General features: G+C 59.5%; 55 protein-coding genes and 1 other RNA gene (1 of these 56 cut by a window edge). 41 read left to right on the top strand and 15 right to left on the bottom strand.

Annotated elements, in window-relative coordinates; genetic code table 11:
- Positions 1-201 carry the final stretch of a polyphosphate kinase 1 gene (ppk1, locus tag CKW19_RS08830; protein WP_095057551.1) on the top strand. 2,022 nt of this gene lie to the left of the window's left edge, so 201 of the gene's 2,223 nt are visible here — the last part of the coding sequence; its start codon lies beyond the left edge, outside the window; its stop codon occupies positions 199-201.
- A gap of 152 nt (positions 202-353) precedes the next feature.
- Here the strand turns inward: ppk1 and ppx are convergent, their stop codons facing one another.
- On the bottom strand, positions 354-1,856 hold the full coding sequence (gene ppx, locus CKW19_RS08825) for an exopolyphosphatase (protein WP_095057550.1): 1,503 nt from the start codon (positions 1,854-1,856) through the stop codon (positions 354-356).
- A 200-nt stretch (positions 1,857-2,056) separates the two neighbouring features.
- On the opposite strand from ppx, the gene trxA reads away from it, so the two are divergent.
- The 5 genes from trxA to CKW19_RS08800 all read left to right on the top strand — a co-directional run bounded on the left by trxA (position 2,057) and on the right by CKW19_RS08800 (position 7,445).
- A complete protein-coding gene (gene trxA, locus CKW19_RS08820) occupies positions 2,057-2,386 on the top strand; it encodes a thioredoxin TrxA (RefSeq protein ID WP_003206727.1) in 330 nt (109 codons plus the stop codon).
- 246 nt (positions 2,387-2,632) lie between these two features.
- Positions 2,633-3,892, top strand: a complete 1,260-nt coding sequence (gene rho / locus CKW19_RS08815; protein ID WP_046039047.1) for a transcription termination factor Rho — start codon at positions 2,633-2,635, stop codon at positions 3,890-3,892.
- A 140-nt stretch (positions 3,893-4,032) separates the two neighbouring features.
- Complete coding sequence (gene ubiD / locus CKW19_RS08810) at positions 4,033-5,499, top strand: 4-hydroxy-3-polyprenylbenzoate decarboxylase (RefSeq protein ID WP_053163723.1); 1,467 nt, start codon at positions 4,033-4,035, stop codon at positions 5,497-5,499.
- Positions 5,499-6,467 (top strand): CDP-6-deoxy-delta-3,4-glucoseen reductase, encoded by a 969-nt coding sequence (locus tag CKW19_RS08805; RefSeq protein ID WP_095057549.1) that lies wholly within the window; start codon positions 5,499-5,501, stop codon positions 6,465-6,467. The genes ubiD and CKW19_RS08805 overlap by 1 nt, the downstream gene beginning before the upstream one ends.
- Positions 6,468-6,776: 309 nt before the next feature.
- Positions 6,777-7,445 carry a gamma-glutamylcyclotransferase gene (locus CKW19_RS08800; RefSeq protein WP_095057548.1) on the top strand — a complete coding sequence of 223 codons (669 nt, stop codon included), beginning with the start codon at positions 6,777-6,779 and terminating at the stop codon, positions 7,443-7,445.
- Here the strand turns inward: CKW19_RS08800 and glpT are convergent.
- A complete protein-coding gene (gene glpT, locus CKW19_RS08795; protein WP_095057547.1) occupies positions 7,421-8,770 on the bottom strand; it encodes a glycerol-3-phosphate transporter in 1,350 nt (449 codons plus the stop codon). The two genes, CKW19_RS08800 and glpT, sit on opposite strands and share 25 nt — an antisense overlap.
- A gap of 329 nt (positions 8,771-9,099) precedes the next feature.
- Here glpT and CKW19_RS08790 point away from each other — a divergent pair, with 329 nt between their 5' ends.
- Positions 9,100-9,714 carry an energy transducer TonB gene (locus CKW19_RS08790; protein WP_095057546.1) on the top strand — a complete coding sequence of 205 codons (615 nt, stop codon included), beginning with the start codon at positions 9,100-9,102 and terminating at the stop codon, positions 9,712-9,714.
- Positions 9,715-9,762: 48 nt separating this feature from the next.
- Here CKW19_RS08790 and CKW19_RS08785 read toward each other — a convergent pair whose 3' ends face one another.
- Positions 9,763-10,740: an NADPH:quinone oxidoreductase family protein gene (locus CKW19_RS08785; protein ID WP_095057545.1), complete on the bottom strand. Its 978-nt coding sequence runs from the start codon at positions 10,738-10,740 to the stop codon at positions 9,763-9,765.
- Between the two features lie 150 nt (positions 10,741-10,890).
- Between CKW19_RS08785 and CKW19_RS08780 the strand changes: the two genes are divergently transcribed.
- Positions 10,891-11,301 (top strand): flagellar basal body-associated protein FliL, encoded by a 411-nt coding sequence (locus CKW19_RS08780; protein WP_095057544.1) that lies wholly within the window; start codon positions 10,891-10,893, stop codon positions 11,299-11,301.
- Positions 11,302-11,384: 83 nt separating this feature from the next.
- Here CKW19_RS08780 and CKW19_RS08775 read toward each other — a convergent pair whose 3' ends face one another.
- A complete protein-coding gene (locus CKW19_RS08775; protein WP_095057543.1) occupies positions 11,385-11,834 on the bottom strand; it encodes an EVE domain-containing protein in 450 nt (149 codons plus the stop codon).
- A 196-nt stretch (positions 11,835-12,030) separates the two neighbouring features.
- Here CKW19_RS08775 and CKW19_RS28835 point away from each other — a divergent pair, with 196 nt between their 5' ends.
- The gene (locus tag CKW19_RS28835) at positions 12,031-12,186 is read left to right on the top strand and encodes a hypothetical protein (protein WP_007978897.1); all 156 of its coding nucleotides are present in this window, start codon (positions 12,031-12,033) and stop codon (positions 12,184-12,186) included.
- A 35-nt stretch (positions 12,187-12,221) separates the two neighbouring features.
- Here the strand turns inward: CKW19_RS28835 and CKW19_RS08765 are convergent, their stop codons facing one another.
- The 4 genes from CKW19_RS08765 to CKW19_RS08750 form a co-directional block, all read right to left on the bottom strand.
- Positions 12,222-12,827, bottom strand: a complete 606-nt coding sequence (locus tag CKW19_RS08765; protein ID WP_095057542.1) for a 5-formyltetrahydrofolate cyclo-ligase — start codon at positions 12,825-12,827, stop codon at positions 12,222-12,224.
- Positions 12,828-12,912: 85 nt separating this feature from the next.
- A non-coding RNA gene (ssrS, locus tag CKW19_RS08760) (6S RNA) lies at positions 12,913-13,091 on the bottom strand.
- Between the two features lie 30 nt (positions 13,092-13,121).
- A complete protein-coding gene (locus CKW19_RS08755) occupies positions 13,122-13,439 on the bottom strand; it encodes a cell division protein ZapA (protein ID WP_095057541.1) in 318 nt (105 codons plus the stop codon).
- Positions 13,436-13,645: a TIGR02449 family protein gene (locus CKW19_RS08750; protein WP_003177365.1), complete on the bottom strand. Its 210-nt coding sequence runs from the start codon at positions 13,643-13,645 to the stop codon at positions 13,436-13,438. Before CKW19_RS08750 ends, CKW19_RS08755 begins: the two co-directional genes overlap by 4 nt.
- Before the next feature lie 194 nt (positions 13,646-13,839).
- Here CKW19_RS08750 and CKW19_RS08745 point away from each other — a divergent pair, with 194 nt between their 5' ends.
- From CKW19_RS08745 to gcvP, 10 genes are all read left to right on the top strand, one after another.
- Entirely contained in the window at positions 13,840-14,397 is a 558-nt protein-coding gene (locus CKW19_RS08745) for a YecA family protein (protein WP_095057540.1), read from the top strand.
- A gap of 27 nt (positions 14,398-14,424) precedes the next feature.
- Positions 14,425-15,759, top strand: coding sequence for a Xaa-Pro aminopeptidase (pepP, locus tag CKW19_RS08740; RefSeq protein ID WP_095057539.1), 1,335 nt, complete (start codon positions 14,425-14,427; stop codon positions 15,757-15,759).
- Positions 15,756-16,943 carry a 2-octaprenyl-6-methoxyphenyl hydroxylase gene (ubiH, locus tag CKW19_RS08735; protein ID WP_095057538.1) on the top strand — a complete coding sequence of 396 codons (1,188 nt, stop codon included), beginning with the start codon at positions 15,756-15,758 and terminating at the stop codon, positions 16,941-16,943. Before pepP ends, ubiH begins: the two co-directional genes overlap by 4 nt.
- Positions 16,936-17,421 (top strand): DUF4442 domain-containing protein, encoded by a 486-nt coding sequence (locus tag CKW19_RS08730; RefSeq protein WP_095057537.1) that lies wholly within the window; start codon positions 16,936-16,938, stop codon positions 17,419-17,421. The genes ubiH and CKW19_RS08730 overlap by 8 nt, the downstream gene beginning before the upstream one ends.
- A 9-nt stretch (positions 17,422-17,430) precedes the next feature.
- Positions 17,431-18,648, top strand: coding sequence for a 2-octaprenyl-3-methyl-6-methoxy-1,4-benzoquinol hydroxylase (locus CKW19_RS08725; RefSeq protein ID WP_177408793.1), 1,218 nt, complete (start codon positions 17,431-17,433; stop codon positions 18,646-18,648).
- A 120-nt stretch (positions 18,649-18,768) separates the two neighbouring features.
- Positions 18,769-19,773, top strand: coding sequence for an extracellular solute-binding protein (locus CKW19_RS08720; protein WP_053163697.1), 1,005 nt, complete (start codon positions 18,769-18,771; stop codon positions 19,771-19,773).
- 201 nt (positions 19,774-19,974) lie between these two features.
- Complete coding sequence (locus CKW19_RS08715) at positions 19,975-21,591, top strand: iron ABC transporter permease (RefSeq protein ID WP_095057535.1); 1,617 nt, start codon at positions 19,975-19,977, stop codon at positions 21,589-21,591.
- 155 nt (positions 21,592-21,746) lie between these two features.
- Complete coding sequence (gene gcvT / locus CKW19_RS08710) at positions 21,747-22,829, top strand: glycine cleavage system aminomethyltransferase GcvT (protein ID WP_095057534.1); 1,083 nt, start codon at positions 21,747-21,749, stop codon at positions 22,827-22,829.
- A gap of 49 nt (positions 22,830-22,878) precedes the next feature.
- On the top strand, positions 22,879-23,262 hold the full coding sequence (gene gcvH / locus CKW19_RS08705) for a glycine cleavage system protein GcvH (RefSeq protein WP_095057533.1): 384 nt from the start codon (positions 22,879-22,881) through the stop codon (positions 23,260-23,262).
- 232 nt (positions 23,263-23,494) lie between these two features.
- Entirely contained in the window at positions 23,495-26,368 is a 2,874-nt protein-coding gene (gcvP, locus tag CKW19_RS08700) for an aminomethyl-transferring glycine dehydrogenase (protein ID WP_095057532.1), read from the top strand.
- Between the two features lie 108 nt (positions 26,369-26,476).
- On the opposite strand, the gene CKW19_RS08695 is transcribed toward gcvP, so the two are convergent.
- The 3 genes from CKW19_RS08695 to CKW19_RS08685 form a co-directional block, all read right to left on the bottom strand.
- Entirely contained in the window at positions 26,477-26,797 is a 321-nt protein-coding gene (locus CKW19_RS08695) for a DUF2388 domain-containing protein (RefSeq protein WP_095057531.1), read from the bottom strand.
- Positions 26,798-26,870: 73 nt separating this feature from the next.
- Positions 26,871-28,655 (bottom strand): GspE/PulE family protein, encoded by a 1,785-nt coding sequence (locus CKW19_RS08690; protein WP_095057530.1) that lies wholly within the window; start codon positions 28,653-28,655, stop codon positions 26,871-26,873.
- An 88-nt stretch (positions 28,656-28,743) separates the two neighbouring features.
- On the bottom strand, positions 28,744-29,082 hold the full coding sequence (locus tag CKW19_RS08685; RefSeq protein WP_095057529.1) for a hypothetical protein: 339 nt from the start codon (positions 29,080-29,082) through the stop codon (positions 28,744-28,746).
- Positions 29,083-29,208: 126 nt separating this feature from the next.
- Here CKW19_RS08685 and CKW19_RS08680 point away from each other — a divergent pair, with 126 nt between their 5' ends.
- A complete protein-coding gene (locus CKW19_RS08680; protein ID WP_095057528.1) occupies positions 29,209-29,673 on the top strand; it encodes an Lrp/AsnC family transcriptional regulator in 465 nt (154 codons plus the stop codon).
- A gap of 108 nt (positions 29,674-29,781) precedes the next feature.
- Here the strand turns inward: CKW19_RS08680 and CKW19_RS08675 are convergent, their stop codons facing one another.
- The gene (locus tag CKW19_RS08675; protein WP_095057527.1) at positions 29,782-31,149 is read right to left on the bottom strand and encodes an inorganic triphosphatase; all 1,368 of its coding nucleotides are present in this window, start codon (positions 31,147-31,149) and stop codon (positions 29,782-29,784) included.
- 156 nt (positions 31,150-31,305) lie between these two features.
- On the opposite strand from CKW19_RS08675, the gene argE reads away from it, so the two are divergent.
- A complete protein-coding gene (gene argE, locus CKW19_RS08670; RefSeq protein ID WP_095057526.1) occupies positions 31,306-32,472 on the top strand; it encodes an acetylornithine deacetylase in 1,167 nt (388 codons plus the stop codon).
- 233 nt (positions 32,473-32,705) lie between these two features.
- Positions 32,706-34,004 carry an amino-acid N-acetyltransferase gene (gene argA / locus CKW19_RS08665; protein WP_095057525.1) on the top strand — a complete coding sequence of 433 codons (1,299 nt, stop codon included), beginning with the start codon at positions 32,706-32,708 and terminating at the stop codon, positions 34,002-34,004.
- A 98-nt stretch (positions 34,005-34,102) separates the two neighbouring features.
- On the opposite strand, the gene tauA is transcribed toward argA, so the two are convergent.
- Positions 34,103-35,092, bottom strand: a complete 990-nt coding sequence (gene tauA, locus CKW19_RS08660; RefSeq protein ID WP_095057524.1) for a taurine ABC transporter substrate-binding protein — start codon at positions 35,090-35,092, stop codon at positions 34,103-34,105.
- 363 nt (positions 35,093-35,455) lie between these two features.
- Between tauA and CKW19_RS08655 the strand changes: the two genes are divergently transcribed.
- The 11 genes from CKW19_RS08655 (at position 35,456) to CKW19_RS08610 (ending at position 45,136) form a co-directional block, all read left to right on the top strand.
- Positions 35,456-36,781 carry an OprD family porin gene (locus CKW19_RS08655; protein ID WP_095057523.1) on the top strand — a complete coding sequence of 442 codons (1,326 nt, stop codon included), beginning with the start codon at positions 35,456-35,458 and terminating at the stop codon, positions 36,779-36,781.
- A gap of 46 nt (positions 36,782-36,827) precedes the next feature.
- Positions 36,828-37,082 carry a hypothetical protein gene (locus CKW19_RS28360; protein ID WP_143498411.1) on the top strand — a complete coding sequence of 85 codons (255 nt, stop codon included), beginning with the start codon at positions 36,828-36,830 and terminating at the stop codon, positions 37,080-37,082.
- Between the two features lie 88 nt (positions 37,083-37,170).
- A complete protein-coding gene (locus tag CKW19_RS08650) occupies positions 37,171-38,508 on the top strand; it encodes an OprD family porin (RefSeq protein ID WP_095057522.1) in 1,338 nt (445 codons plus the stop codon).
- A gap of 293 nt (positions 38,509-38,801) precedes the next feature.
- Entirely contained in the window at positions 38,802-39,440 is a 639-nt protein-coding gene (locus tag CKW19_RS08645; protein WP_095057521.1) for a peroxiredoxin, read from the top strand.
- Between the two features lie 297 nt (positions 39,441-39,737).
- On the top strand, positions 39,738-40,331 hold the full coding sequence (ssuE, locus tag CKW19_RS08640; RefSeq protein WP_095057520.1) for an NADPH-dependent FMN reductase: 594 nt from the start codon (positions 39,738-39,740) through the stop codon (positions 40,329-40,331).
- Positions 40,332-40,422: 91 nt separating this feature from the next.
- Positions 40,423-41,388, top strand: coding sequence for a sulfonate ABC transporter substrate-binding protein (locus CKW19_RS08635; protein ID WP_095057519.1), 966 nt, complete (start codon positions 40,423-40,425; stop codon positions 41,386-41,388).
- Positions 41,389-41,413: 25 nt separating this feature from the next.
- Positions 41,414-42,562 (top strand): FMNH2-dependent alkanesulfonate monooxygenase, encoded by a 1,149-nt coding sequence (gene ssuD, locus CKW19_RS08630; protein WP_095057518.1) that lies wholly within the window; start codon positions 41,414-41,416, stop codon positions 42,560-42,562.
- 8 nt (positions 42,563-42,570) lie between these two features.
- Positions 42,571-43,353, top strand: coding sequence for an aliphatic sulfonate ABC transporter permease SsuC (gene ssuC / locus CKW19_RS08625; RefSeq protein WP_095057517.1), 783 nt, complete (start codon positions 42,571-42,573; stop codon positions 43,351-43,353).
- Positions 43,350-44,156 (top strand): aliphatic sulfonates ABC transporter ATP-binding protein, encoded by an 807-nt coding sequence (gene ssuB, locus CKW19_RS08620; protein ID WP_095057516.1) that lies wholly within the window; start codon positions 43,350-43,352, stop codon positions 44,154-44,156. Before ssuC ends, ssuB begins: the two co-directional genes overlap by 4 nt.
- Before the next feature lie 33 nt (positions 44,157-44,189).
- Positions 44,190-44,405 (top strand): molybdopterin-binding protein, encoded by a 216-nt coding sequence (locus CKW19_RS08615; RefSeq protein ID WP_007967989.1) that lies wholly within the window; start codon positions 44,190-44,192, stop codon positions 44,403-44,405.
- 113 nt (positions 44,406-44,518) lie between these two features.
- Positions 44,519-45,136, top strand: a complete 618-nt coding sequence (locus tag CKW19_RS08610) for an LpxA family transferase (protein WP_218232064.1) — start codon at positions 44,519-44,521, stop codon at positions 45,134-45,136.
- A 4-nt stretch (positions 45,137-45,140) separates the two neighbouring features.
- On the opposite strand, the gene CKW19_RS08605 is transcribed toward CKW19_RS08610, so the two are convergent.
- Positions 45,141-45,779, bottom strand: a complete 639-nt coding sequence (locus CKW19_RS08605) for a TetR/AcrR family transcriptional regulator (RefSeq protein WP_095057515.1) — start codon at positions 45,777-45,779, stop codon at positions 45,141-45,143.
- A 261-nt stretch (positions 45,780-46,040) separates the two neighbouring features.
- Entirely contained in the window at positions 46,041-47,417 is a 1,377-nt protein-coding gene (locus tag CKW19_RS08600) for a glutamine synthetase family protein (protein ID WP_095057514.1), read from the bottom strand.
- Positions 47,418-47,695: 278 nt separating this feature from the next.
- On the opposite strand from CKW19_RS08600, the gene CKW19_RS08595 reads away from it, so the two are divergent.
- The 8 genes from CKW19_RS08595 (at position 47,696) to CKW19_RS08555 (ending at position 56,527) form a co-directional block, all read left to right on the top strand.
- On the top strand, positions 47,696-48,046 hold the full coding sequence (locus CKW19_RS08595) for a hypothetical protein (protein WP_095057513.1): 351 nt from the start codon (positions 47,696-47,698) through the stop codon (positions 48,044-48,046).
- Between the two features lie 40 nt (positions 48,047-48,086).
- Complete coding sequence (locus CKW19_RS08590) at positions 48,087-49,445, top strand: glutamine synthetase family protein (protein WP_095057512.1); 1,359 nt, start codon at positions 48,087-48,089, stop codon at positions 49,443-49,445.
- 60 nt (positions 49,446-49,505) lie between these two features.
- Positions 49,506-50,870 (top strand): aspartate aminotransferase family protein, encoded by a 1,365-nt coding sequence (locus tag CKW19_RS08585; RefSeq protein ID WP_095057511.1) that lies wholly within the window; start codon positions 49,506-49,508, stop codon positions 50,868-50,870.
- Positions 50,871-51,055: 185 nt separating this feature from the next.
- Positions 51,056-52,168, top strand: a complete 1,113-nt coding sequence (locus CKW19_RS08580) for a polyamine ABC transporter substrate-binding protein (RefSeq protein ID WP_095057510.1) — start codon at positions 51,056-51,058, stop codon at positions 52,166-52,168.
- A 243-nt stretch (positions 52,169-52,411) separates the two neighbouring features.
- A complete protein-coding gene (locus CKW19_RS08570; RefSeq protein WP_095057508.1) occupies positions 52,412-53,509 on the top strand; it encodes a polyamine ABC transporter substrate-binding protein in 1,098 nt (365 codons plus the stop codon).
- A 71-nt stretch (positions 53,510-53,580) separates the two neighbouring features.
- Positions 53,581-54,723 (top strand): ABC transporter ATP-binding protein, encoded by a 1,143-nt coding sequence (locus CKW19_RS08565; RefSeq protein ID WP_053163613.1) that lies wholly within the window; start codon positions 53,581-53,583, stop codon positions 54,721-54,723.
- Between the two features lie 35 nt (positions 54,724-54,758).
- Positions 54,759-55,640, top strand: a complete 882-nt coding sequence (locus CKW19_RS08560; RefSeq protein ID WP_177408792.1) for an ABC transporter permease subunit — start codon at positions 54,759-54,761, stop codon at positions 55,638-55,640.
- Positions 55,637-56,527: an ABC transporter permease subunit gene (locus tag CKW19_RS08555; RefSeq protein ID WP_053163606.1), complete on the top strand. Its 891-nt coding sequence runs from the start codon at positions 55,637-55,639 to the stop codon at positions 56,525-56,527. Before CKW19_RS08560 ends, CKW19_RS08555 begins: the two co-directional genes overlap by 4 nt.
- The last annotated feature ends 255 nt before the right edge of the window (positions 56,528-56,782 follow it).

Here is a 56,782-nt window from a genome sequence, read left to right as displayed (position 1 = left end):
TGCTTCCCGGTGGAAGGCAAGAAGCTGATCATGCGGGTCAAGAAAGAGCTGGAGTTGTACCTCACCGACAACACCCACAGCTGGAGCCTGCAGTCGGACGGTCGCTACGTCCGCAACACGCCGACCGGCAACCAGAACCCGCGCAGCGCCCAGGCTACTTTGCTGGAGCGATTGGGCAGCCCGATCCTGACGGTTCGTTAACACCGGCTGGGAGTAAAAAAATGGCGATCCCAAGGGATCGCCATTTTTGTTTTCACCGAATTCTGTAGGCGCTGGCTTGCCAGCGATGGCGTACGTTCAGTCACCGCATGGCGTGATAACGCATCGCCGGCAAGCCGGCTCCTACAGGGACGTCAGCGAACGCTGAGGACGATATCGACCCGCGTCAGCCATTGCGCTTCGATTTCGAAATCGGCCTGGGTCAGCTGGTTTTCATCCAGCCAGTTTTCCGGGAACACCACTTCCAGGCTTTTGCCATTGGCGTTCAGCACGACCTGGGGCATCTGCTGGGTGCCGCGAATGTGGTGGAACAGGATCGCAAAGCGCAGCAGCACGCACAGGCGAATCAGCTTGATGCCGTCATCGTCGAAATCGGCAAATTTGTCTTTGGGAATGTTGCGTCGGTGGCCGCGCACCAGCAGTGCGAGCATCAACTGGTCTTCGCGGGAGAACCCGGCGAGGTCCGAGTGTTCGATCAGGTAGGCGCCGTGCTTGTGGTACTGATAGTGAGCGATATCCAGGCCCACTTCATGGACCTTGGCTGCCCAGCCGAGCAGTTCGCGCCAGACACCGTCCTCCAGATCCCAGTCTGCGGCCACCTGGTCGAAGGCATGCAGGGCTTTGCGTTCGACCCGCACCGCCTGTTCCAGATCGACGTGGTAGCGCTCCATCAGCGAGGTGAGGGTGCGTTCGCGTACGTCTTCGTGATGATGGCGACCGAGCAAGTCATACAGCACGCCCTCACGCAGGGCGCCTTCGCAGTGATCCATGCGTTGCAGTTCGAGAGCATCGAAGATCGCTTCGAGAATCGCCAGGCCCGCCGGGAATATTGCCCGACGGTCCGGCTTGATGCCTTCGAAGTCGATCTTCTCCACATCACCGAGTTTGATCAGCTTGCGCTTGAGCCAGGCCAGCCCCTCGGCATTGACCTCGCCCGTGCCTTGGCCGCCGGCCTTCAGCGCCAGACCGATGGCGCGGATGGTGCCCGAGGAGCCGATGGCTTCATCCCAGGTCAGGCGGTGCAGGGCGTGTTCGATGCTCATGATCTCCAGTCGCGCCGCGGTGTACGCCTGGGCGTAGCGGGCCGGAGTGATCTTGCCGTCCTTGAAATAGCGCTGGGTGTAGCTGACGCAACCCATCTGCAGGCTTTCGCGCAGCAGCGGTTCGAAGCGCTGGCCGATGATGAATTCGGTACTGCCGCCGCCGATATCGGCCACCAGGCGCTTGCCCGGTGTGTCGGCGAGGGTGTGGGACACGCCGAGGTAAATCAGGCGCGCCTCTTCACGGCCGGAGATGACTTCCACCGGGTGGCCGAGGATTTCTTCGGCGCGGTGGATGAACTCGGCGCGGTTGCGGGCTTCGCGCAAGGCGTTGGTGCCGACGATCCGCACGGCGCCTGTCGGCATACCGTTGATCAGTTGGGCAAAGCGCTTGAGGCAGTCCAGCCCGCGTTGCATCGACTCCTCACTGAGGCGACGCTCTTCGTCGATGCCGGCCGCCAGCTGCACCTTCTCCCCGAGACGCTCGAGAATACGGATTTCGCCGTTCTGGGCCTTGGCCACGACCATGTGAAAGCTGTTGGAGCCCAGGTCGATTGCGGCGATCAGGGACAGATTCTTGGCTTGGGATTGCGGCATGGTCAGGGGTCTCGGTCGATAACCTCGACATCGTGCCACGATCAAGGGCTGACGCCAACGCGCATGGTTCAATGCCTTGGTCTGAGCTATACCCAAATTCATGAGCCACCATAGCGAGACTCAATCATCTGCACCTTCCTGAACGTGGGAAGGGCAGCTATGATGGGCCACGTTTTTTTGCTTACAACCTGGAGAATTCCATGAGCAGCGATCTTATCAAACACGTTAGCGACGCGAGCTTCGAGGCTGACGTACTCAAGGCCGAAGGCGCTGTACTGGTCGACTACTGGGCTGAGTGGTGCGGCCCTTGCAAAATGATCGCTCCGGTTCTGGACGAAATTGCCGAGACCTACAAAGGCAAGCTGACCGTTGCCAAACTGAACATCGACGAAAACCAGGAAACCCCGGCCAAGCATGGCGTGCGTGGTATCCCGACCCTGATGCTGTTCAAGAACGGCAACGTTGAAGCGACCAAGGTCGGCGCGCTGTCGAAGTCGCAACTGGCTGCTTTCCTCGACGCCAACATCTAAGCGTCGTTGTAGCGAGTCAGAAAAAGCCCCGCAAATAGCGGGGCTTTTTCGTTATTGAGGGCTAGACGCTCCGAAACTCAGGTGTTACATTCGGCCCCGCGCTGGTTTCTCCAGTGCCCCCTGCTAGCCGTCGCCGACGCTCTCCTTTTCGAATAAGTACGCGATCCTGTCGCCTTCTCCGCGGCGCGGCCTCATTAAGCCAAAAGCTTAATTTCCCCCCTCCATAAATGATTACGTCATTCCTATATGAATCTGACTGAACTCAAGCAAAAGCCGATTACCGAACTGCTCGAATTGGCCGAACAGATGGGCATAGAAAATATGGCCCGTTCGCGCAAGCAGGACGTGATTTTCTCCCTGCTCAAAAAGCACGCGAAAAGCGGCGAGGAAATCTCCGGTGATGGCGTGCTGGAGATTCTCCAGGACGGCTTCGGCTTCCTCCGCTCTGCAGACGCCTCCTATCTTGCCGGCCCAGACGATATCTACGTCTCGCCGAGCCAGATCCGTCGCTTCAACTTGCGCACCGGTGACACCATCGTTGGCAAGATCCGCCCTCCAAAGGAAGGCGAGCGTTATTTCGCGCTGCTCAAGGTCGACACGATCAACTACGACCGTCCGGAAAACGCGAAAAACAAGATTCTCTTCGAGAACCTGACCCCGCTGTTCCCGACCGTGCGCATGAAGATGGAAGCCGGTAACGGTTCCACCGAAGACTTGACCGGTCGTGTCATCGACCTGTGCGCCCCGATCGGTAAAGGCCAGCGCGGTCTGATCGTTGCACCGCCGAAAGCCGGTAAAACGATCATGCTGCAGAACATTGCCGCGAACATCGCGCGTAACAACCCTGAAGTTCACTTGATCGTGTTGCTGATCGACGAACGTCCGGAAGAAGTAACCGAAATGCAGCGCACCGTGCGCGGCGAAGTGGTTGCCTCGACGTTCGACGAGCCGCCAACCCGCCACGTGCAGGTTGCCGAAATGGTGATCGAGAAGGCCAAGCGCCTGGTCGAGCACAAGAAGGACGTGGTGATCCTGCTCGACTCCATCACCCGTCTGGCCCGTGCCTACAACACCGTGATCCCGAGCTCCGGCAAAGTGCTCACCGGTGGTGTCGATGCCCACGCCCTGGAGAAACCGAAACGTTTCTTCGGCGCCGCGCGGAACATCGAAGAAGGCGGCTCGCTGACCATCATCGCCACCGCGCTGGTTGAAACCGGCTCGAAGATGGACGAAGTGATCTACGAGGAATTCAAAGGCACCGGTAACATGGAACTGCCTCTGGATCGCCGTATCGCTGAAAAACGCGTCTTCCCGGCCATCAACATCAACCGTTCCGGCACCCGCCGCGAAGAGTTGCTGACTGCCGACGACGAGTTGCAGCGCATGTGGATTCTGCGCAAGCTGCTGCACCCGATGGATGAAGTCGCTGCCATCGAGTTCCTGGTCGACAAGCTGAAAACGACCAAGACCAACGATGAGTTCTTCCTGTCGATGAAGCGCAAGTAAGTCGAGCAGGCCAAAAAAGCCGGGGAAACCCGGCTTTTTGCTATCTGTTTTTTGATCAACAGGCAGTTCGTGGTTCTGAACCGAAGGGTTCGGCGCTAAACTGCCTGCCCCGAACGCCACGGCCAACACGAGGCTCACGCATGCAGTATCGCGACTTGCGCGACTTTATCAGCGGGCTGGAACAGCGCGGCGAACTCAAGCGCATCCAGATCCCGGTGTCCCCAGTGCTCGAAATGACCGAGGTCTGCGACCGCACATTGCGCGCAAAAGGCCCGGCACTGCTTTTCGAAAAGCCTACCGGTTATGACATTCCCGTACTCGGCAACCTGTTTGGCACCCCCGAGCGCGTGGCGTTGGGCATGGGCGCCGAAGCGGTCAGCGAGTTGCGCGAGATCGGCAAGTTGCTGGCGTTCCTCAAGGAACCCGAGCCGCCGAAGGGGCTGAAAGACGCGTGGTCCAAACTGCCGATTTTCCGCAAGATCATTTCGATGGCGCCCAAGGTCGTCAAAGACGCGGTGTGCCAGGAAGTGGTCATTGAAGGCGACGACGTCGATCTTTCGACCCTGCCGGTGCAGACCTGCTGGCCGGGCGACGTCGCCCCGCTGATCACCTGGGGCCTGACCGTCACCAAAGGCCCGAACAAGGATCGCCAGAACCTCGGCATCTACCGGCAGCAAGTGATTGGCCGCAACAAGGTCATCATGCGCTGGCTGAGCCACCGTGGCGGCGCGCTGGATTACCGCGAATGGTGCGAGAAGCATCCGGGCCAGCCGTTCCCCGTGGCCGTGGCGCTGGGTGCCGACCCTGCGACGATTCTTGGCGCAGTGACGCCAGTCCCCGACAGCCTCTCCGAGTACGCCTTCGCTGGCCTCTTGCGCGGTAATCGCACCGAGTTGGTGAAGTGCCGGGGCAACGACCTGCAAGTGCCGGCCACCGCCGAAATCATCCTCGAAGGCGTGATCCATCCGGGCGAGATGGCCGATGAAGGCCCGTACGGCGACCACACCGGCTATTACAACGAAGTCGACAGCTTCCCGGTGTTCACCGTCGAGCGCATTACCCACCGGATCAAACCGATCTACCACAGCACCTACACCGGCCGTCCACCGGATGAGCCGGCGATCCTCGGTGTGGCGTTGAACGAAGTGTTCGTGCCGATCCTGCAGAAGCAGTTCCCGGAGATCACCGATTTCTACCTGCCGCCCGAAGGCTGCTCGTACCGCATGGCCATCGTGACCATGAAGAAGTCGTACCCGGGCCACGCCAAGCGGGTAATGCTCGGTGTGTGGTCGTTTTTGCGACAGTTCATGTACACCAAGTTCGTTATCGTCACCGACGACGATATCAACGCCCGGGACTGGAACGATGTGATCTGGGCCATCACCACGCGCATGGACCCCAAGCGCGATACGGTGATGATCGAAAATACGCCGATCGATTACCTGGACTTCGCCTCGCCGGTTTCCGGCCTGGGTTCGAAAATGGGCCTGGATGCCACGCATAAATGGCCGGGCGAAACCACCCGCGAGTGGGGCCGGGTCATCGTCAAGGACGATGCCGTCACCCAACGGATCGATGCCATCTGGAATCAGTTAGGAATAGATTGATGCGTGTAACCTTGCAGCCCTCCGGAGCAGTGCTTGAGATATTGCCCGGCGAGCGGATTCTCGATGGCGCACGACGACTGGGCTACGAATGCCCGCAAAGCTGCCGCAATGGCAATTGCCACGTGTGCGCGGCGTTGTTGGTGGAAGGCCGGGTCGAACAGGCAGGCAATGTGCGTGACCACGGCGAGTTCTACACTTGCATAGCGGAGCCGCTGGAAGACTGCATCGTGCTGTGGGATGGCGTGCTCGCGCTGGGAGAATTGCCGGTGCGCAGCGTGTCGTGTCAGGTCATTGAGTGTCGGGACGTGGGCGGTGATACCTGGCGCGTGCGCCTGCGGGCGCCGGCCGGCAAGCCGCCGCGCTACCACGCCGGTCAGTACTTGATGATCGAGCGCGAGAGCGGCGAGAAATCGGCCTTTTCCCTGGCCTCGGCGCCGCACGGGGGGCGTGATCTTGAGATTCACGTGCTGGCGCGCGAAACCAGTGCACTGAACCTTATCGAACAGCTCCAGCGCCGCAGCATGGTGCGGGTCGAGCTGCCCTTCGGCGATACCCATCTCGCGGAACTGCCTGAGGGCCCACTGGTGCTGATCGCGGCGGGTACCGGCATGGGCCAGATCCACAGTCTGATCGAACATTGCCGGGCCTCTGGCTTCAAGTACCCGGTGCATCTGTATTGGGGCGTGCGTCGTCCTGAAGATTTTTATCAGATCGAACATTGGGACGAGTGGCTGAAGTTGCCCAATCTGTTCCTGCACAAAGTCGTCAGCGACCAATGCGGTTGGGGAGGGCGCTGCGGCATGTTGCATGAAGCGGTCTGCGAGGACTTCCCGAATCTGAAGCCTCTGCATGTATACGCCAGCGGCTCTCCGGCCATGGTGTATGGCACGCTGGATGCGCTGGTGGAGGCAGGGATGGACGCTCATCAAATGCGCGCCGACGTGTTTGCCTATGCCCCGCGATCTTGATCCCAGATCCTGATCCGGTAGGAGCGAGCCTGCTCGCGATGGACCCAAGAGCGCCGCGGGCAGCCAGACTCCCTGCGTAATCGTTAACGACCATCGCGAGCCTGCTCGCTCCTACAGGTTTATAACTCCATATATAGCCAATCGGCATTTATAAATTTATGTAAGTGTCGCTAGGTTATATGTCATTCAAGCAATTAATTGAAAACAGCCATGGCATTCAAATTGCCTTAAAACAAATGTGCCTTATTGTTACAACGGTACGTTCTATTAAGTAATCCTTCACTCGCGGGGAGCTGAACGCTATTCGCCATGAGCGCCATTGAATCTGCTTTTTTGAATTTGGCTTACCCTCCGCAGCTCGATCTGGGGCCGCAGCTCACGCACGAACAATTACTCGGCTCAATGCAATCGACCATGGCGCGCCACAAGGGCGGTCCGGTCTGGCTGTTTGCGTATGGTTCGCTGATCTGGCGACCGGAATGCACGGCGGTCGAACGCGTTCGTGGCCGGGTGCATGGCTACCATCGCGGGTTGTACCTGTGGTCCCACGAACATCGCGGTACGCCGGAAATGCCCGGCCTGGTATTTGGCCTGGATCGCGGCGGCTCTTGCAGCGGTTTCGCCTACCGTTTGCCCGAAGAACAACTTGAAGCCTCGCTGTATGCGCTCTGGCAGCGCGAGATGCCGTTCCCTTCCTATCGCCCGCACTGGCTCAACTGCCGTCTCGAAGATGGAAATCAGGTTCAGGCATTGGGATTTGTTCTGGAGCGGCACCTGCCCAGCTATGCCGGCAACTTGCCGGATCATGTCCTGAGTCACGTGTTTGAAAACGCTTGCGGGCGTTACGGCACCACTCGCGATTATGTCGAGCAGACCGCGCACGCCCTGCGCAGCCACGCCATGCCAGACCGGAATCTGGAGGCGCGGCTCAAGCGTTGTAAGTCAAAAGCCGATCAAGCGAGTGCTTCGCGGCCCTGACTGGCGACTTGTTTGTGACGTAGCGTCGGGGCCAGGAAGGCCATCGCCAGCAAGCAGGCGCCCACCAACAGCACGAAACCGCCATCCCAGCCGAAGTGGTCCACGGTGTAGCCCATCGCTGCACTGGCCGCGACCGACCCCCCCAGATACCCGAACAGACCGGTAAAGCCCGCCGCCGTACCGGCCGCTTTCTTCGGCGCCAGTTCCAGCGCCTGCAGGCCGATCAGCATCACCGGGCCGTAGATCAGGAAGCCGATGGACAGCAGCGCGATCATGTCGACCATCGGGTTGCCGGCCGGGTTGAGCCAGTAAACCAGCGTCGCAACCGTCACCAGTGCCATGAACACCATGCCGGTCAGGCCACGGTTGCCACGGAAGATCTTGTCCGACATCCAGCCGCACAGCAGCGTGCCCGGAATGCCTGCCCACTCATAGAAGAAGTACGCCCACGAGGTTTTATCCACGGTGAAGCCCTTGGCTTCCTTGAGGTAGGTCGGCGCCCAGTCCAGCACGCCGTAGCGCAGCAGGTAAACGAAGACGTTGGCCAGGGCGATGTACCAGAGCATTTTGTTGCGCAGCACGTATTTGACGAAGATTTCCTTGGCGCTGAATTCCTCTTCGTGACTGGCGTCGTAGCCTTCCGGGTAGTCGTTCTTGTATTGCTCGATGGGCGGCAGGCCCACGGATTGAGGGGTGTCACGCATGGTCACGAAGGCAAACACCGCCACTGCCAGCGCCACCGCTGCCGGCACATAAAACGCGGCGTGCCAGTCATTGAACAGGCCCATGCCGAGCAGGAACAACGGGCCAATCAAACCGCCACCGACGTTGTGCGCCACGTTCCACACCGACACCACACCGCCGCGTTCTTTCTGCGACCACCAATGCACCATGGTCCGGCCACTCGGTGGCCATCCCATGCCCTGGGCCCAGCCGTTGATGAACAGCAGAATGAACATCATGGTCACGCTGGACGTCGCCCACGGCGCGAAACCGAAAACGAACATCACCCCGGCCGACACCAACAGGCCGAACGGCAGGAAGAACCGCGGGTTGGAACGGTCGGACACCAGGCCCATCAGGAACTTTGAAAGACCGTAGGCGATGGCGATGGCAGACATTGCCAGCCCCAGCTGGCCACGGGAGTAACCCTCGTCGATCAGGTACGGCATGGCCAGGGAGAAGTTCTTGCGCAGCAGGTAGTAACCCGCATAGCCAATGAAGATACCGGCGAAAATCTGCCAGCGCAGGCGCCGGTAGGTGCTGTCGATTTTTTCTTCAGGCAATGGAGCCTGATGTGCGGCAGGACGAAAGAAAGCAAACATTCAAGAGCTCCAAATTTCTTGTTTTGACTGCGGATGCGAATGTTACAGTTTCGTTACCGAAAATAGCACCGGTTCTCATCGGCAAAACAGCGGAAATGTTGGAAAGCGAGCGTTCCTTTATGAACATGTCGCTCAGGTATAAGTGAAGGGCGTTGTAGGAAGCGTTACCTGTTTTCGTTGAGGGGCATTCGAGCTGCCTGAAAGAGGGCAGGCCTTTGGGAAAGGTCCTTCGTTCAAAACGGAAGTCATGGCGTTATGCGCAACGACCTTGATCCGTAACCTTTTGTGCTGTTGCCAGGTCTGGCGTTGCAGGCGAAGGGAGTAGGGATATGCGGTGGTGGTTGGGTGGACTTTTGTTGCTGGTATCAGTGGATATCTGGGCCGGAGAGGTATTCCTGATACCTGAAGATAACCCGAAGCCGATTTATCCGGTGGCGCTGTACCGGGCGGGTATCACCGGCGTGGTGCGTATCAGCATGACGGTGAAGGCCGATGGATCAGTCAGTGATGCCGTGATTGCGGAAAATGCGCATCCCGAACTCGGAGAGGCGTCATTGGCCGCCGTTAATCAATGGCGATTCAAGCCATGGACGATTACCGAGGATCAGCCTGCGCAAGTCACCGTGGTTGCACCCATTGATTACAGGCTGGACAGAGAGCATCCCTTTCACGTCAACAAGGAATTGGAACGGGTGAAATGCAGTGCCATCGCACGGGCATCGTTGAACATTGCCACGTCCTCGTGGGTAGACCTGCCGGTTTTCAGCTGGACCCGCAGTTACCTGACCCACTCGCTTTCACCGACGCAACTGCCGGAAGAGAAACGCCTGGCTCTGATTGCCAAGCTCAATGCCAGCGTCCCTTCGATTGTGCAGCGCTGTAATGTGCATCCGGCGAGCCGGTATGTGCGGTTTTTACCGGAGGAAATTCGGGTGTTGCTTTGACGGCAGTAAAAGCGCGGCTGCATGGCCGCGCTTTTTTCGCATCGAGATTCAGCGAACCTGAACCACCACTTTCCCGACCGCCTTGCGCTGGCCAAGATCATTGATTGCCTGCGCCGCGTTGCCCAGGGGATAAACCTGCGACACCAGCGGCTTCAGCTTGCCTTCGGCAAACCAGCCAAACAGTTGCTGGAAGTTTGCCGCGTTGTCTTGCGGCTGGCGTTGGGCGAACGAGCCCCAGAACACGCCGAGCACTGCCGCACCCTTGAGCAAGGCCAGGTTGACTGGCAGTTCGGGAATGCGCCCGCTGGCGAAGCCGACCACCAGCAGGCGGCCGTTCCAGGCGATGGCGCGGATGGCCTGGTCGAACAGGTCGCCGCCAACCGGGTCGTAGATCACATCGGCGCCCTGGCCGTCGGTCAGGCGTTTGATTTCTTCCTTGAGGTTGGTTTCGCTGTAGTTGATCAGCTCATCGGCGCCGGCAGCCTTGGCCACGGCGAGTTTTTCCTTGCTACTGGCGGCGGCGATGACACGGGCGCCCATGGCTTTGCCGATTTCCACGGCTGCCAGGCCGACACCGCCGGAAGCGCCGAGCACCAGCAGGGTTTCACCCGGTTGCAGGTTGCCGCGCTGCTTGAGGGCGTGCATCGAGGTGCCGTAAGTCATGCTGAACGCGGCGGCGGTGTTGAAATCCATGGATGGCGGGATGGGCAGTACGTTGTAACCCGGCACCGCGACCTGTTCGGCGAAACTGCCCCAGCCGGTCAGGGCCATGACCCGGTCGCCGACTTTCAGGTGGCTGACCTTTTCACCCACTTCGCTGACGATCCCGGCCGCTTCACCGCCCGGGGAAAACGGGAAGGGCGGCTTGAACTGGTACTTGCCCTCAATGATCAGCGTGTCGGGGAAATTTACCCCGGCGGCGTGCACCTCCAGCAGGATTTCGTTCTTCTTCGCGACAGGGCTGGCGACGTCTTCCAGCACCAGCGATTCGGCAGGGCCGAAGGCTTTGCACAGCACGGCTTTCATCAGGGCTATTCCTTTGGGAGTGATGGCCGATAAGTGTAGGTGTGTGAGTCGACGGGTCAACGAGCATGCCCGACCCTGATAGTCAGCCATAAGCTTGTGCTGGCTTGGCGGGTCGTTATGCTAGGCCGCAAACCGGATAAGGAGCGAATTGTGAAAGCGTGGATCATGTTGATGCTGGCCCTGTCTCTGCCTGTGGCAGCGGTGGCCGAAGAAGCCAAAGAGGGTGAAACGGCGCCGAAGGTTAATTACATCACCCTGAGCCCGCCGTTCGTGGGCAACTATGGTTTGGACGGCACGCCCAAGCTCAAGGTCTACAAGGCCGATGTGGCGTTGCGCGTGACCGGTGAAGAGGCGACCAAAGCGGTCAAGGCCAACGAACCGTTGATTCGTAATCAGCTGGTGGCGCTGTTTGCCCAGCAGACCACCGAGACGATGAACAACGTCGAGGCCAAGGAAAAGCTGCGTCAGGAAGCGCTGAAGCAGACCCAGCAGATCATGAACGATGAAACCGGCAAGCCGGTGGTTGAAGATCTGTTGTTCAACAATTTGATCATCCAGTAATGCTGGATCCGTAGGAGCCGGCTTGCTGGCGATAGCGCCCTCAAGACCGCCATCGCCAGCAAGCCGGCTCCTACAAAGGCATCTCAGCGCAGTGCAATCACCGCCGCCCACTGATCTTCAGTCACTGGCATCACCGAAAGCCGCGAACCCTTCTGCACCAATGGCATCTCGGCCAACGCAGCCTGCTGCTTCAGATAGTCCAACTTCAGCACCCGAGCAAACGTCTCGACGTGAGCGACATCAATCGCGCTCCAGGCGTTTTTCTCAGCCGTGGCCTTTGGGTCGTAGTAGTGGCTTTCCGGTTCCAGCGCCGTCGGGTCCGGATACGCGGCTTCGATAATTTTGCCGATCCCGGCAATCCCTGGCTCGGGGCAGCTGGAGTGATAGAAGAAAAACTCATCCCCCACCGCCATCGCCCGCAGGAAGTTGCGCGCCTGATAGTTGCGAACCCCGTCCCAGCGCGCTTTGCCGAGCTTTTCCAGCCCTTTGATCGAGAGTTCGTCGGGCTCGGATTTCATCAGCCAATAGGCCATGGTTCTGGCTCCTTGCGAGGTGGTTGGACAGGTTGTCGGGCGATTTTATGACAAACCGACAGTCGGTTGACGTCAGCGTTTGCGCAGCGGTTCACGTTGCCGCAAAATGCCGGCCTTTAAAGCTTGACGCTGCTGCACGGCCTACAAACGGAAACCGCTGCTGTCATCGTGTTGATGTGCCTTTGGGGGGCAATCGATGAAACGCAAACCGGATTTACTATGGATTCTGGTCATTTTGTTCGGCCTTGGCGTCGTGACCACTGGCTATGCCCAAAGCCTGTGGGCCAGCAAGACTGACGCGCCGGTTGAACTCGCTCAGCTGCAGCAACAGTCGACAGCCTTCAAGCGCTGATCGTGTTTTTTCGGCGTCGCTGATTCCAGTGGCGTCTAGCCTGCGTAATACCAGGCCTTGTCCGTTACCGTTCCTTGCAGCGGCACATCCCAGCTCGCCTGAGCCAATCGCTCGACCTTCTGACATTCATGGGCCAGTCCCAACAACGTTGGCTTGCGCCAGTCCTTGCGACGCGCCAGGTAAGCCAGGCTTCGATCATAGAAGCCACCGCCCATGCCCAGTCGGCCACCGACATCGTCAAAACCCACCAACGGTAACAGCACCAGATCCAGCGCCCAGACCTTGCGTTGACGGGCGATGTTGGCTCGTGGTTCAAGGATGCGGAAGCGGTTGGGCTTGAGCTTTTCCCCCGGTCGGATGCGCTGGAAGACCATTTTGGTTCGCGGCCAGGCGCTCAGGACCGGCAGGTAAGTGGCCTTGCCCCGGCGTTGCGCGGCACGCAACAACAGGCGCGGGTCGATTTCACCGTCGGTGGGCAGGTAGAGCGAGATGTGTCTGGCGCGGCGAAACAATGGCTGCTGAGCCAATTGCTTGTACAGCCCGCGAGCGGCCTGGCGCTGCTGACTGGGTGTCAGTGCGCGGCGGGCCTTGCGCAGCATGCGTCGAAGTTGCGGGCGGGGAAGCAGCGCAGGTTCGGTCATGGAATCGGGCTTCGGCAGGACGGATACGTAAAGCTACCCGTAAAAAAGCCGATGCCGGTATTTAAACCGGCATCGGACTGGAATCAGGCTCCCCGGATGAACCGCTGCTGACTTAGCCCTTGAACCCGAAAGTTCAAGGTGGAAGATGCAGTAGGCTTTAAGGCTTTCCGTCTAGCGGACATGCACACCAGCCCAACGTGCAACCTCCAGGGTAGTGCGAATCGGCTCAGGGACGTGGTCAACTGGCAAGCACCCCAGGGAGTGATGCGAGTATACCTCAAGCGGTTGCGCTAATCAGCCTTTGGTGACGTCCGGATCGGCGGCGAGCGCCAGGTCGACGCGATCGAGCAAGTCGCGAACCTGCTCGCGGGTCGAACCGCTGACTTGCACATCCGGGCGATCTTCCTTGTGCAGCAAGTCATGCGTGATGTTCAGCGCGGCCATCACGGCGATGCGATCGGCACCGATGACTTTGCCGCTGCTGCGGATCTCACGCATCTTGCCGTCCAGGTAACGGGCGGCGCTCACCAGGTTGCTGCGCTCTTCCTGAGGACAGATGATCGAATACTCTTTGTCGAGGATCTGCACGGTGACGCTATTGCTTGAACTCATGAGTCTTGCTCCAGGGCCTTGAGGCGCGAAATCATCGATTCGACCTTACGCCGGGCGATTTCGTTTTTTTCAATGAGGTGCGCGCGTTCCTCGCGCCAGGTCTTTTCCTGAGCTAGTAAGAGTCCATTTTGACTCTTTAGTTGCTCGACTCGGTCAATCAGCAGCTCGAGTCTGGCCATCAGCGCTTGCAGGTCGGTGTCTTCCATTGTCTTCACTGTCTGATGGGTGTCGGCCTGTAGGAGCGAGCTTGCTCACGATGAGTTTGATAACGCCGCGGAGTGTCAGGTACCCAGCGTAATCGTTTGCGACCATCGCGAGCGTGCTCGCTCCTACAGGGGTAGTCGATGTAGGATACAAGGCCTTCATTCTAGACATAGCGCCGTCTGGCGCCTAGCTGCCCATGACCATTCAGAATTCCCCGTACCAAGCCTTTGCCACCCTGCTGACCTCCAGCGGTCATAACGTCTCGCCCGCCGAACTGCATGGCCTGCTGCTCGGCCGCAGCTGCGCCGGCGCCGGTTTCGATGCCGAAGGCTGGCTGATCGATGCCGCCGAATTGCTCGAAAACGAACCGCAGGACAACGTTCGCAGCGCCTTGATCGGCCTGCAAGAGATGGTCAAGGGCGAGCTCACCGGTGACGACGTGACCGTCGTTCTGCTGCTGCCGACCGACGACGCTCCGCTTGCCGACCGTGCCATCGCACTGGGCCAATGGTGTCAGGGCTTCCTCAGCGGTTTCGGCTTGAACTGCCGTGACAGCAGCGCCCTGAGCACCGAGGCCACCGAGGTTTTGCAGGATCTGGCGGCCATTTCCCAGGTGCAAGACGCCCTGGAAGAGTCCGAAGACGGCGAAACCGACTATATGGAAGTGATGGAATACTTGCGCGTCGCGCCGCTGCTGCTGTTCTCCGAGACCAAAAAAGACGTGCCGGCTGCCGCCAAACCGTCTTTGCATTAATCGTAGAAAAGGGAAAACCATCTGCCCATGATCCATATCCCGAAATCGGAATACAGCCGTCGCCGCAAGGCCTTGATGGCGCAGATGGAACCCAACAGCATCGCTATTTTGCCTGCCGCCGCGGTGGCCATTCGCAACCGCGATGTCGAGCACGTCTACCGTCAGGACAGTGACTTCCAGTACCTCAGCGGTTTTCCCGAGCCTCAGGCTGTACTGGTATTGATGCCGGGGCGCGTGCATGGCGAATACATCCTGTTCTGCCGCGAGCGCAACGCCGAGCGCGAGTTGTGGGATGGTTGGCGTGCCGGGCAAGAGGGCGCGATCCGCGACTTCGGTGCCGACGACGCGTTCCCGATCACCGATATCGACGACATCCTGCCGGGCCTGATTGAAGGGCGCGACCGGGTGTACTCGGCCATGGGCAGCAACCCCGAATTTGACCGCCACCTGATGGACTGGATCAACGTGATCCGCTCCAAGGCCAACCTCGGCGCCCAGCCACCGAACGAATACGTTGCCCTGGATCATCTGCTTCACGACATGCGCCTGTATAAATCGGCGGCAGAAGTGAAGGTGATGCGCGAGGCCGCGCGGATTTCCGCCCAGGCGCACGTTCGAGCCATGCAGGCTTGTCGCGCCGGTTTGCACGAATTCAGTCTGGAAGCGGAGCTCGATTACGAATTCCGCAAGGGCGGGGCGAAAATGCCGGCCTACGGCTCGATCGTCGCGGCGGGGCGCAACAGCTGCATCCTGCATTACCAGCAGAATGACGCGCTGCTCAAGGACGGCGATCTTGTGTTGATCGACGCCGGTTGCGAGATCGACTGCTACGCCAGCGACATCACCCGCACCTTTCCGGTCAGCGGCAAGTATTCGGCGGAACAGAAAGCGATTTACGAGCTGGTGCTGGCTTCCCAGGAAGCGGCCTTCGCTGAAATCGCCCCGAACAAACACTGGAATCAGGCGCACGAAGCGACGGTCCGGGTCATCACGGCCGGTCTGCTGAAACTGGGCCTGCTTGAGGGCACCGTCGACGAGTTGATCGCCAGCGAAGCCTACAAGGCGTTTTACATGCACCGCGCCGGCCATTGGCTGGGGATGGATGTGCATGATGTCGGCGAATACAAGGTTGGTGGTGAATGGCGCGTGCTGGAAGTCGGCATGGCGCTGACCGTGGAGCCGGGCATCTACATTGCCCCGGACAATCAGAAAGTCGCGAAAAAATGGCGCGGCATTGGCGTGCGCATCGAGGACGACGTAGTGGTCACCAAAACCGGCTGTGAAATCTTGACACACGGCGTGCCGAAAACGGTCGCCGAGATCGAGGCCTTGATGGCTCAAGCGCGGACGCAAGCAGCATGAGTCGAGTCAATCTGGCGATTATCGGTGGCGGTCTGGTCGGTGCGAGCCTGGCGTTGGCGTTACAGGCCGGGGCCAAGGCCCGGGGCTGGAAAATCGTGCTGATCGAACCGTTTGCTCCTGGCGATACGTATCAACCGAGCTACGACGCTCGTTCTTCGGCGTTGTCCTTCGGTTCCCGGCAGATTTACCAGCGGTTGGGCATCTGGCAGGAGATTTCCCGCCGCGCCGAGCCGATCAAGCAGATTCATGTGTCCGACCGTGGCCGTTTTTCCACTGCGCGCCTGTCAGCCATGGAAGAGGGCGTTCCGGCGCTGGGCTATGTGGTGGAAAACGCCTGGCTCGGCCAATGCCTGTGGCAAGGCCTGGACAAGGACGTGATCAGTTGGCGTTGCCCGGCGGAAGTCACGCGCATGGAGCCGCTGACCGATGGCTATCGCCTGACCCTCAACGATGAAACCACTCTGGAATGCGATCTCGCGGTCCTCGCCGATGGCGGCCGTTCCGGTCTGCGTGAACAACTGGGGATCGGCATCAAGACGCGCCCGTACAACCAGAGCGCGCTGATCGCCAACATCACCCCGAGCGAATCCCACAACGGCATGGCGTTCGAGCGATTCACCGATGACGGCCCGATGGCGTTGTTGCCGCTGCCGGAAAACCGCTGTGCGTTGGTCTGGACCCGTCTGGGCATGGACGCGCAACGACTCGCAGCCCTCGATGAGCGCAGCTTCCTCAGCGAGTTGCAGGGCGTGTTCGGTTATCGCCTCGGCACGTTGAAACAGGTCGGCGCACGGCATCTGTATCCGCTGACACTGGTGGAAGCCGAGGAACAGGTGCGACCGCATCTGGCTGTGCTCGGCAACGCTGCTCACAGCCTGCACCCGATTGCCGGCCAGGGTTTCAACCTGTCCCTGCGTGATGCCCAGGCGTTGGCCGATGCCTTGCTCTCCAGTGAAAAAACACTGGGCGATTTCGCCACGTTGCAGGCGTACCGCGAACGTCAGCGCCTCGATCAGGACCTTACCGTGGGCTTCTCCGATCAGGTCACGCGCCTGTTCGGAAGCACCCAGCCGTTGGTGTCCCTGGGGCGCAACATCGGCCTGCTCGGCCTCGATCTGCTGCCACCGGCCAAACGCTGGTTCGCCCGCCAGGCCATGGGCTTGGGTACTCGCCCTGATGCTTAAGTGGCTGACTCGCAAGTTCGGCAAAGCCCGATTGATGCGCCGCTTCATGAGCTTCTACCCGCCATACCTCGGCGCGGGCGTGCGGGTGCAGCACATCAGTGACGATTTTCGCGATGTCCGGGTGTCCATGGGCCTGACCTGGTACAACCGCAATTATGTCGGTACCCAATTTGGTGGCAGCCTGTACTCGATGGTCGATCCGTTTTTCATGCTGATGCTGATGGAAAACCTCGGACGCCAATACATTGTCTGGGACAAGGCCGCCGACATCGATTTCATCTCGCCGGGCAAAGGTCCGGTGTTCGCCCGCTTTACCATTGACGACACCTTGCTCGATGAGATCCGCCGGCAGACGGCCGATGGCGAAAAATACCTGCCGCAACTGCAAGTCGATATTCATGACGGCGCCGGTCACCTCGTGGCCCGGGTCGGGAAAACCCTTTACGTGCGGCTCAAGCCGCAAGAGAGACAGGCTTAAAGCATGGAAATGCGCGCAGATCTGCTGATTGTCGGGGCCGGAATGGTGGGCAGCGCCTTGGCGCTGGCATTGCAGGACAGCGGTCTGGAAGTCCTGCTGCTGGACGGCAGCCCGTTGAGCGTCAAGCGTTTCGACGACCAGGCACCGTTTGAACCGCGGGTGAGCGCCTTGTCGGCGGCCAGCCAGCGAATTCTCGAACGCCTGGGCGTGTGGGACGGCATCGTCAAGCGCCGCAGTGCCCCTTACACCGACATGCAGGTCTGGGATGGCAGCGGCACCGGGCAGATCCATTTCTCGGCGGCCAGCGTGCATGCCGACGCGCTGGGGCATATCGTCGAGAACCGCGTGGTTCAGGACGCCTTGCTTGACCGTTTGCACGATTGCGACCTGGGAATGCTGGCCAACGCGCGCCTGGAGCAGATGCGCCGCTCCGGCGACGACTGGCTGCTGACCCTGGCCGATGGCCGTACTTTGCGTGCGCCGCTGGTGATTGCGGCGGACGGCGCCAATTCGGCGGTGCGACGCCTGACCGGTGTCGCGACGCGCGAGTGGGATTACCTGCACCACGCGATCGTCACCAGTGTGCGCAGCGCCAAGCCCCATCAATCGACGGCCTGGCAGCGGTTCACCGACACCGGTCCACTGGCGTTTCTGCCGTTGGAGCGGGACGGGCAGCAGGATTGGTGTTCAATTGTCTGGTCGACCACGCCAAGCGAGGCCGAACGCCTGATGGCCATGGACGACGCGGATTTTTGCAAAGCGCTCGAACGCGCCTTCGAAGGCCGGCTCGGCGAAGTCCTCAGTGCCGACCCACGCCTGTGCGTGCCGCTGCGTCAGCGTCATGCCAAGCGTTATGTGGCGCAAGGCCTGGCGCTGATCGGCGACGCGGCCCACACCATTCATCCACTGGCCGGTCAGGGTGTAAACCTTGGGTTTCTCGATGCAGCGGTATTGGCGGAAGTGCTGTTGCAAGCCGCTGCCCGTGGCGAGCGTCTGGCGGACGTGAAGGTCCTCAGCCGCTTTGAGCGTCGGCGCATGCCGCACAACCTGGCGTTGATGGCGGCGATGGAAGGCTTCGAGCGGTTGTTCCAGGCCGATCCGCTGCCGGTGCGCTGGTTGCGCAATACCGGGTTGAAGATGGTTGACCAGATGCCCGAGGCCAAGGCGTTGTTTGTGCGTGAGGCGTTAGGGCTGATCGGCGATTTGCCAGCGCTCGCCAAAGCCTGAGGAGCGTGGTGGATTTACGGTTGTGCAACATCTGGTAACTCCTCCACGAAGTGTTCGATTGAGAAGGCAAATGTGAGTCCTTATCATTTGGCTTCATTTTTCATTCGAGGGACCGCTCCCATGTTGGCACCGAAGCGTCTACTGACCGCAATCGCCCTGACCCTGATCGGCAGCACCGCCGCCCAGGCTGCTGACGAGGTGGTGGTCTACTCCTCGCGTATCGATGAGCTGATCAAGCCGGTCTTCGATGCCTACACCGCGAAAACCGGTGTGAAGGTGAAATTCATCACCGACAAGGAAGCGCCGCTGATGCAGCGGATCAAGGCCGAAGGCGAGAACGCCACGGCCGACCTGCTGCTGACCGTTGATGCCGGTAACCTCTGGCAGGCCGAGCAGATGGGCATCCTCCAGCCGTTCACCTCGAAAACCATCGACACCAACATCCCGCTGCAATACCGCGCCGCTTCCCATGCCTGGACCGGCCTGAGCCTGCGGGCGCGGACCATCGCCTATTCCACTGACCGCGTGAAACCGGGCGAACTGACCACCTACGAAGCGCTGGCCGACAAGAACTGGGAAGGTCGCCTGTGCCTGCGCACGGCGAAGAAGGTCTACAACCAGTCCCTGACCGCCACCATGATCGAAGTGCACGGCGCAGAGAAAACCGAAAAAATCCTCAAGGGCTGGGTCAACAACCTGTCCACCGACGTGTTCTCCGACGACGTAGCGGTGCTGGAGGCGATCAATGCCGGTCAGTGCGACGTCGGCATCGTCAACACCTACTACTACGGCCGCCTGCACAAGCAGAAGCCGGATTTGCCGGTAAAACTGTTCTGGCCGAACCAGGCGGACCGTGGCGTGCACGTCAACCTGTCGGGTATCGGCCTGACCAAGTACGCCCCGCACCCGGAAGCGGCCAAGGCGCTGGTGGAGTGGATGACCACGCCTGAGGCGCAGAAAATCTTTGCCGATGTGAACCAGGAATTCCCGGCCAACCCGGCTGTGCAGCCATCGGCTGAAGTCGCGGCCTGGGGCAAGTTCATTGCCGATACCTTGCCTGTGGAAATAGCCGGCAAGCGCCAGGCCGAAGCGATTCGCCTGATGGATCGCGCTGGCTGGAACTGAGTCGCCCGTTATACTGCGCCCCGCCTATGCGGGGCGTTTTGTTTGTGCGCCCCGCGTTTTGCTCCTGTAGGAGCCGGCTTGCTGGCGAAGGCGTTCTTGCGTGTTGCAGCGATATTTCGGCCGTCTTCGCTGGCAAGCCAGCTCCTACAAAATCTATCCACTTCCAATTCTGACCATTTCATCGTTTAGAGAGCTTTGTCCTTGGCCCACCCCGCCCAACGCCGCTGGTATCCCCTGGTCTTCGCCATCGCTGCGTTGGTTCTGCTGCCCCTGAGCGTGCTGCTGCTGTCCTGGCAGACCATCGATCAACAGATCTGGTCCCACCTCTGGGACACGCAGATGCCACGGCTGCTGGGCAATACGCTGACCCTGGTGTTGGGCGTCGGTGTGGGTGTGACGCTTCTAGGCGTGAGCCTTGCCTGGCTGACCAGCCTTTGCGAATTCCCCGGTCGACGCTGGCTTGATTGGGCGTTGATGCTGCCGTTCGCCATTCCTGCCTACGTGCTGGCCTTCGTCTTCGTCGGCCTGCTGGATTTCGCCGGGCCGGTGCAGTCCCTGCTGCGCGAATGGTTGGGTACGGGGCTGCGTCTGCCGCGTGTTCGCTCCACGGGCGGCGTGATTGTCGTGCTCGTGCTGGTGTTCTATCCCTACGTGTATCTGCTGGCGCGCACCGCGTTCCTCGCCCAGGGCAAAGGCCTGATGGAAGCGGCGCGGGTCCTGGGCCAATCGCCGTGGCAGGCGTTTTGGCGGGTGGCATTGCCGATGGCTCGGCCGGCCATTGGCGCGGGTGTTGCGTTGGCGCTGATGGAAACCCTGGCGGACTTCGGGGCCGTGTCGGTGTTCAACTTCGACACCTTCACCACGGCCATCTACAAGACCTGGTACGGATTCTTCAGCCTGTCTACCGCCGCGCAACTCGCCAGTCTGTTGCTCCTGGTGGTGATGGTCGTGCTGTACGGCGAGCGTCGTGCTCGCGGGGCCAACCGGACGAGCAACGAGCGACCACGGGTCAAGGCGTTGTATCACCTGCGAGGGTTCAAGGCGTTGGCGGCCATGACCTGGTGTGGCCTGGTGTTCGCCTGCGCTTTCGTCATTCCGATGCTGCAATTGGTTGTCTGGTTCTGGCAGCGCGGACGCCTGGATCTTGATGAGCGTTACACCGGGCTGATCGTCCATACCTTGTATCTGGGCGCGATGGCGGCGTTGATTACCGTGTGCGTCGCCCTGGTGCTGGCGTTTGCCCGGCGTCTGGCGCCGACCCAAGGGATTCGGGCCGGGGTCAGCCTGGCCAATCTGGGCTACGCCTTGCCCGGTTCGGTGCTGGCAGTGTCGATCATGCTGGCATTCAGTTACCTGGATCGTGAGCTGGTGATTCCGCTCTCGGGCTGGCTCGGCGGCGCTGGCAAACCGCTGCTGCTCGGCAGCCTGGCGGCGCTATTGCTGGCGTATCTGGTGCGTTTCATCGCCGTCGCTTACGGGCCGCTGGAAAGCAGTCTGGCGCGTATACGACCTTCTTTGCCCGAAGCAGCACGTAGCCTAGGCGTCAGTGGGCCACGACTTTTTTTCAAAGTGTATCTGCCGTTGCTGCTGCCCGGCACCTTGAGCGCAGCGTTGCTAGTCTTTGTCGATGTGCTCAAGGAAATGCCCGCGACCCTGCTGATGCGCCCGTTTGGCTGGGATACGTTGGCTGTGCGGATCTTTGAAATGACCAGCGAAGGCGAGTGGGCGAGGGCGTCTTTGCCGGCGTTGACCCTCGTGTTGGTCGGGCTGCTACCGGTCATCGGATTGATCCGACGTTCAGCGCATCGAAACACCTAGGTGCCAGTCCTACACCTTGCGGCTACAATGCGCGGCATTCGGTGCGGTCCGTCTGACAGACCAAGTAGCTGAAATCGGCTAAAAGCCTTTAATTCAAAGGGTTCAAGCTGTGCAGCACTTGTCCGCACCTTCGCCACGCCCGGAAGGAGAAACCCATGGGACAGCGTACGCCTCTGTATGACCTTCATCTCGCCCTTGGCGCGAAGATGGTCGATTTTGGCGGTTGGGACATGCCTCTGCATTATGGATCGCAGGTCGAGGAGCACCATCAGGTGCGCCGCGATTGCGGTGTCTTCGATGTATCCCACATGACCGTGATCGATGTCAGCGGCCCCCAGGCCAAAGCCTGGCTCCAGCATTTGCTGGCCAATGATGTCGAGCGCCTGCACAGCCCCGGCCGTGCGTTGTACAGCGCCATGCTCAATGAGCAGGGCGGTATCGTCGACGACATGATCGTCTATCGCCTCGACGAGGGTTATCGCCTGGTGGTCAATGCGTCCACCCGCGATCAGGACATCGCGTGGATGTCAGCCCATCTCGACGGCTTTGACGTGCAGATGAGCGAGCGTTCCGAAATGGCGATGCTGGCCATTCAAGGTCCCCACGCCCGGCAGAAAATTGCCGAACTGGTGAGCCAGTCCCGAAGCAATCTGATCCAGATACTCAAGCCCTTCGAAGGTCAGCCCGACGGTGACTGGTTCATCGCGCGCACCGGTTATACCGGCGAAGACGGGTTGGAGATCGTCCTGCCAGCCGATCAGGCGCCCGGATTTTTCAACGATCTGGTCGGTGCCGGGATCTCTCCGATAGGCCTTGGTGCCCGGGATACCTTGCGCGTCGAGGCCGGCATGAACCTTTACGGCCAGGACATTCAGCAAGACATTTCACCCCTGGCCTCGAACATGGCCTGGAGCATCGCCTGGGAACCGGCCAAGCGTCAGTTCATCGGCCGCTCGGCCCTGGAAGCCGAAAAGACTGCCGGGATCCAGCACAAACTGGTGGGGCTGGTCCTCGAGGAGCGTGGCGTTTTGCGTGCTCATCAGGTGGTTCGTATAGCCGATGTTGGCGAAGGGGAGATCACCAGTGGTAGTTTCTCTCCTACGCTAAGCAAGTCGATTGCACTGGCGCGCGTGCCGATGGCAACTGCCGACCGCGCCGAAGTGGAAATCCGTGGCAAGTGGTACCCGGTCCGGGTGGTCAAACCGACCTTCGTTCGCCACGGCAAAACCTTGATCTAATCTTTTTTGGCGGTTGATGACCGCTGACAATTTCCTGAGGACACAGAACATGAGCAATATCCCTGCCGACCTGCGTTTTGCCGAAAGTCACGAATGGGCACGTCTGGAAGCCGATGGCACCGTCACCGTGGGCATCAGCGATCACGCGCAGGAAGCGCTGGGTGATGTGGTGTTTGTTGAACTGACCGAGGTTGGCAACGTGTTTGCTGCCGGTGATCAGGCGGGTGTCGTTGAATCGGTTAAAGCCGCTTCCGACATCTATTCGCCGATTGCCGGTGAAGTGATCGCGGTCAACGAAGCACTGAGTGGTGAGCCTGAATTGCTCAACTCCGACCCGTACGGAGCGTGGATCTTCAAGATCAAGCCAAGCAATACCGCTGATCTGGACAAGCTGCTCGATGCCGCCGGTTACAAGACCGCCATCGGCGAATAAGCTTCAAGCGTCACCCCAAAGCCCCGACCCGTCGGGGCTTTTTGTTGTCTGGCGATTTTCCCTTGTAGGTGCGAGCTTGCTCGCGATGGATCGTTAACGAAAACGCTACAACCCAGGCCCCCCGCGGCGCGCTCGCTGTCATCGCGAGCAAGCTCGCTCCTACAAGGGTGGCTGCTATGCTGGTTTGACCGTGTTGCATCGACGTTGAGCGCCAGTCAAGAGAGAGCCCGTCATGTCCCAGTTGCCGTCCCTGAGCCAGTTACGCGACCCCAATGCCTTTCTCCGCCGCCACTTGGGCCCCGACGCCGCCGAGCAGCAGGCAATGCTCGACAGTCTGGGTGTTGGCAGCCGGGTTGAATTGATCGAGCAAACCGTGCCGCCCGGCATCCGCCTGAATCGTGCGCTGGATCTGCCCCCGGCACTCGACGAAGAAGCCGCGCTGGCCAAGTTGCGGGGTTACGCCGAACAGAACCAGGTCTGGACCAGCCTGATCGGCATGGGCTACCACGGCACCCTCACGCCGGCCGTCATCCTGCGCAACGTGCTGGAAAACCCAGGCTGGTACACCGCTTACACGCCCTATCAGCCGGAGATTGCCCAAGGTCGCCTCGAAGCGCTGCTGAATTTCCAGCAACTCACCATCGACCTTACCGGTCTGGAGCTGGCCAACGCTTCGTTGCTGGATGAAGCCACCGCAGCGGCGGAAGCCATGGCCCTGGCCAAGCGTGTCGCCAAGTCCAAAAGCAATGTGTTCTTTGTCGATGAAAACTGTCATCCGCAAACCATTTCCGTGGTGCAGACCCGCGCCGAAGGTTTCGGTTTCGAGCTGGTCGTCGACGCTGTGGATAACTTGAAACAGCACCAGGTGTTCGGCGCGTTGTTGCAGTACCCAGATACCCACGGCGAGATCCATGACCTGCGACCGTTGATCGATCACCTGCATGCGCAGCAAGCGATTGCCTGCGTCGCCACGGATTTGTTGAGCCTGCTGTTGCTGACGCCGCCCGGAGAGTTGGGCGCGGACGTGGTGTTCGGTTCATCCCAGCGTTTTGGCGTGCCGATGGGCTATGGCGGACCTCACGCGGCCTTCTTTGCCAGCCGCGACGAATACAAGCGGGCGATTCCGGGGCGGATCATCGGTGTCTCCAAAGATGCGCGCGGCAACATTGCCCTGCGCATGGCCCTGCAAACCCGCGAGCAACATATCCGTCGGGAAAAGGCCAATTCGAACATCTGCACGGCCCAAGTGTTGCTGGCCAATATCGCCAGTTTTTATGCGGTGTATCACGGCCCCGAAGGGCTCAAACGCATCGCCCAGCGCGTCCATCGCCTGACCTGCATCCTCGCCGAAGGCCTGGCGCGAAACGGCATCAACCGCGTCAATCAACACTTCTTCGACACACTGACGCTCGATGTCGGTGGAGCCCAGACCGCCATCATCGAAAGTGCCCGGGCGGCGCAGATCAACCTGCGTATTCTGGGGCGCGGCCAACTGGGCCTGAGCCTGGATGAGGCCTGCGATGAAACCACCGTCGCCAAACTGTTCGATGTTTTTCTCGGGGCCGATAACGGGCTCAGCATTGAAAATCTGGATGCTGAAGTCTTGCCGGGCGGCATTCCCGAAGGGCTGCTGCGGTCTTCGCCCTATCTGCGCCATCCGGTGTTCAGCGCCCATCACAGCGAAACCGAAATGTTGCGCTACCTCAAACAACTGGAAAACAAGGACCTGGCGCTCAATCAATCGATGATCCCGCTGGGCTCGTGCACCATGAAGCTCAACGCCACCAGCGAGATGATTCCCATCACCTGGCCGCAGTTCGCCAACCTGCACCCGTTTGTGCCGAAAGAGCAGGCCGTGGGTTACACATTGATGATCGAAGAGCTGGAACGCTGGCTCTGCGCGATCACCGGTTTCGATGCGATCTGCATGCAGCCCAATTCGGGTGCACAAGGCGAGTACGCCGGGCTGCTGGCGATCCGCAAATACCACGAAAGTCGCCAGCAGGGCGGTCGGGATATCTGCCTGATTCCGTCGTCGGCCCACGGCACCAATCCGGCGTCGGCACAAATGGCCGGGATGCGCGTGGTGATCGTCGAATGCGATGAGGCAGGCAACGTCGACCTCGACGATCTGAAGGAAAAAGCTGCCACGGCCTCGGACAAACTGGCTTGCCTGATGGCCACCTATCCTTCGACCCACGGGGTATACGAGGAAGGCATCAGCGAGATTTGCGAAGTGGTCCACCAGCACGGCGGTCAGGTGTACATGGACGGTGCCAACCTCAATGCCCAGGTCGGCCTGGCGCGACCGGCGGACATCGGTGCCGACGTGTCGCACATGAACCTGCACAAAACGTTCTGCATCCCCCACGGCGGTGGCGGCCCAGGCATGGGGCCGATTGGGGTGCGTGCGCATCTGGCGCCGTTCGTGGCCAATCACCCGGTGGTGCCGATCGATGGGCCGCAACCGCAGAACGGTGCGGTCAGCGCTGCGCCTTGGGGCAGTGCGAGCATTTTGCCGATCAGCTGGATGTACATCGCCATGATGGGGCCGCAACTGGCGGACGTCAGTGAAGTGGCGATCCTCGCCGCGAATTACCTGGCGCGGCATTTGGCCGGGGCCTTTCCGGTGCTCTACACCGGACGCAACGAGCGTGTGGCCCACGAATGCATCCTCGATTTGCGACCGCTCAAGGCGCTGACCGGCATTACCGAAGAGGATGTGGCCAAGCGTTTGATGGACTACGGATTCCATGCGCCGACCATGTCGTTTCCGGTGCCGGGGACGCTGATGGTCGAGCCGACCGAAAGTGAGTCGAAGGCCGAGCTGGATCGCTTTATCGGGGCGATGTTGAGCATTCGTGCGGAAATCAACGAGGTGCAAAACGGCAACTGGCCGGCCGAAGAAAATCCGTTGAAAGGGGCACCGCATACCCTCGCCGATATCACCGGCATCTGGGAGCGGCCGTACAGCGTCGAACAGGCAATCACCCCGGATGCACACACCAAGGCTCATAAATACTGGCCGGCGGTGAATCGGGTGGACAACGTGTACGGGGACCGGAACCTGTTTTGTGCGTGTGTGCCGGTGGATGATTACCGTTAGGCAGGATCAAAAGATCGCAGCCTTCGGCAGCGCCTACGATTGAGCTGCGATCTGTCAGATATAAAAATGCCGCTCATGTGAGCGGCATTTTTAGTCCGGCAACAAAGCTTACTCCGCAGCAGCCACGGCATTCTTCGCCAGAATCGCGTTCGCCAGCTCCATGTCCGTGGCTTGCAGGCCCGGGTTGTCGGCGCGGACTTCTTGCATGGCGGCTTCCAGGTAAGGCCCGCGGATGCCGCCATCGCTGGCAACGAAGCTGCTGGCGTCATCCTGGGTTGCGACGACCAGCTTTTGATCCTTGGATGTCAGGTAAGACGAACCGGTGGTTGCGCCGGACGTCAGAACGTTCCGCCAAAACGTATCGGCCATTGCCGAACCGACAGGCAGAGACAGCAGAGCGACGGTTGCAACAGCAAGTTTGAAACGCATGAAAAGGTGACTCCAATGGATAAAATCCGCCGTTGGATTGCCTTCCCCCCATCGAGTTCAATCATCGCCTTACCTAAAGTTGTTCGCTCTGGGGCGTCACCCGCAATACCTCTTCAACCGTGGTCAAACCGGCCGCGACCTTTTGTGCCCCCGACAGGCGCAGGCTGCGCATGCCTTCCTTGAACGCTTGCCTTCGCACGGCCAGCAGGTCGGCGTCGGGACGGATCAGCGCTTTCATGCCGTCGCTGAGCTGCATGATTTCGTAGACCCCGGCGCGGCCGTGATAACCGGTATCGCGACACTCCGCACAACCCACGGCGCGTTGGGCATTGAGCGGCAATGGCGCTTGCCAGGGGCGGGTCAGGGTTTGCCAGTCGTCGTCCCCCAGTGTTATCGGCGCCTTGCAGTGCGGGCACAGGGTTCGCACCAGACGCTGGGCCATGACGCCGAGCACGGTGGCCTTGATCAGGTAATGCGGCACGCCGAGTTCAAGCAAGCGGCTGATGGCGCTGGGGGCATCGTTGGTGTGCAGCGTCGACAGCACGAGGTGGCCGGTGAGCGCGGCCTGGATTGCCATTTCCGCCGTCTCCAGATCGCGGATTTCGCCAATCATGATGATGTCCGGGTCTTGCCGCATCAGCGCCCGCACACCGGCGGCGAAGGTCAGGTCGATGTTGTGCTGGACCTGCATCTGGTTGAACGACGGCTCGACCATTTCAATCGGGTCTTCGATGGTGCAGAGGTTGACCTCCGGCGTCGCCAGTTTTTTCAGCGTGGTGTAGAGGGTGGTGGTCTTGCCCGAACCGGTCGGGCCGGTGACCAGGATGATGCCGTTGGGCTGGCGAGTCATGTCCTGCCAGCGGCGCAGGTCATCGGCAGAAAAGCCCAACTGATCGAAGTCCTTGAGCAGCACTTCGGGGTCGAAAATCCGCATGACCATTTTTTCGCCAAAGGCCGTCGGCAGTGTCGACAGGCGCAACTCGACCTCGCCGCCGACCGGTGTCTTGGTTTTCACCCGGCCGTCCTGAGGTTTGCGTTTTTCCGCGACGTTCATGCGGCCCAGGCTCTTCAGGCGACTGACAATCGCCATGGTGACCTGCGGCGGAAATTGATAGACGTTGTGCAACACGCCGTCGATGCGAAACCGCACGGTGCCCTGTTCGCGTCGAGGTTCGATATGGATATCGCTGGCGCGTTGCTGGAACGCGTACTGGAACAGCCAGTCGACGATGTTGACGATGTGTGCGTCGTTGGCATCCGGCTCCTGGTCGCTGGCGCCGAGGTTGAGCAACTGCTCGAAGTTGCCCAGCGTGTTGACCTGCTGATCAGCGTTGTTCGCCCCGGTGACCGATTTGGCCAAGCGGAAGAATTCGACGCTGAAACGCTGGATGTCCACCGGGTTGGCCACCACGCGCTTGATCGGCAGCTTGAGCACGTGGGTCAAGTCGGCTTCCCAACCGCTGACGTAAGGCTGGGCGCTGGCCACTGTCACCGCGTCACGGTCGATGGCGACGGCGAGGATCTTGTGGCGTTGGGCGAAGGCGTAGGACATCAGCGGCGTCACGGCCGCGACGTTGATTTTCAGCGGGTCGATGCGCAGGTAAGGCTGGCCGGCCTGCCGGGACAGCCACAGGGTGAGGCTTTCGAGGTCCAGGCGTTTGCCTGGCCGGCTCAAGTCGTCCAGATGCTGATCGGCAATAAACTCCAGCGGATGCACCTGGCCATGGGCGGCGTGACGGCGTCGGGCATTGAGCGCGTGCTCGGCCGAGTCCTGGCTGATCAAGCCTTGGGCGACCAGTTCACGCAGTACCTCATTGAGATCCAGCCAGCGGTCCTGAATGGCGAGTTGAACGGACATGCGGGCTCCTTTTGAACAAGTCCGCAAAGGATAGCCGTGGCATTGCAGACCGCTGGGCCACTACCCGACGAAGCCGTGTCAGGGTTTTTCAGCCCGCCGCCTGAGCCGCTTCGCCCCAAGCAGAATCAGCCGCTTGCAGCTCGACCGAGCAAACGCTGATCAGGTTACGAAGTTTTTCAGCAATCACTTGGGCGCGGTGCCAGCTCAATCCGTCCATGACGATGTCGATGACCAGCAGGTCGTCCTGGCGTTGCACATTGACCTGATCCGGCGTCAGGAACTGCAAAGCGAACAGGTTGAGCGCTCGACACAAAAGATCCGGTTCGGCTTCGGCGAGCATTTGGTAGTGCACACGGCAGTGGGCATTGCTGACATGCCAGACATCGGCGCGGGTGGGCGGGGTGTTCACGGCTTCTAAATGCGGCATGGTCGGGCTCCAGAATCATTGGAGAAATTTTTACATCCGTTACCGGGTATTTCTTGTCTAAGATGGGGCGTATAGCGGCTTTGTTGAATCATGCAATGCACAAATTGCTCACTTAAGGGTTTATTCATGCAGATCGAGCTGGACAGTTATGACCGCAAGATACTCGCGCTGCTGCAAGAGGACGCTTCGCTGTCCAGTGCGCAGATCGCCGAACAGGTCGGCCTGTCGCAATCCCCGTGCTGGCGACGGATTCAGCGGATGAAAGAGGAGGGGATCATTCGGGCCCAAGTGACCTTGCTCGACCGCAAGAAAATCGGTCTGAACACGCAGATCTTCGCCGAAGTAAAACTCAACGCCCACGGCCGCTCGAATTTCACGGAGTTCACCGATGCGATTCGCGGCTTTCCGGAAGTGCTGGAATGTTATGTGCTGATGGGGGCGGTGGATTTCTTGCTGCGGATTGTCACGGCGGACATCGAGGCGTACGAGCGTTTCTTCTTCGAGAAACTGTCGATGGTGCCCGGGATTCAGGAAGTGAATTCGATCGTGGCGTTATCGGAGATCAAGTCGACGACGAGTTTGCCGGTCTGAAATGCTGCGGTAATTGTGCGGGCCCCATCGCCAGCAGGCTGGCTCCCACATTGGTTTTGTGTACGTCACAAATCCCCTGTGGGAGCCAGCCTGCTGGCGATGGCGGTATTACATGCGCAACAGCATTTTCCACGCACGGTTCTGATACACCGCAATCGCCTGCTGTTTACGCGCGTCCAGCACTTCGTCGGTGATCGATTCGTTCGCCAACTGCGCCAGTTTGTTCAGCTCACCGTACAGGCGATCCATTTCCGGGATCTCCAGCACGTTGCGCGCATGGTGCAGCCAGACCTGGATGCGTTCGATGCGCGGCAGTTGCTCGGCCAGGTCTTCCGGCTGTTGCTGATAACGCTGCAATTGCAACGAAGTGGCTTCCTCGCCCAGCAGGCGCGGCAACCAGCTGCCCAATTGCGCAGCGCCCTGGCGATTGCCACGGGTGTTGCGCTCGGCAGCCCAGGTGCGGGCCAGCAACCAGCGCGACGTGGTCAGGGAGAACAGGCCCCAGCGTGGGTCTTCGAGTTCTTCGAGGAACTGCTCCGGCGCGGCTTTGCGCACGTCTTCATCGTCCAGGCCGGCCTGAACCAACGGGCGCCAGTCTTCCAGCAAAGCGTCGAGCGCGACACGCAGGTCGTGGGTCGATTGACGCGGGGCTGCCTGACCGAGACTGCTGATCAGTGCGCGCATTTCAGCAAGGCACTCGACCCAGTCCTGCAACAGGCGCCAGTGACCATTGAAGCGATACTGTTCGGCCAGACGCTGGCTGCTGCTCAGCAAATGCCAGCTCAGCGCGGCGAAAGCATCGTCCAGCGGTGTTTCGGCCGTGATCTGCGGTGCCGGCAGGCTCAACGAGTAGCTGTGGGCGTCATACAAGCGATAACCGCGTTCGGCCTTGCTGATGTCGCACGGCATCAACGCCAGTTTTTCAGCCAGCTCGGCGGCCAGTTCCAGCAGCGCGGCAGGATCGCCTTCGCGCAATTCCAGCTCCAGCTCGCAGATTTCTTCTTTCTGTTTGCCGACGACGACGTGACCCAGGTCCAGCGCGGCTTCGATGACCACTTTGGTTTTGCCACGGCCCCAGGCGATTTCAGCGTATTCGCGGACGAAATCGGTGGTGAAGATCGGCTTCAGGGTTTTCTTGTCCAGTTCGGCCAGTTCCTCGGGCCAGCATTCGCCGTCGAGTTTTTTCACGTCGAGCTTGGCTTTGGGCAGGGGCCAGTTGTATTCATTACGCTCGGACAAACCGGCGACGCTCTGGCCGCGGGTCTTGAGGGTCTGAATCACTTCCTCGCCATCCTTGCGCAGGCGCAGGGCGACTTTGGCCCGGGCCAGATCGCGCTCAGGCGTGTCGAAGTACTGGTTCATCAATTCACGGCGTTCCCAGCCACTTTTGTTGCGTTTTTTCAGTAACGGGTGCTCGCGCAGGGCGGCGAGGGTTTCGCGGCTGACGCGGAGTTTGATTTCGGTTTCTTTCTGCATGGCCGGAAAATCCAGGATCGGGAGCGCAGCCGGGGAATATGTGGCTGCCAAGGTCGTGCAGTGTACAGGACTCAACCTTCCTACGCCGTGCAACGGTTTATTCCTGTCGCCGGATAGCTCTATGATGGACTTCAATCCGCGAGTCGGGAGTCAGCGATGCCATTGCCGTCCATGAAAGATCAGTTCGCTGCACTGATCGCTGCACCGTCCGTCAGCTGTACTCAAGCGAGCCTCGATCAAACCAACCGCCCGGTGATCGACCTGCTGGCCGCATGGCTCGGAGACCTGGGTTTTGCCTGCGACATCCAACAAGTCAGCCCTGGCAAATTCAATCTGCTGGCCAGTTTTGGCTCAGGTCCCGGCGGGCTCGTGCTGGCCGGTCACAGTGACACCGTGCCGTTCGATGGCGCGTTGTGGCAGACCGATCCTTTGAAACTGACCGAAGTCGACGGTCGCTGGGTCGGCCTGGGCAGCTGCGACATGAAGGGCTTTTTCGCCCTGGCCATCGAAGCCGTCAGACCACTGCTCGATCAACCGTTCAAGCAACCGCTGCTGATCCTCGCTACCTGCGATGAAGAAAGTTCGATGTCCGGTGCCCGTGCGTTGGCGGCAGCGGGGCGGCCGCTGGGGCGTGCTGCGGTGATCGGCGAGCCGACCGGGCTCAAGCCGATCCGCATGCACAAAGGCATCATGATGGAGCGCATCGACATCCTCGGGCAGAGCGGCCATTCCTCGGACCCGCGCCTGGGCCACAGCGCCCTGGAAGCCATGCACGATGCCATCGGCGAACTGCGTGGCCTGCGCCTGTTGTGGCAGCGTGAGTTTCGCAATCCACAGTTCGGCGTGCCGATGCCCACGATGAATTTCGGCTGCATCCATGGCGGCGACAATCCCAACCGCATCTGCGGCCAGTGTTCGCTGGAGTTTGACCTGCGTCCATTGCCCGGCATGGACCCCAAGGTCTTGCGTGCCGAGATCCTGCAGAAGCTCAACCCGGTTGCCGAGCGGCATCAGGTGAAGATCACCTACGCGCCGCTGTTCCCCGACGTGCCGTCCTTCGAGCAGGCCGAAGACGCGGAACTGGTACGAATCGCCGAAAAGCTCACCGGCCACAGCGCCGAAGCAGTGGCGTTCGGCACCGAAGCGCCTTATCTTCAGCGTCTTGGCTGCGAAACACTGGTGCTCGGCCCTGGCGATATCGCCTGTGCCCACCAGCCGGGGGAATACCTCGAAATGTCACGTTTGCAGCCTACGGTGCATCTATTACGTCAACTGATCGAACATTACTGCCTGACACCGGCCAAAACGCAACACAACCTGTAGGAGCCGGCTTGCCGGCGATGAACGATGACGCGGTTCATCTGCCGGATCGCAGCGCTTGCATCGCCAGCAAGCCGGCTTCTACAGGTTTCATGTATAACTTGCCGATGTTGAAACCCGTATTCATGAGGAGAGCGCGCGTGTTGCCAAGCCTGTTCCGACGATAACCATCAGCCCGTTGTGCGTTTTTCTGTTTCGCCCTTTTTTCGGCTGCTATTTATTACAGGCCCTGGTTCATGCCCGAATACGTTAATTGGCTTCGTCACGCTTCGCCCTACATCAACGCCCACCGCGATTGCACCTTTGTCGTCATGCTGCCCGGCGACGGCGTTGAACACCCGAATTTCGGCAATATCGTCCACGACCTGGTGCTGTTGCACAGCCTGGGCGTGCGATTGGTGCTGGTCCACGGCTCGCGCCCGCAAATCGAATCCCGCCTCGCCGCTCGCGGTCTGACCCCGCATTACCACCACGGCATGCGCATCACTGATGCGGCAACCCTGGAGTGCGTGATCGACGCCGTCGGCCAATTGCGCATCGCCATTGAGGCGCGCCTGTCGATGGACATGGCCTCGTCGCCGATGCAGGGCTCGCGCTTGCGGGTCGCCAGCGGCAACCTGGTGACGGCACGGCCGATCGGCGTGCTCGAAGGCGTCGACTACCACCACACCGGCGAAGTGCGCCGGGTCGATCGCAAGGGCATCAACCGTCTGCTGGACGAGCGCTCCATCGTGTTGCTGTCGCCATTGGGCTACTCGCCGACCGGTGAGATTTTCAACCTGGCCTGTGAAGACGTCGCCACGCGGGCGGCCATCGAGTTGGGCGCGGACAAGCTGCTGCTGTTTGGCGCCGAACTGGGTTTGATCGACGAAAACGGACGTCTGGTGCGTGAGTTGCGTCCGCAGCAGGTGCCGGCGCATTTGCAGCGCCTGGGCAGTAACTATCAGGCAGAACTGTTGGATGCCGCTGCCGAAGCTTGCCGTGGCGGCGTGGCCCGTAGTCATATCGTCAGCTATGCCGAGAACGGTGCACTGCTGACCGAACTGTTCACCCGTGACGGCGGCGGTACGCTGGTGGCGCAGGAGCAGTTTGAAGTGGTGCGCGAAGCGGCCATCGAAGACGTCGGCGGATTGCTCGACTTGATCAGCCCGCTGGAAGAGCAGGGGATTCTGGTACGCCGTTCCCGTGAAGTGCTGGAGCGCGAGATCGAGCAGTTCAGCGTGGTCGAGCGTGAAGGCATGATCATCGCGTGTGCGGCGCTGTATCAGATTGCCGATTCGGATGCCGGTGAGCTGGCGTGCCTGGCGGTGAATCCGGAGTATCGCCATGGCGGTCGCGGCGATGAATTGCTGGAGCGCATCGAGACCCGCGCCCGGGCTCAGGGTTTGAAAACCTTGTTCGTGCTCACCACCCGCACCGCTCACTGGTTCCGCGAGCGTGGTTTTGTGCCGAGCAGCGTTGATCGCCTGCCATCGGCGCGAGCGTCGCTGTACAACTATCAGCGTAACTCGAAGATCTTCGAAAAAGCCCTTTGACCGAATAGCCCCATCGCTGGCAAGCCAGCTCCTACATGATTTGCGCCTACCTGTAGGAGCTGGCTTGCCAGCGATCGGTTGCGAAAGAACCGCAATAATTACTCGGTTACGAACTTCGCGCTGACATACGGCGAATAGTCCAGCAACACCGTCTCTACCTTTCCTTGCTCCTTCAAGAATTTAGCCGTCTCGCCAATCGCCTTGGCCGTACCGCCGTCCAGCAGCGCGGAGCTTTGCTGAGCCTTGGCATCCGGGAAGGCTGATCCGGCCAACAACTCAGGCACGTCAGCGGCATTGGCACCGGTCAGTTTGGCGATTTTCTGTACCGGCACCGAGTTGGCGGTCCAGTCAGATTTATGGGCGGCATACTCGGCAAAGGAATCCAGTGTGACCTTGGCAAATTTAGCCACGACCTCCGGGTGCTTCTCGGCGTAATCCTTGCGCGCCACCCATACCTCGAACGTCGGTGCGCCCCATTGGCCCACTTGCGCGGCGTCGGTCAAAGTCTTGCCGGTCTTGCGGATCTCCCCAAGCGCCGGCGACCAGACAAACGCGCCATCAATATCGCCGCGCTTCCAGGCTGCCGCAATTTCTGCCGGTTGCAGGTTCACCACTTTGACTTTCGAGCCATCCAGCCCCCAGTGCTTCAAGGCGCCGAGCAGGCTGTAGTGGGAGGTCGAAACGAACGGTGTGGCGATGGTTTTTCCGATCAGATCTTCCGGTTTTTCGATGCCGCTACCGTTGCGAACCACCAACGCTTCGGCCGCATTGATCTGGGCTGACACGATGAACGCGACAATCGGCAAGTTACGGGACGCGGCGGCCGCCAGCGGGCTTGAACCCAGATTGCCGATCTGCACGTCCCCCGAAGCGATGGCCGTGACCACTTCCGGACCGCTGTTGAAGCGTCGCCAGTCGATTGGCTGGCCGATGGACTTCTCATAAAGGCCGTCCGCCTGAGGCACCTTGCTGGGGTCTATTCCGGTTTGATAGCCAACGGTGAGGTTGGCCGCATGAGCTGAAAAGGAAACAGCGAGCGATACATAAACTGTAACAAATGAGCCGGATAGTGCGCGCTTGATCGTCATGGGATCGCCTTTCGGTAAAGGAATTATTTCCGAACTGCGTCAACGCTAAACGATCTAAAAAAACTCTAATAAATACCATTTTGGAATTAGCTTATGAGCCCGGTCGCTCTAGGCCGCGACGTTTGGGGCTATGACCTAAATACCTAAACGGTATTAGAAAAGAACTGCCTATTTCTTTTCAGGTTTATGACGAACTCATGACCCTGCATGGACCAAAAAACGGGGGATTAGACCATGGTCGTAGACACACGTAGTTACGATTGACTTGTGGGTCTCGGTCTGGCGCTAATCGCGCATCTTAGGATTTCGGGCAATCGATCCGGAACCAGGAATACAAGAATTAGAAACGAGAGGAGCTTCAACATGAACAAGTCCACCTTGGCTGTCGCCGTGGCCGTAGGGGTTTTGGCGCAGCAGGCAAGCGCCGCAGGTTTCTTCGAAGACAGCAAGGCTTCCGTCAGTTCGCGAACCATGTATTTCAATAACGATAATCGGGATGGCGGCGCGGATCAGCGAGAAACCGCTGAAGGCCTGAAGCTCGATTACCTGTCCGGTTTCACGCAAGGCAGTGTCGGTTTCGGTATTGATGCCCAGGCGTTGCTGGGTATCCATCTGGATGGTGGCAAAGGCCATCACCCTGATCCCAACACCTTCGTCCCAAGCGACAGCGATCATTCGGCCGTGGACCAGTGGAGCCGTGCGGCTGCCAACGTGAAAGCACGCTTCTCCAAGACCGAAGCGCACCTCGGTGGGGCTCTACAACCCAACTTGCCGATTCTGATCGCGAGCGATGGCCGTTTGCTGCCACAGACTTTTGAAGGTGGCACCATCACCTCCAAGGAGTTCGACGGCTGGACCTTTAACGCGGGTCAGCTGGAACACGCGGCAGGTCGCGCCTCGTCTAACACTGATGGCCTGGCTGTGAATGGCGGGACAGAAGAAAGCAACAAGTTCCTTTACGGCGGTACTGACTGGAAGGTCACCAAAGACCTGACCTTGCAGTACTACTATGCGAACCTGGAAGACTACTACAAGCAAAACTTCTTCGGTTTGGTGCACGTCTACCCGATTGCTCCCAACCAGTCGTTCAAGACCGACGTTCGTTACTTCGACAGCAGCGCCGATGGCAAGAACGGTGAGACCGGCTATCGCTTCAACAACAACGGTGGTTACGCCAAAACCCCGGGCGAGGTCGATAACAAGACCTGGAGCGCCATGTTCACCTACACCCTGGGTGGCAACGCCTTCCTGCTGGGTCACCAGCGCGTCAACGATGACGGTGGCTTCGTTTACCTGAACCAGGGCAGCCTGACAGGTGACAACGGTCATAACCTGGGCGCGGGTGGCTCGAGCTTCTACCTGTTCACCGATTCGATGATCAACGGTTTCGTCCGCGCAGGTGAGAACACCACGTTCGGCCAGTACAGCTATGACTTCGCCGGTCTGGGTGTGCCAGGTCTGAAAACGGCGATTTCCTATCTGCATGGCGACAACATCAAATCCGCTACGGGTGGCAGCGATATGTCCGAGTGGGAACGCGACATGCGGATCGACTACACCGTCCAGCAGGGCGCTCTCAAAGGCTTCGGCGTGACGTTGCGTAACGGCGTTTATCGTGGCAGCGAAATCAACATCGCCGACCAGGACCAGACCCGCCTGATCTTCAACTACACCTACAGCTTCCTGTAACTAGCCGTTCGAAAAGGCCCTGCCAACTGGCGGGGCTTTTTTTCGTGTGAATTTTTATATTCCACAAAAGCTGCACGTAATCATTTTTTATTCTTTTTGGTTTTTGTGTCCGCCGCCTAAAGTGAGCGGGTCCGGCCGTCGCGGTCCCTCGAAAAATGATCAGCTTAAGGAATCGGCCTTTGCCGCCGATACCTCGGATCTGTCGCGGAAACGTATATTCCACAAAGATATTAAAAAGTACCAAGCGATTCATTTTGGCTTTATGGCGATGTATCCTGCGGCCGCCAAACGACCGGCTTAGACGGTATGCCGCGAAATTAAGCGTTTAGGATCCCGGGCACCAGATCCAGGACCAGAAACAGAAGAATTAGAAACGAGAGGAGCGAAACATGAATAAGTCCACCTTGGCCCTGGCTGTGGCCACAGGGGTTTTGGCGCAGCAGGCAGGCGCCGCCGGTTTTATCGAAGACAGCAAGGCAACATTGGGGCTGCGTAACTTCTACATCAACACCGATAACCGCAGTGGTGCTGCCGATCCAAGCAGGAACGAAGAATGGGGCCAAGGCTTTGACCTGCGTTTCATCTCCGGTTACACCCAAGGCACTGTCGGCTTCGGTATTGATGCGATTGGCCTGCTGGGCGTGCGTCTTGATTCGGGCGGTGGCACCAACGGTGCGACGTCGACGTCTTACGGCGGCACTGTTTTCCCGAGCAAGTCCAACGGCGAAGCGGTTGATGACTTCTCCAGCCTGGGCCTGACGGCCAAGGCCAAGATCTCGCAGACCGAGCTGAAACTGGGCACCCTGCAACCAAAACTGCCGGTGATCGTGACCAACGATGGTCGCCTGCTGCCACAAACCTGGGAAGGTGGCCAGCTCACGTCCGGCGAGATCAAGGACCTGACGCTGATCGGCGGCCAGATCGAGCACGTGAAAGGCCGTAACTCGAGCAACAATGAACAGATGTCTATCAATGGTGCATCCCCGCGCACTATCAATAGCAACAAGTTCATCTACGCCGGTGGTGACTACAAGCTCACCAAAGACCTGACTGCCCAGTACTACTACGGCAACCTGGAAGACTTCTATAAGCAGCACTTCCTGGGTCTGGTACACAACTGGGCCATCGGCCCGGGCGTGTTGAAGTCGGACTTGCGCTACTTCAACAGCTCCGATGACGGTGCCAACGGCTACAACCCGGATTACTACAGCACCGGCAACTACAGCGGTGTGCCAAACGGCAAGGGCAAGGTAGACAACAATCTGTACAGCGGCCTGTTCCTGTACTCCGTTGCCGGTCACACCTTCGGCGGCGGTTATCAGGTCAGCAATGGCAGCAGCGATTTCCCTTGGCTGAACCAGGGTGACGGTTCTTCGAACTACACCATCACCGATTCGCAAATCCAGAAGTTCGGTCGTGCCGGCGAGCGCACCTGGCAAGCACGCTACTCGTATGACTTTGCCAAGGTCGGCGTACCTGGCCTGACGGCGGGTATGGTGTACCTGCATGGCGATAACATCGACACCGTCAACAGGGCCGGCGCTGAAGCAGCCAGCGGCGCTTCCGAGTGGGAACGTGACCTGAGCGTTGCTTACGTATTGCAAGAAGGCCCACTGAAGAATCTCGGCCTGACCTGGAAAAACGCTACATGGCGCACCAATATCGCGGGTGTTCGCGACCAGGACGAAAACCGCCTGATCCTCAGCTACTCGATCCCGCTGCTGTAACAGCGCTCGCGTAACCGAGACGAAAAAAAGCCCCGCCCGGCATCACGCCGGGCGGGGCTTTTGCTTTCTCAAGGCGGTTCACCCCCGTAAACACGCCATGAAGTTCCCCTCTTTGCAGCAACTCAAGGCCTTCTCGAACCTTGGCGACGATGGTGGGCGTGATGCTTGAGGACGTCCAGTGAACAGATTTTTAATATTCAATTACGATCTAAATAAATCGATATTTATTCTTTTTAATAGTTAAAAAACACAGGCACAGTTGAGCTCATCAAGCACTCACAAGGAGCAGCACCATGAGCCTCAGACTCGGCGACATCGCCCCCGACTTCGAACAGAACTCCAGCGCCGGCACCATCCGTTTCCACCAGTGGCTGGGCGATAGCTGGGGCGTGCTGTTTTCCCATCCGGCGGATTTCACACCGGTGTGCACCACCGAGTTGGGCCTCACCGCCAGGCTCAAGGACGAATTCGCCCAGCGCGGCGTCAAGGCCATCGCCTTGTCCGTGGACTCGGTGGAGTCGCATCACAAGTGGATCGAAGACATCAATGAAACCCAAAGCACGGTGGTCAACTTCCCGATCCTCGACGATGCCGACCGCAAAGTCTCGGACCTCTACGACCTGATCCATCCCAACGCCAACGACACCCTGACGGTGCGCTCGCTGTTCGTCATCGACCCGAACAAGAAGGTTCGGTTGACCATCACTTACCCGGCGAGCACTGGCCGCAACTTCAACGAGATCCTGCGGGTGATCGACTCGCTGCAACTCACCGATAACTACAAGGTGGCCACCCCGGCCAACTGGCAGGACGGTGATGACGTGGTGATCGTGCCGTCGCTCAAGGATGAAGCGGAAATCAAACGGCGCTTTCCCAAGGGCTACCGTGCGGTGAAACCGTACCTGCGCCTGACGCCGCAGCCCAACCGCTAATTGCTTTTGTAGGCGCTGGCTTGCCGGCGAACCAGGCGACGTGGTGCTTCAGGCACACCGCTATCGCCGGCAAGCCAGCGCCTGCAGGTATGTGTTCGGATGCTCTCTAAGCAGGGGATTTCAGGCCGTTTCGACGGCCTGTTTTTTTGCCTGGAAGAAAACGGTTTGTATATTTCCATAACGCATAACCAAATGAATAAATATGATTTATAGATATATAAATCACCTGTTAAGGTCACTCCATCGAAGCGAGATCGCAAGCCGCGAATCGCCAGCACCGCTCAAGGAATCGTCCGAATGTTGGTCGTCTCACTCGGTGGCAGTCCCAGCCAACGCTCCCGTTCCGGGGTGCTGCTGGATCGCTCCCGGCAATGGTTACAAACGCAGGGTGTCGAGGTGGTGAGTTACCAGGTACGGGACTTCCCGGCCGAAGACTTGCTCCACGCACGCTTCGACAGCCCCAAGATCATCGACCTGCTGCAACAGATTGAAAACGCCGATGGTTTGCTGATTGCGACACCGGTTTACAAGGCCTCTTTTTCCGGCGCATTGAAAGTCGTGCTGGACCTGCTGCCCGAGCGCGGCCTGAGCCACAAAGTAGTTCTGCCAATAGCCACTGGCGGCAGTATCGCCCACATGCTGGCGGTGGATTACGCGCTCAAACCGGTGCTGTCGGCCTTGAAGGCTCAGGAGTTGCTGCAAGGGATTTTCGCTGTCGACAGCCAGATTGCTTACGGCGAAGGCAACGCGCTGGCGCAGTTGGCGCCGGAGTTGGAACAACGACTGAATGAATCGCTGGAGCTGTTTTTCAGCGCGATGGCGAGACGGCCCAAGCCGCTCGATCCGAACCTGTTGAATGAACGTTTGTTGAGTGCTCGCTGGAGCATTTAAGTCCCACCGAAAAATTGAAGTACTGGCCTTACTCGCCCGCTAACGGGCAAGCAGGTGCAGCCACAACCCAACTGCAAATAAGGAGAGCGCCATGCGCCCTGTCATTTTGCGTCGTGGTCTGGTCGCTCTGTTTGCTGCGGCTGTCACCTTCGGCGCCATTACTCAAGCTCAGGCCGAGACACTTCGAATCGGCTATCAGAAATACGGCACCCTGGTGCTGCTCAAAGCCAAAGGCACCCTGGAAAAACGCCTCGCTGCCCAAGGCGTGGACGTGCAATGGACTGAATTCCCCGGTGGCCCGCAACTGCTTGAAGGCTTGAACGTCGGCTCCATCGATTTCGGTGTGACCGGCGAAACTCCGCCAGTGTTCGCTCAAGCGGCCGGTGCCGATCTGCTCTACGTCGCCTACGAACCGCCCGCGCCGCACAGCGAAGCGCTGCTGGTGCCGAAGGACTCGCCGATCAAATCGGTGGCGGACCTCAAGGGCAAGAAAGTCGTGCTCAATAAAGGCTCCAACGTGCACTACCTGCTGGTGCGTGCGCTGGAAGACGCCGGCCTCAAATACACCGACATCCAGACTGTATTCCTGCCGCCAGCCGATGCCCGTGCCGCGTTCGAGCGTGGCAGTGTCGACGCTTGGGTGATCTGGGATCCGTACCAGGCTGCCGCCGAACAGCAACTGCAAGCGCGCACCCTGCGCGATGGTCAGGGCCTCGTCGACAACCACCAGTTCTACCTCGCCACCAAACCGTATGCGCAGAAGAATCCCGAAGTGATCAAGACCCTCGTGGAAGAAGTGCGAGCGGTGGGTGAATGGTCCAAAGCCAATCCACAGGACGTGACGGCTCAGGTTTCACCGCTACTTGGCCTGCCGACAGACATCACCCTGACCTCGGTGAAACGCCAGGGTTACGGCGCGCTGTTCCTCACGCCTGAAGTGGTTGCCGCGCAGCAGAAAATCGCCGACAGCTTCTATCAGCTCAAGCTGATTCCCAAGCCGCTGAGCATCAAAGACGTGATCTGGACGCCGCCGGCCGCTCTCGCCAAAGCCCAATAATTCGATTCCCCAAGGAGACCACTCCATGAGCCTCAATATCTTCTGGTTCCTGCCTACACACGGCGACGGCCATTACCTTGGCACCGCCGAAGGCGCTCGCGCCGTTGACCACGGTTATCTGCAACAGGTCGCGCAAGCGGCGGATCGTCTGGGCTTCGGCGGTGTGCTGATTCCGACCGGTCGCTCCTGCGAAGACTCGTGGCTGGTGGCGGCGTCGCTGATTCCGGTGACCCAGCGTCTGAAGTTTCTTGTCGCCCTGCGCCCCGGGATCATTTCCCCGACGGTAGCCGCGCGGCAGGCGGCGACGCTGGATCGTCTGTCCGGTGGGCGCGCGCTGTTCAACCTGGTCACTGGCGGTGATCCAGAAGAGTTGGCCGGCGACGGTCTGTTCCTCAGCCACGAGGAGCGTTATCAGGCCTCGGTGGAATTCACCCGCATCTGGCGCCGCGTGCTGGAAGGCGAAACGGTCGATTATGACGGCCAGCACATCAGTGTGAAGGGCGCGAAATTGCTCTATCCGCCGATCCAGCAACCACGTCCGCCGTTGTACTTCGGCGGGTCTTCGGAAGCTGCGCAAGACCTGGCCGCCGAGCAAGTGGAAATGGTGTTGACCTGGGGTGAGCCTCCGGCCGCCGTTGCCGAGAAGATCGAACAGGTTCGTGCCAAAGCCGCCAAGCTTGGTCGCACCGTACGCTTCGGCATTCGTCTGCATGTGATCGTGCGTGAAACCAACGCCGAAGCCTGGCAAGCGGCGGACAAATTGATCTCGCATCTGGACAACGAGACCATCGCCCGTGCCCAGGCATCGCTGGCGCGTTTCGATTCGGTCGGCCAGCAACGCATGGCTGCGCTGCATGGCGGAAGTCGCGACAACCTGGAAGTCAGCCCTAACCTGTGGGCCGGTGTCGGCCTGGTGCGCGGTGGTGCCGGTACGGCGCTGGTGGGCGACGGTCCGACCGTGGCCGCACGGGTGAAGGAATACGCGGACCTCGGCATCGACACCTTCATTTTCTCCGGTTATCCACACCTGGAAGAGTCGTACCGGGTGGCCGAATTGCTGTTCCCACACCTCGATGTCGAGCGCCCCGAGTTGCCGAAAAGTGCCGGTTACGTCAGCCCGTTCGGTGAAATGGTCGCCAACGACATTCTTCCCAAAGCCGCGTCCCAGAGCTGAGGCGCGCCATGAACAAATTCATCCACAGCCTCGCGCCATGGGCGTTGCCGGTGTTGTTGCTGGCGGTGTGGCAGTTGTCGGTGTCGGCAGGCTGGTTGTCGACACGGATTCTGCCGGCGCCCATCGCCGTGATCGAGGCCGGCGTAAGTCTGGTCAGCAGCGGCGAAATCTGGACGCACCTGGCCATCAGCGGCTGGCGTGCGGCCCTGGGATTCACCATCGGTGGCGGTATCGGCCTGGTACTGGGGTTCATCACCGGGTTGTCGAAGTGGGGCGAACGCTTGCTCGACAGTTCGGTGCAAATGATCCGTAACGTGCCGCACCTGGCGCTGATTCCGCTGGTGATCCTGTGGTTCGGCATCGATGAGTCGGCAAAGATTTTCCTGGTGGCGCTGGGCACGTTGTTTCCGATTTACCTCAACACCTATCACGGCATCCGCAACGTCGATCCGGCGCTGGTGGAGATGGCGCGCAGTTATGGCCTGTCCGGTTTCAGTCTGTTCCGGCAAGTGATTCTGCCGGGGGCGTTGCCTTCGATTCTGGTGGGCGTGCGTTTCGCCCTGGGCTTCATGTGGTTGACGTTGATCGTCGCGGAAACCATTTCCGCCAGCTCCGGCATCGGCTATCTGGCGATGAATGCCCGGGAGTTCTTGCAGACCGACGTGGTGGTGCTGGCGATTCTGTTGTACGCGGTGCTCGGCAAATTGGCCGACCTCGCGGCCCGTGGACTTGAACGTGTCTGGCTGCGCTGGCACCCGGCGTATCAGGTTGCCAAGGGAGGTGCGGCATGACGGCTCAACAACCTCCGCGACTGCTGCGCGGGATTCCGCTGGCGGTGCGCAAGCTGCAAAAAACCTTTGGTGCGCGGCAGGTGTTGCGCGAGATCGACCTGCACATACCGGCCGGCCAGTTTGTCGCCGTGGTGGGGCGTAGCGGTTGCGGCAAAAGTACCTTGCTGCGCTTGCTCGCCGGGCTCGATCAGCCCACGGGTGGCGAGTTGCTCGCCGGTGCCGCGCCGCTCAGTGAGGCGCAGGAAGACACGCGGCTGATGTTCCAGGAAGCGCGGTTGCTGCCGTGGAAAAAGATCATCGACAACGTTGGCCTCGGCCTCAAGGGCAACTGGAAACCGCAAGCGCTGCAAGCCCTGGAAGCGGTCGGTCTGGCTGATCGCGCCCACGAGTGGCCGGCCGCGTTGTCTGGTGGACAGAAACAACGCGTGGCATTGGCTCGTGCACTGATTCATCAGCCGCGCTTGCTGTTGCTCGACGAACCGTTGGGTGCGCTGGATGCCCTGACTCGAATTGAAATGCAGCAACTGATCGAACGGCTCTGGCAACAGCACGGCTTCACGGTGTTGCTGGTCACCCATGACGTCAGTGAAGCGGTGGCAATTGCCGATCGGGTGATCCTGATCGAAGACGGCGAAGTCGGACTCGACCTGCACGTGGAACTGCCGCGCCCTCGGGTGCGCGGCTCCCATCGGCTGGCGGCGCTGGAAACCGAAGTACTCAATCGCGTGCTGGCGCTGCCCGGCCAGCCGCCGGAACCGGAACCTGTTTCACCCTTGCCCACGCAATTGCGTTGGGCTCAATAACTCAAGTCTTATCCCACGACAGGAATCAACATCATGACTATCAAAGCCATCAACGTTCGTAACCAGTTCAAAGGCTCCATCAAGGAAATCGTCCTCGGCGACGTGCTGTCGGAAATCGACGTGCAGACGGCGTCCGGCATCGTCACTTCGGTGATCACTACGCGTTCGGTCAAGGAGCTGGAGCTGGCCGTCGGCAGTGAAGTGATCGCGTTCGTGAAATCCACCGAGGTGTCGATCGCCAAGTTGTAAGCGGTGTGTTTAAACAACAACCCCGAAGGGTTTGAGCCCTTCGGGGTTTTTTATTGCCTGCGCTGACGGTGGTAGAGTCCGACGTGAATTTTTACGACGAAAAGGAGATCAAGGTGACAGTCAGGATTTCGGATTACATTCATGGCGTGACCCAGTCAGCACTGGCCCCGTGGGCAGACTTAACGCCCTGGGCGCTGGTGAGCGATGCACCCGAGCGTGTGCGTGAGTTGCTACGACAGTTGCCGGATGAGCATTACCAAGTCTCGGGCGACATTGCCGTCCACCGCACTGCGCAGGTCGAAGAGGGGGCGATCCTCAAGGGGCCGTTGATCATCGGCCCTGACTGTTTCATCGCCGCCGGTGCTTACCTGCGTGGGGGGTGTTGGCTGGATGAGCACTGCATCATCGGCCCCGGTGCCGAACTCAAATCGTCTTTCGTGTTTGCCGGCAGCAAGCTCGCTCACTTCAATTTTGTCGGTGATTCGGTGCTGGGCGCCGGGGTCAATCTGGAGGCGGGCAGCCTCATTGCCAACTATCGCAACGAGCGTGCGGACAAAACCGTGAACGTGCGGATCGGTGATGGACTGGTGTCGACCGGGTGCGAAAAGTTCGGTGCACTGTTGGGCGACGGCGCGCGACTCGGTGCCAACGCGGTGGTCGCGCCGGGCGGGTTGCTGCGACCGGGAACAGTGATCAGACGCCTGGCGCTCTACGATTGCGAAGAGGTTTGAAACATCAGTCGCCGAGGCTGCGCTTGGGCAGGAACGGTGGCAGGTACAACCCGAGATAGGCATCAAACACGCGCATCGCTTCCTCGGCCATACGCGGTGTGATCTGCCCGTGCTGCTGCACCGAGCGTGCGTAGACGCGGTCGCCCAGTTCCATGGCCAGGGCAAATACGTCGACATCCATCGGAAGCTTCGGCAGTTCGAAATGGTGGTCGAAAAGCTTGTGCATCAGGTCGCCCAATTCGATGTCGTGCTGGCGGTCGGCCTGGGTGACTTCGGTCAGGCCGTGCTGGGCCAGAATCAGTTGGCGGGCGGCGGCGTCTTCGCTGTAGATCGCCAGCATGCGCTGTTCCACCAGCCGCGACAGGTCACGCCAACCGCTCAGCGCGTGGTGGTCGATGGGCGCTTGCAGACAAGCGCGGAATGCCGCGTGGACGTCGGCGGTCAGCGCTTCGAGCAAGGCCGGGACGCTGGCGAAAAAATGGTAGACGGAGGAGGGCGGAATCTCCGCACGCTCGGCGACGCTGTAGATCGACAGACTGGCCACGCCCTCGGCGGCCAGCAGCGTGCGGGCGGCATCGAGTATCGAATCGATCCGGGCCTGGCTGCGTGCGCGGGGTTTGCGGGGGCTGGCTACGCGTGTCATTGGAGTCTCCTGCGGGGCAGCGGGCATTGTACGCAGAGCGGGCAGATGTTCCATATCCCCTGTGGCGAGGGAGCTTGCTCCCGTTGGGTTGCGAAGCGGCCCCAAAACGGCCGATGCGGTGTGCCTGACAGAACCGACTGCGGATGAAAGCGAGTCCTTCGGTCTCCAGCGGGAGCAAGCTCCCTCGCCACAGGGTTTGATGGCACCCATAAAAAAACGCCGTCGGCTGTGAGGCCGGCGGCGTTTTTTTACTGCAACCGCTTACACGGTATGCAGGTACCAGTTGTACTCAAGGTCGGAGATGGAGTGTTCGAACTCCTCCAGCTCACTCTCTTTGCACGCGACGAAGATATCGATGTATTTCGGATCGATGTACTTGGCCATGACTTCGCTGTCGTCCAGCTCGCGCAGTGCGTCGCGCAGGTTGTTCGGCAGGCTCTGCTCGTTCTGCTCGTAGCTGTTGCCTTCGACCGGAGCGCCCGGCTCGATCTTGTTGGTCAGGCCGTGGTGCACGCCCGCCAGAACCGAAGCCATCAGCAGGTACGGGTTGGCGTCGGCGCCGGCCACGCGATGCTCGATGCGCACGGCATCGGCAGAGCCGGTCGGTACGCGAATCGCTACGGTACGGTTGTCCAGGCCCCAGCACGGCGAGTTCGGCACGTAGAACTGTGCGCCGAAACGACGGTACGAGTTGACGTTCGGGCAGAGGAAAGCCATCTGCGCCGGTAGGGTCTCGAGCACACCGCCGATCGCGTGACGCAGTGCGGCGTTCTGCTCGGGATCCTCACTGGCAAAAATGTTTTTGCCATCTTTGTCGAGAATCGAGATATGGACATGCAGACCATTGCCCGCTTGGCCCGGGTAAGGCTTGGCCATGAAGGTGGTGTCCATTTCATGGTCGTAGGCGATGTTCTTGATCAGGCGCTTGAGCAGGACCGCGTAGTCGCAGGCCTTGATCGGATCGGCCACGTGGTGCAGGTTCACTTCGAACTGCGCCGGGGCACTTTCCTTGACGATGGCGTCGGCCGGGATGCCTTGCTCTTTTGCGCCTTCCAGAATGTCCTGGAGGCAGTCGACGTATTCGTCGAGGTCGTCGATCAGGTAAACCTGTGTCGAGTGCGGACGTTTGCCGGAAACCGGCGAGCGAGGCGGTTGCGGACGACCGTTCACGTTCTCCTGGTCGATCAGGTAGAACTCCAGTTCGAACGCGGCGCAGATGGTCAGGCCCATTTCGTCGAATTTGCGCACCACGTTGGCCAGCACTTCACGTGGATCGGCGAAGAAGGGGGTGCCTTCGAGTTCGTGCATGGTCATCAACAGTTGCGCGGTCGGGCGCTTCTGCCATGGCTCGTTGCACAGGGTATCGGGGATTGGATAGCAGATTCGGTCAGCATCGCCGATGTCCAGGCCCAGGCCGGTGCTTTCCACCGTCGAGCCGTTGATATCCAGAGCAAATAAAGAGGCCGGCAGGTTGATGCCTTTCTCGTAAACCTTGTGGAGGCTGGTGCGTTCAATGCGCTTGCCGCGCACCACACCATTCATATCCGCAATCAGAAGGTCAACGTACAGAACCTCAGGATGTTCCTTAAGGAACGCGTTCGCTTCGTTAAGCTGAACGGCACGCGGGGGTACCGACATGATGCAACACCTTTGTTGTTAAAAATATCAATCATTGATCTTTTCTGGTTTCAGTCAACCCGAACGGCATGCCGAAGTCAAGCAAGGCCTTTTTTGCCCTAAAAAAGCGCTCGTATGGCTTTTTTGAGGCACTTTGGGGCGTTTTTATACCTTTTGGTGTGTTGGTCGCCGCGAGCTTGAGCGGGCCGTGTTGTATTTTTTACGGGGGTGTTGTGTAAAAAAATGAACAAGGCTAAGCTCGAATCAAACCCATAACAGCAATAATACCGGGGTGCTTCATGTCTCGCCTGCCGTTAATCGGCGTCACCGACTGCTCAAGACAGGTCGGTCGGCATGTCTGCCATATCAGTGGTGACATATCCGCCCGCGCCATGGGCTCAGCAGCCTGGATGATCCTCTCGTCCTTGACGGTTCGACTGTCCCCGTCCGATATTCTGGACGGTCGCAATGGCACCCCCATTACGGTTACTCCATTCAATATAGAACCGATTCACAATAGCGGCTCAGCCATCGTGCAGGGCACCGCTCGCGATTCTGCACGCCTGATCTCGGCGCATGTGCCCACAAGCACGCCGGCCTGGCGCAGACTTGCATTCCAACGCGACGCCGATGCGTCAACTATCGCCTGACTCATGAAAGAGTCAGGAAACTCAAAGCCTAGAGGCATTTATGAGTAACAACCTCGACCAGCTCACCGATTGGTTGAAAGACCGCAAGATCACAGAAGTCGAATGCATGATCGCCGACTTGACCGGGATTACCCGTGGCAAGATTTCGCCGACCAACAAGTTCATCGCCGAAAAAGGCATGCGCCTGCCTGAAAGCGTTCTGTTGCAGACAGTGACCGGCGACTATGTCGAAGACGACATCTATTACGAACTGCTCGACCCGGCCGACATCGACATGATCTGCCGTCCCGACCAGAACGCTGTGTTTCTCGTGCCGTGGGCCATCGAACCCACCGCACAGGTGATCCACGACACCTACGACAAGCAAGGCAACCCGATCGAGCTGTCGCCGCGCAACGTGCTCAAGAAAGTCCTGAAACTCTATACCGACAAGGGCTGGCAGCCGATTGTGGCGCCGGAAATGGAGTTCTACCTGACCAAGCGCAGCGACGACCCGGACTATCCGTTGCAGCCACCGATCGGTCGCTCTGGTCGCCCGGAAATCGGTCGTCAGTCGTTCTCTATCGAAGCGGCGAACGAATTCGACCCGCTGTTCGAAGACGTCTACGACTGGTGCGAACTGCAGGAGCTGGATCTCGACACGCTGATCCACGAGGACGGCACGGCGCAGATGGAAATCAACTTCCGTCACGGCGATGCCCTGTCCCTGGCCGACCAGATCCTGGTGTTCAAGCGCACCATGCGCGAAGCCGCGCTCAAGCACGACGTGGCCGCGACCTTCATGGCCAAACCGATGACCGGCGAGCCGGGCAGTGCGATGCACTTGCACCAGAGCATCATCGACATCGAGACCGGCAAGAACATCTTCTCTAATGAAGACGGGACCATGAGCCAGTTGTTCCTGCACCACATCGGTGGTTTGCAGAAGCTCATCCCCGAGCTGTTGCCGCTGTTCGCACCCAACGTCAACTCGTTCCGCCGCTTCCTGCCGGACACCTCGGCACCAGTGAACGTGGAGTGGGGCGAAGAGAACCGCACCGTGGGCCTGCGGGTTCCGGATGCCGGGCCGCAAAACCGTCGGGTAGAAAACCGCCTGCCGGGCGCCGACGCCAACCCGTACCTGGCGATCGCTGCGAGCCTGCTCTGCGGTTACATCGGCATGGTCGAAGGCCTGAACCCGAGTGCACCGGTGGTGGGTCGTGGCTATGAACGCCGCAACCTGCGCCTGCCGCTGACCATCGAAGACGCACTGGACCGTATGGAAAACAGCGCGACCATCGAGCGGTACCTGGGCAAAAATTTCATCACTGGCTACGTCGCGGTCAAGCGGGCCGAGCATGAAAACTTCAAGCGCGTGATCAGTTCGTGGGAAAGGGAATTCCTGCTCTTTGCCGTCTGATACGCCGGGCGCCGTCGTTTTCCAGGCGGCGCTTTCACCTGATTTTTTTAGGAGATTCGTATGACCAGCAACAATCCGCAAACCCGTGAATGGCAAGCCCTGAGCAACGATCACCACCTGGCTCCGTTCAGCGACTTCAAGCAGCTGAAAGAGAAAGGCCCGCGGATCATCACCCATGCCAAGGGTGTTTACCTGTGGGACAGCGAAGGCAACCAGATCCTCGACGGCATGGCCGGTTTGTGGTGCGTGGCCATTGGTTACGGTCGTGATGAACTGGCCGACGCAGCCAGCAAGCAAATGCGCGAATTGCCTTACTACAATCTGTTCTTCCAGACCGCCCACCCGCCGGTGCTGGAACTGGCCAAGGCCATCTCCGACATCGCACCGGAAGGCATGAACCATGTGTTCTTCACCGGTTCCGGTTCCGAAGGCAACGACACCATGCTGCGTATGGTCCGCCACTATTGGGCAATCAAGGGCCAGCCGAACAAGAAAGTCATCATCAGCCGCAAGAACGGCTATCACGGTTCCACCGTGGCCGGCGCGAGCCTGGGTGGCATGACTTACATGCACGAACAGGGCGATTTGCCGATCCCGGGCATCGTCCACATCGCGCAGCCTTACTGGTTCGCCGAAGGCGGTGACATGACCCCGGAAGAGTTCGGGATCTGGGCTGCCAATCAGTTGGAAGAGAAAATTCTCGAAGTCGGCGTCGACAACGTCGGTGCCTTCATTGCCGAGCCGATCCAGGGTGCCGGCGGCGTGATCATTCCGCCAGACAGCTACTGGCCGCGCATCAAGGAAATTCTCGCCAAGTACGACATTCTGTTCGTGGCCGACGAAGTGATTTGCGGTTTCGGCCGTACCGGTGAGTGGTTCGGTAGCGATTTCTACGACCTCAAGCCCGACATGATGACCATCGCCAAAGGCCTGACCTCGGGTTACATCCCGATGGGTGGCCTGATCGTGCGTGACGCCGTGGTGGACGTGCTCAATGAAGGTGGCGATTTCAACCACGGCTTTACGTACTCCGGACACCCGGTGGCTGCTGCGGTGGCGCTGGAAAACATCCGCATCATGCGCGACGAGAAAATTATCGAGCGCGTTCATGCAGAAACGGCACCGTATTTGCAGAAACGTCTGCGGGAACTGAACGATCATCCGCTGGTGGGTGAAGTTCGTGGGGTAGGTCTGTTGGGGGCCATCGAACTGGTTCAGGATAAGGCCACACGCAAGCGTTATGAAGGCAAGGGCGTCGGCATGATCTGCCGTCAGTTCTGCTTCGACAATGGCCTGATCATGCGCGCCGTCGGCGACACCATGATCATCGCGCCACCGCTGGTGATTACACCGGCGGAAATCGATGAGCTGGTGACCAAGGCGCGCAAGTGTCTTGATCTGACCCTGAGTGCATTGCAGGGCTAAGTGCTAGGCTCTGAGCGCAAGTCCGAGGTTCTGCATGACGCAGGGACTTTCGCTCAGAGCTGTCAGAAAGCGTGGCCTTTCCTTGATAGACCGATGTGGATCTTGCCAGACTAGCCGCGGTTCCAGTTACCCGGGTTCGGTCGCTGAACAAGTGGTTCAAAAAAGAAAAATTTGGAGCATTACGCATGAAGGCACTAGGTAAAAAGCTCGCTGGCAAGACCCTCCTTGCCATGTCCGTGATGGGGTTGATGGCGGGCGCGGTTCACGCCGATGACAAAGTTCTGCACGTGTACAACTGGTCCGATTACATCGCCCCCGACACCGTCAAGAAGTTCGAAGACGAGTCGGGCATCAAAGTGGTCTACGACGTCTTCGACAGCAACGAAACCCTCGAAGCCAAGTTGCTGGCCGGCAAGTCCGGTTACGACATCGTTGTGCCGTCGAACAACTTCCTGGCCAAGCAGATCAAGGCCGGCGTGTACCAGAAGCTCGACAAATCCAAGCTGCCTAACTGGAAAAACCTGAACCCGGAACTGCTCAAGGCGGTATCGGTCAGCGACCCGGGCAACGAGCACGCGTTCCCGTACATGTGGGGCTCGATCGGTATTGGCTTCAACGCCGAGAAGGTCAAGGCTGCACTGGGTGCCGATGCACCGACCAACTCCTGGGACCTGCTTTTCAAACCTGAAAACGCCGCGAAGTTGAAATCGTGCGGTATCAGTTTCCTCGATTCGCCAACCGAGATGATTCCGGTGGCGTTGCACTACCTGGGCTATCCAACCGACAGCCAGGACAAAAAACAACTGGCCGAAGCCGAAGCGCTGTTCCTGAAAATCCGTCCTTCGGTAGGTTACTTCCACTCGTCCAAGTACATCTCCGACCTGGCCAACGGCAACATCTGCGTGGCCGTGGGTTACTCGGGTGACATTTACCAGGCCAAGTCCCGCGCAGAAGAAGCCGGCGACAAGGTGAAAGTCAGCTACAACATTCCGAAAGAAGGTGCAGGCAGCTTCTACGACATGGTCGCCATCCCTAAAGATGCCGAAAACGTCGAAGGCGCCTACAAGTTCATGACCTTCCTGCAGAAGCCGGAAATCATGGCTGAAATCACCAACGCCGTGCGTTTCCCGAACGGTAACGCCGCTGCCACGCCGCTGGTGGATAAAGACATCACCAGCGATCCGGGCGTTTACCCGCCGGCGGATGTCCTGGCCAAGCTGTACGCGATTGCCGACTTGCCGGCCGCGACCCAGCGGATCATGACCCGCAGCTGGACCAAGATTAAATCCGGTAAATAAGTAATTAACCTGTAGGAGCGAGCCTGCTCGCGATGAACCTGAGAGCGCCGCGGGGTGTCAGGCACCCATCGTTATCGTTGACGACCATCGCGAGCAGGCTCGCTCCCACAGGTGTTTCTGCATAAAAGTTTTGCTGGAACGGTTTTTCGGGGGTAAGTTGCGCGCCGGTTTTGTTGCCGGACAACCACGGTTGTCATGTAACACGGGGCAACTTGGGCCCAACTAATTTTAGAGGACCTCCACTTGCCTATTTTTTCTTTGTTGCGTAATGCCATGCTGGTTGGCGCCGGATTGACACTGGCTGTCAGTGTCCAGGCCGCCGGTACCGTGCATATTTATAACTGGTCGGATTACATCGGCGAGAGCACGTTGGCCGACTTCCAGAAAGAGACCGGCATCAAGCCGGTGTATGACGTTTTCGATTCCAACGAAACCCTGGAAGGCAAGTTGCTGGCCGGGCGTACGGGTTACGACGTGGTCGTGCCGTCGAACCACTTCCTTGGCAAGCAGATCAAGGCCGGGGCGTTCCAGAAACTCGACAAGTCGCAACTGCCGAACTACTCGAATCTCGACCCGGTGCTGCTCAAGCGCCTGGAGCAAAATGATCCGGGCAACCTGTACGCCGTGCCGTACCTGTGGGGCACTAACGGCATCGGTTACAACGTCGACAAGATCAAGGCTGTGCTGGGCGTCGATACGATTGATTCGTGGGGCGTGCTGTTCGAGCCGGAGAACATCAAGAAGCTGCAAAGCTGCGGTGTAGCGTTCCTCGATTCGGCTGATGAAATGATGCCGACCGTGCTCAACTACATGGGCCTGAACGCCAATAGCACCGACCCTGAAGACTACAAAAAGGCCGAAGCCAAGTTGCTGGCGGTGCGGCCTTACGTGACGTACTTCCACTCTTCGAAATACATCGCAGACCTGGCCAACGGCGATATCTGCGTGGCGATCGGTTTCTCCGGCGATATCTTCCAGGCAAAAAATCGCGCCGATGAAGCCAAGAAAGGCGTGAACATCGCTTACTCGATTCCCAAAGAAGGCGGCGCGCTCTGGTTCGACATGCTGGCGATTCCGAAGGACTCGACCAACGTCAAACAGGCCAACGCGTTCATCAACTACTTGCTGAAACCTGAGGTGATTGCGCAGGTCAGCGATTACGTCGGCTACGCCAACCCTAACCCGGCGTCGGACAAACTGATGGACCAGTCCATTCGCACCGACGAAGCGGTGTACCCACCGCAAGCGGTGCTCGACAAGACCTACGTGTCCGTCGAGTTACCGCCGAACATTCAACGTTTGATGACCCGCAGCTGGACCAAGGTCAAGTCGGGTAAATAGATTCAAGGCTCAAACTATCCAGGTTGGCTCACCTTGAGCGAACTGCACTCTTTTTTCTGGGAGTTTCGTAAATGGCAGTTGCCTCCGGCGCCTATAAGAAAGCCCTCGAGGGCGACCAGTCACCTAAACAGGTGCTGGTCAAAATCGACCGGGTCACGAAGAAGTTCGACGAGACGATTGCCGTGGACGACGTGTCCCTGGAAATCAAGAAAGGCGAGATTTTCGCCCTGCTCGGCGGTTCGGGATCGGGCAAGTCCACGTTGCTGCGCATGCTCGCCGGTTTCGAACGGCCCACGGAAGGGCGGATTTTCCTCGATGGCGTAGACATCACCGACATGCCGCCGTACGAGCGGCCGATCAACATGATGTTCCAGTCTTACGCCCTGTTCCCGCACATGACCGTGGCGCAGAACATTGCCTTCGGCCTCAAGCAGGACAAATTACCGGCCGCTGAAGTCGATGCCCGCGTGGCGGACATGCTCAAGCTGGTACAGATGAGCCAGTACGCCAAGCGCAAGCCGCACCAGCTGTCCGGCGGCCAGCGTCAGCGCGTGGCCCTGGCCCGTTCCCTGGCCAAGCGCCCGAAGCTGTTGCTGCTCGACGAACCGATGGGCGCGCTGGATAAAAAGCTGCGTTCGCAAATGCAGCTGGAGCTGGTCGAGATCATCGAGCGCGTCGGCGTGACCTGCGTCATGGTGACCCACGATCAGGAAGAGGCCATGACCATGGCCGAGCGCATCGCAATCATGCACCTGGGCTGGATCGCCCAGATCGGCAGCCCGATCGACATCTACGAAACCCCGACCAGCCGCCTGGTCTGCGAATTCATCGGTAACGTGAACATCTTCGAAGGCGAAGTGATCGACGACGCCGAAGGCCACGCGATCATTACCTGCAAAGACATGGACCACCAGATCTACGTGGGCCACGGCATCAGCACTTCGGTGCAGGACAAGTCGGTCACCTACGCGATCCGTCCGGAGAAACTGCTGGTCACCGCTGACATGCCGACCTGCCAGTACAACTGGTCCAGCGGCAAGGTCCACGACATCGCCTACCTGGGCGGGCACTCGGTGTTCTACGTCGAACTGCCAAGCGGCAAACTGGTGCAGTCGTTCGTGGCCAACGCCGAGCGTCGCGGCGCACGTCCGACCTGGGGCGATCAGGTTTACGTGTACTGGGAAGACGATAGCGGCGTGGTACTTCGCTCATGAACATGCGCAAATTCAAACGCCGACTCAATCGAATAATTCCCGGTGGCCGCCAACTGGTCATCGGGGTTCCCTTCATCTGGCTGTTCCTGTTCTTCATGTTGCCGTTCTTCATCGTTCTGAAGATCAGCTTCGCCGAAGCCGACGTGGCCATTCCGCCGTACACCGAAATCTACAGCTTCGCCGAACAGAAGTTGCAGTTGCTGCTGAACCTGGGCAACTACGCGATGCTCGGCGACGACGAGTTGTACATCGCCGCCTACCTGGGCTCGTTGAAGATGGCGCTGATCAGCACCATCCTTTGCCTCGTGATCGGCTACCCGATGGCCTACGCCATCGCCAGCGCCCGTAAAGAGCTGCAAACGGTGTTGGTGTTGTTGATCATGATGCCGACCTGGACCGCGATCCTGATCCGTGTCTACGCGTGGATGGGCATCCTCAGCAACAACGGCCTGCTCAACGGTTTCCTGATGAGCATGGGCTGGATCGACGAACCGCTGCAGATCCTCAACACCAACCTTGCGGTGTACATCGGCGTCGTCTATTCGTACCTGCCGTTCATGATCCTGCCGCTGTACGCCAACCTGGTGAAGCACGACAACAGCTTGCTGGAAGCTGCTTCCGACCTGGGTTCGAGCACGTTCAACAGCTTCTGGAAAATCACCATCCCGCTGTCCAAGAACGGCATCATCGCCGGCTGCATGCTGGTGTTCATCCCGGTAGTGGGTGAGTTCGTGATCCCGGAACTGCTCGGCGGTCCGGAAACCCTGATGATCGGTAAAGTGCTGTGGCAAGAATTCTTCAACAACCGTGACTGGCCGGTGGCGTCCGCTCTGGCGGTGGTGATGCTGGCGATCCTGATTGTGCCGATCATTCTGTTCAACCGCAGTCAGGCCAAGGAAATGGAGGGTAAAGAATGAAGCGCTTCCGTTTCTCCAGCCTGATGCTGGTGGTGGGTCTGTTGTTCATCTACCTGCCGATGTTGATCCTGGTGATCTACTCGTTCAACGCCTCGAAACTGGTGACGGTGTGGGGCGGCTGGTCGATCAAGTGGTACGTCGGCCTGCTCGACAACTCGCAACTGATGGGTTCGGTGGTGCGCTCGCTGGAAATCGCCTGCTACACGGCGATTGCAGCAGTCGCACTAGGGACATTAGCCGCGTTCGTCCTGACCCGCATCACCCACTTCAAGGGCCGCACGCTGTTCGGTGGCCTGGTGACTGCGCCGCTGGTGATGCCTGAAGTGATCACCGGTCTGTCGCTGTTGCTGCTGTTCGTGGCGATGGCGCAGATGATCGGCTGGCCACAGGAACGCGGCATCGTCACCATCTGGATCGCCCACACGACGTTCTGTGCGGCTTATGTGGCGGTGGTGGTGTCGGCGCGCTTGCGTGAGCTGGACCTGTCCATCGAAGAGGCGGCCATGGACCTCGGTGCGCGGCCGTGGAAGGTGTTCTTCCTGATCACCATCCCGATGATCGCGCCATCGCTGGCCGCGGGGGGCATGATGTCCTTCGCGCTGTCGCTGGATGACCTGGTGTTGGCGAGCTTCGTGTCCGGTCCGGGTTCCACGACCCTGCCGATGGAAGTGTTCTCGGCCGTGCGTCTGGGTGTTAAACCCGAGATCAACGCCGTGGCCAGCCTGATCCTGCTGGCGGTTTCGATCGTGACCTTCCTGGTCTGGTTCTTCAGCCGTCGTGCCGAAGAAAGCCGCAAGCGTGCGATCCAGCAAGCCATCGAGGAAAGCGCTGCCGACTCCTGGAAGCAACCGGACGTGCGCCGCGCGCAGGCACCGGAAGCGGCTTGAGCCTGAACCGGGGTTGACCACAGCACTGTGGTCAGCCCGATTCAAAATGTAGGAGCGAGCTTGCTCGCGATAGCGGACAGTCATCCAACATCAATGTTGACCGTGGCGCCGCCATCGCGAGCAAGCTCGCTTGTATGTTTAGACTTGAAGGGGTGGGTGGGACTAAAGCCTCGCTTCTGACTCTGACCAGTACAGACCGTGGGAGACATCGTCCCACCCCTTCACCTAATGCGCCGATAAGGAATGCATCGGCTC

It is taken from the genome of Pseudomonas sp. Irchel s3f7 (genome assembly GCF_900187615.1).
Classification (GTDB): domain Bacteria; phylum Pseudomonadota; class Gammaproteobacteria; order Pseudomonadales; family Pseudomonadaceae; genus Aquipseudomonas.
This window is presented reverse-complemented; position numbering and strand designations above follow the sequence as displayed.

Bases quoted from the DNA above. Each gene is read 5' to 3' on its own strand.
- CKW19_RS08590 (WP_095057512.1), top strand. From the start codon at position 48,087: ATGAGTAACAACCTCGACCAGCTCACCGATTGGTTGAAAGACCGCAAG.
- argE (WP_095057526.1), top strand. From the start codon at position 31,306: ATGCCATTGCCGTCCATGAAAGATCAGTTCGCTGCACTGATCGCTGCA.
- CKW19_RS08615 (WP_007967989.1), top strand. From the start codon at position 44,190: ATGACTATCAAAGCCATCAACGTTCGTAACCAGTTCAAAGGCTCCATC.
- CKW19_RS08690 (WP_095057530.1), bottom strand. From the start codon at position 28,655: ATGTCCGTTCAACTCGCCATTCAGGACCGCTGGCTGGATCTCAATGAG.
- CKW19_RS08635 (WP_095057519.1), top strand. From the start codon at position 40,423: ATGCGCCCTGTCATTTTGCGTCGTGGTCTGGTCGCTCTGTTTGCTGCG.
- CKW19_RS08600 (WP_095057514.1), bottom strand. From the start codon at position 47,417: ATGTCGGTACCCCCGCGTGCCGTTCAGCTTAACGAAGCGAACGCGTTC.
- gcvP (WP_095057532.1), top strand. From the start codon at position 23,495: ATGTCCCAGTTGCCGTCCCTGAGCCAGTTACGCGACCCCAATGCCTTT.
- CKW19_RS08790 (WP_095057546.1), top strand. From the start codon at position 9,100: ATGCGGTGGTGGTTGGGTGGACTTTTGTTGCTGGTATCAGTGGATATC.
- CKW19_RS08680 (WP_095057528.1), top strand. From the start codon at position 29,209: ATGCAGATCGAGCTGGACAGTTATGACCGCAAGATACTCGCGCTGCTG.
- CKW19_RS08595 (WP_095057513.1), top strand. From the start codon at position 47,696: ATGTCTCGCCTGCCGTTAATCGGCGTCACCGACTGCTCAAGACAGGTC.
- ubiD (WP_053163723.1), top strand. From the start codon at position 4,033: ATGCAGTATCGCGACTTGCGCGACTTTATCAGCGGGCTGGAACAGCGC.
- ubiH (WP_095057538.1), top strand. From the start codon at position 15,756: ATGAGTCGAGTCAATCTGGCGATTATCGGTGGCGGTCTGGTCGGTGCG.
- CKW19_RS28835 (WP_007978897.1), top strand. From the start codon at position 12,031: ATGAAACGCAAACCGGATTTACTATGGATTCTGGTCATTTTGTTCGGC.
- CKW19_RS08605 (WP_095057515.1), bottom strand. From the start codon at position 45,779: ATGACACGCGTAGCCAGCCCCCGCAAACCCCGCGCACGCAGCCAGGCC.
- argA (WP_095057525.1), top strand. From the start codon at position 32,706: ATGCCCGAATACGTTAATTGGCTTCGTCACGCTTCGCCCTACATCAAC.
- CKW19_RS08565 (WP_053163613.1), top strand. From the start codon at position 53,581: ATGGCAGTTGCCTCCGGCGCCTATAAGAAAGCCCTCGAGGGCGACCAG.
- CKW19_RS08745 (WP_095057540.1), top strand. From the start codon at position 13,840: ATGACCATTCAGAATTCCCCGTACCAAGCCTTTGCCACCCTGCTGACC.
- pepP (WP_095057539.1), top strand. From the start codon at position 14,425: ATGATCCATATCCCGAAATCGGAATACAGCCGTCGCCGCAAGGCCTTG.
- CKW19_RS08580 (WP_095057510.1), top strand. From the start codon at position 51,056: ATGAAGGCACTAGGTAAAAAGCTCGCTGGCAAGACCCTCCTTGCCATG.
- ssuD (WP_095057518.1), top strand. From the start codon at position 41,414: ATGAGCCTCAATATCTTCTGGTTCCTGCCTACACACGGCGACGGCCAT.
- tauA (WP_095057524.1), bottom strand. From the start codon at position 35,092: ATGACGATCAAGCGCGCACTATCCGGCTCATTTGTTACAGTTTATGTA.
- CKW19_RS08695 (WP_095057531.1), bottom strand. From the start codon at position 26,797: ATGCGTTTCAAACTTGCTGTTGCAACCGTCGCTCTGCTGTCTCTGCCT.
- ssuE (WP_095057520.1), top strand. From the start codon at position 39,738: ATGTTGGTCGTCTCACTCGGTGGCAGTCCCAGCCAACGCTCCCGTTCC.
- CKW19_RS08730 (WP_095057537.1), top strand. From the start codon at position 16,936: ATGCTTAAGTGGCTGACTCGCAAGTTCGGCAAAGCCCGATTGATGCGC.
- rho (WP_046039047.1), top strand. From the start codon at position 2,633: ATGAATCTGACTGAACTCAAGCAAAAGCCGATTACCGAACTGCTCGAA.
- CKW19_RS08650 (WP_095057522.1), top strand. From the start codon at position 37,171: ATGAATAAGTCCACCTTGGCCCTGGCTGTGGCCACAGGGGTTTTGGCG.
- CKW19_RS08645 (WP_095057521.1), top strand. From the start codon at position 38,802: ATGAGCCTCAGACTCGGCGACATCGCCCCCGACTTCGAACAGAACTCC.
- ssuC (WP_095057517.1), top strand. From the start codon at position 42,571: ATGAACAAATTCATCCACAGCCTCGCGCCATGGGCGTTGCCGGTGTTG.
- CKW19_RS08585 (WP_095057511.1), top strand. From the start codon at position 49,506: ATGACCAGCAACAATCCGCAAACCCGTGAATGGCAAGCCCTGAGCAAC.
- CKW19_RS08805 (WP_095057549.1), top strand. From the start codon at position 5,499: ATGCGTGTAACCTTGCAGCCCTCCGGAGCAGTGCTTGAGATATTGCCC.
- CKW19_RS08785 (WP_095057545.1), bottom strand. From the start codon at position 10,740: ATGAAAGCCGTGCTGTGCAAAGCCTTCGGCCCTGCCGAATCGCTGGTG.
- ssuB (WP_095057516.1), top strand. From the start codon at position 43,350: ATGACGGCTCAACAACCTCCGCGACTGCTGCGCGGGATTCCGCTGGCG.
- CKW19_RS08765 (WP_095057542.1), bottom strand. From the start codon at position 12,827: ATGACCGAACCTGCGCTGCTTCCCCGCCCGCAACTTCGACGCATGCTG.
- CKW19_RS08720 (WP_053163697.1), top strand. From the start codon at position 18,769: ATGTTGGCACCGAAGCGTCTACTGACCGCAATCGCCCTGACCCTGATC.
- CKW19_RS08775 (WP_095057543.1), bottom strand. From the start codon at position 11,834: ATGGCCTATTGGCTGATGAAATCCGAGCCCGACGAACTCTCGATCAAA.
- CKW19_RS08685 (WP_095057529.1), bottom strand. From the start codon at position 29,082: ATGCCGCATTTAGAAGCCGTGAACACCCCGCCCACCCGCGCCGATGTC.
- trxA (WP_003206727.1), top strand. From the start codon at position 2,057: ATGAGCAGCGATCTTATCAAACACGTTAGCGACGCGAGCTTCGAGGCT.
- gcvT (WP_095057534.1), top strand. From the start codon at position 21,747: ATGGGACAGCGTACGCCTCTGTATGACCTTCATCTCGCCCTTGGCGCG.
- CKW19_RS08755 (WP_095057541.1), bottom strand. From the start codon at position 13,439: ATGAGTTCAAGCAATAGCGTCACCGTGCAGATCCTCGACAAAGAGTAT.
- CKW19_RS08800 (WP_095057548.1), top strand. From the start codon at position 6,777: ATGAGCGCCATTGAATCTGCTTTTTTGAATTTGGCTTACCCTCCGCAG.
- CKW19_RS08655 (WP_095057523.1), top strand. From the start codon at position 35,456: ATGAACAAGTCCACCTTGGCTGTCGCCGTGGCCGTAGGGGTTTTGGCG.
- CKW19_RS08555 (WP_053163606.1), top strand. From the start codon at position 55,637: ATGAAGCGCTTCCGTTTCTCCAGCCTGATGCTGGTGGTGGGTCTGTTG.
- glpT (WP_095057547.1), bottom strand. From the start codon at position 8,770: ATGTTTGCTTTCTTTCGTCCTGCCGCACATCAGGCTCCATTGCCTGAA.
- ppx (WP_095057550.1), bottom strand. From the start codon at position 1,856: ATGCCGCAATCCCAAGCCAAGAATCTGTCCCTGATCGCCGCAATCGAC.
- CKW19_RS08750 (WP_003177365.1), bottom strand. From the start codon at position 13,645: ATGGAAGACACCGACCTGCAAGCGCTGATGGCCAGACTCGAGCTGCTG.
- CKW19_RS08725 (WP_177408793.1), top strand. From the start codon at position 17,431: ATGCGCGCAGATCTGCTGATTGTCGGGGCCGGAATGGTGGGCAGCGCC.
- CKW19_RS08675 (WP_095057527.1), bottom strand. From the start codon at position 31,149: ATGCAGAAAGAAACCGAAATCAAACTCCGCGTCAGCCGCGAAACCCTC.
- gcvH (WP_095057533.1), top strand. From the start codon at position 22,879: ATGAGCAATATCCCTGCCGACCTGCGTTTTGCCGAAAGTCACGAATGG.